Consider the following 57,671-nt stretch of genomic DNA (forward strand, 5'->3'; position numbering starts at 1 on the left):
TTCCCCTCCTGCCGCCCGCGATGAAATGACGATCAATACAGCACAAACTAGCAGGATAATGAACAGGGTTGAAAGACAATTACTTATCCACTTTAAGATGGTTTTCCCTTTCATATTCGCTTCACTCCGATGGATCTGATTTATGCAAATCCGATTCTATTGTGGTATTGTCGGAATCTAGTTTGAGATCCTCTTGCTCTTCCTTTTTCGTAGCTTTTTCTGCTTCGAGTTCGTCCTCTTTCCTTTCTTCCTGCTTCCCTTTGGCATCAGTATCTGCATTAGATATTTCCTTTGAACTCACTCGATCTTGTTTTTTTTCGTGGTCCACCTCTTCCTCTATCGAATGGTCCTTTTGTTCTTCTTCGCCCTTTTTAGGGATTTCCCCATCGTTCTGCACTTCTTTTTCATCCATTTTATCTTCTTCAACACCTTCATCAGACACATCTGCTGTATTTTCATTCTCATTTTGAAGGGGCGAATCTTTCTCCTCCTGTTGATATCCAAAATCATGATCTGCAGATAGTGTCCCCTTGATCGTTGTCACATCTTGAAACGAGGCACTAGTCGGTGATGTGAGCTGTGAGCCAAGAAGAAGTAACAAGTAGAAGAGAATCAACAACTGGAACGGTGGTAGTCTTGTCCTGCTTTTACGCGAATTCTCATTTTCTTTCTTTTTTCGGTAACTCCTCATTTTCATCTCCCTTCCTAGAGGCTTCAGAATCTTAACAAGTAAATCGATCCTATCAGATTGATAGAATGTGTAAAACTGGTGATTCTTCTAATTTTCCGGAATTCCCCACGCCAGGAAGAACATGGGAAATTCCCTTATAAATACTTTCTAGATCACCCTCTTATTTTCCTTCCCATTTCTGAATAAGCGAATCAGAATCTGCCTTCAGTATTTCGTACAGTTCTTGAGAAATCAGATTGTTTTCCAACTGATGCTCAAGTAGTTTCTTGAAGTTTTTCAAATGTTTGACGACCTTCTCAGCCGCTCCTTTTTTCTCAAATTGACCGACTGCAGTCAAATGCGTATTGAGGGAACGATACTCTTTTTCAGATAAATCTTCTTGATAAGTTTCAAGAGTCGAAAGCATATAAGAAGTATTAAATTCATCTAGAGTGAGTAGCCCATCGATCGCTGATTGTAATGCGGCAATCGCAGCGTTCAATTCATCCTCTGTTTTTACTTCATTCATAGCTTTCTCTGCGACCAAAATAGCATTTTGCAAGGCAGTAAATGTAACTTTTGTATAGTTCCCATCATTCTTGATTAATTTTGCTTCCTTCAACAGGGATTCTAGTTCAGAAACATCCAGTTCTGGATCTTCCCTATCTCCTTTTACCATTTCAATATTCGGCATTGGCGGTTCTTCCATGCCCGCTCCGATAAAGAAGCTCGGATGTGGTGGTTGGTTATAAGCAACATTTTGCCAGGCAATCGCCAAACGGTATTGCGGATCATGCATTAAAGTATAGATTCTATGCTCTGTAACATCTGTTGTCGTATAGATACGTAATTCCGTACTATCAGCAGAAGGCCAAATGACTTCTTCTCGCCAATCTCCAAATAAGTCAGCTTGCAGGGTTGGATTTCCCTTTGTATGATTATTGGATCGAGTGCCTTCCGGGACAAAGATGGTTTCTAATTTTTCTGTTTCCCAATTCCACTTTTCAATTTTTCCGACACCATGTGGATCAACATTAGGGTTAAAGTCATGATCTAGTAACTCACGGAGTAAATCTCCATCCCACCAAATAGCAAAGTTCATGGAACTTGGTGTCTCCTTGGTAATCAATTCACCTTCTACTGAGAAAAGACCACTCTTACCACTGGATCCATCCCAACTACTAGAAGCCCAATATTCTGCACCATCATAGCGCGGATCTATGTCTGCTATCAGCGCACGTCCAACATCTGTACCTGTACGTTTTCCAGATAACACTTCACCTGTTTCTGCATCCCGTATCGCAAAGCCATATGGAGAGCTTTTATCTTCATAAGATTCATAGATTTCCAAACCAGGGCGATTAGGGTTGAAATTACTTACATGACCTGCATCCCCATGTCCGAAGCCTGTTGAATAAAGTCCGGTACCATCGTTATTGATGACCATACCGCCATAGATAATTTCATCCTTTCCATCTCCATCGACATCCGCTACAGATAAGCTGTGATTTCCCTGTCCAGCATACGCTTCATTTCCAGGTTCATCACTATCAAATACCCACTCTTCCGTTAATTTACCATCACGCCAATTATAGGCCGCCAAGACAGTTCGAGTATAATAACCACGTGCCATTACGAAACTCGGGCGTTCACCATCCAAATAGGCGACACCGGCTAAGAAGCGGTCTACACGGTTTCCGTAATTATCTCCCCAATCGTTAACATTGCCACGTGGAGGATAATAATCTATTGTTTCCATCGCCTCTCCTGTTTCACCATTAAACACGGTCAAATACTCTGGACCATCCAATATATATCCATTAGAATTACGATAATCGGCATCAGGGTCACCAATGACATTACCAACCCCATCAACGGTTCCATCTGCTGTCTTCACAACGACTTCTGCTTTACCATCTCCGTCAAAGTCATATACTAGGAATTGAGTGTAATGGGCACCTGCTCGGATATTTTTTCCCAGATCAATTCTCCATAGTTTTTCACCTTCAAGAGTGTAGGCATCAATATATACATTGCCTGTATAGCCACTATGTGAATTATCCTTTGAGTTTGATGGATCCCATTTTAAAATAATCTCGTAATTTCCGTCCCCGTTCACATCACCAACACTAGCATCATTTGCAGAATACATGTATTCTACTCCATCAGGGCTGACTCCACCTTCTGGCTTATCCAGTGGAATGCTTAAATATTGTTCAGACCAGACCCCTACCTCTTCTGTCACTGGATCACCATTGCCGTTATTGACACGCACCTGATATTTCGAATCAATTGTTCCCTCTTCATCTAAATAGTTTGTACTTGTAGTAATCGGTTCCTTGTTCACCTTTTCTCCATCACGGTAGAGATCAAAAGTTACACTTTTAGGGTCTGTACCCAACATCCTCCAACCTACATAGATACCGTTCTCTGTGTCCACTGCAACCAATGAACGGTTGAGATCTTCCATTTGCCGCAACTGTTTTTTAGTAATGGGCGTTTCTAACACCTCTGATGCCTCCGATATTCCACCTTCATTTACCGCAAAAACTACATAATAGTAATGGTTAGTAGTGAAAATGGAATCATCTGTAAAACTAGTATTCTTCGTTACACCGACTTTTGTATAATTGACTTCATAATCTGGATAATCCTCCTGATTAAATCGAGACCGATAGATATGGTATTCAACTGCCCCATCAACGGGTTCCCATTTAAAAGCAACTGAATCCTCTAAAGCACTTTCAAGTTCTAACCCTGTTGGTGCTTCAGGGATAGCAACAGAATGATCGATCATTTCTACTGTTACTTCATTGCTTTTCGCCGATTCGATCCCTTGGTCATTAACCAACGATACAGCGTAAGTATAGCTTGAGCCTAATTCAACAGTTTCATCGGTATATTCAGCTTTTGTTGAATCATCGATATGCGTAAACACTTGATCTCCATCTTGTTTTCGGTAAATCTTATAGCTTTTAGCCCCTTCATCTGCACTCCAATTGAGTTTGACAAAAGTTTTTGGTGACAGAGATACTTCGCTAAGCTCAAGCTTTGGAATCTCAGACATTGAAGTAATTTCCAACGCATTCATGCGGCCATTCTCCCCGATTTTAATATTTAACTGTTCATCTGAAACGACTATATTGGCTGTCAGTTCTGAATACTCTCCTGACTGAGAAGTGATGCTACCATGGTCTTCTCCTTCTATAATAAAGCTACTACGGTTAAAGGCTATATGATCCCCAGCAATAATTCTAATAAAATAATCCCCATTCGGTAAATCAACCATAAATTCAGCGCCATCTGCTAGGACAAAGTCCCTTCGTAGATTATCCGGTTCGCCACGATCTCGAAATTCTACCTCTTTATTAAATCCATATCCTACTTCCTTATTATATATAAGTGTATTAGCTACCTTGAGATAGCCTTCTTCTACTGGACTTGTTTCTGAACCAAAATCAAACTTAAAATTCACTGGCTTGTCTTCTTTAGTATCTGCGAGCACACCGCTCTGTGATAATAGAGAAAACACCAACAAAAATACCATGAAAATCGAAAACTTTCTACCCATGGAAATCCCCCTTATTTTTATCAAATAAGTTGCTTCTATACTGATTTGTACCTTGCATGCTCGTGCTTAATGACTTTCCATCTGCATTCCAAAATTCGTTCCCCTTGTTTCTAAATCTCATAATCTGCGTATAGCCTTCCTTCAGCAGGCTATCCTCCGTCTAAAAATCAAGCCTCCCATTTCATCAGAAACGGCCTCCTCCAACATCCGACACACCTGACCTTTCTATTTTTTCTGTGAAAGTGCAAGAAGATTCCTGGTGTTGTGCATTTTCCGGACCATCCGTACAAAATGAAAAATTCCCTCCTTTAACAAATTTTATCAGAAAACGCTTTCAATTTCATTTTATATAAAAAATTACAGTAACTGGAATTCAAATAACCGTTGAAAATGTTTGAAAAACAGTTATTTTCTGTAGTATCAATGAAGAATAGCCCACCGTTTTTATTGAATCTTACTATAGACCTTTATTTTGCTTGGAAACTTTGCAAAACTTCCTTTACTAGAATGATTTGTCTATTTTAAAATTCTGCATAAAAAGCGCAAGCCCCGTTTAACGATGTTCGGTATATGAAAAGACATTATATATCCTTTATTATATCCTTTATTCGTCGTTGGGATAGATTTATTCGTCGTTACTCGTTTTTATTCGTCGTCAGGCAACTTTTACTCGTCATGCTCTGTCTTTATTCGTCATCATGTTGCGTTTATTCGCCGTTAAGGCTTTCTGCTCTGATAAAATACCACAAGGACGATCACTCTGGTAGGCCCGAATTTTATAGTAAGAAAAAGGGAGAGTTTCTTTCCATTTATACAGGTTGATTGGAGCAGAAGGCACGAGACTCCTGCGGGAAAACGGAGCTGGGGAGACCCCACAGGGGCGGAGCACCGAGGAGGCTCCCCGTACCACCCGCGGAAAGCGAGTGCCTTCTGCGGAAATCAACACCCCATATTTAAAGACATTAAAAAAAAGAAAAAATATATCCGATAGTAACACCTATAATTGAGGCGCTGGAGCATTAGCCAATTTTTCTTTCTTACCTTTTAAAAAAAGAGTCCCTATTTTACGAAGAAAGGACCCTTTAGACTCATAGACGGTCATTTTTTTCGAAGCTTTTTACATAAACATACTCAACACCGCCAACCCCTCTTATTTATACATTTGTATATACCACATCTTAAAACCGAATTCTTCATAAAAATGATTTGTTTCTTCCCATTTTTTATTTGAAGAACCTACTAATGCCCGAGTTACATTATTTTCTTCAGCTTTGGTGATTAAGGTCTTAACTAATCTTTTCCCTAATCCTTGCTTTCTGTGCTCTGGGTGTATGAATACTTCATATATTTCTAAATAGCTTTGGTCATAGGGAATTACCGGACTGGCATTTCCCTTATTCACTTCCCCAAAACCATAACCCACTATCTCCTCTTCCATTGTTGTCACCACATAAAAGTAATCACTGATAAATTTAACCAATTTTTCTTCTGTATGTTGAACATTTTCATAACCAATTGTAACAAATTCGTTTGCCCATTGCTTAGATAGCTTTAACACAGAATTTATATCACTTATTAAACAGGGTCTTATATGATACATTTATTCCCAACTCCCAATATCTAGGTCATTTCTCTATTCCTCCAACCACAAACCGCATACCTAAAAAGAAGAAAGGGGGCGAGGGTAAATTGTCATACCCCTACCCCGTCTTCACCTTCGTTTTCGTCATATTCCGCTGAGCCATGATCAAACCATAATAAATTCCTCGTTTTTGCATTAATTCTTGATGGGTTCCAACTTCTGCGATTTCTCCCTTATTTAGAACAAAAAGTCGATCGGCATTCTTTAAGGTTGAGAGCCTGTGGGCAATGGCGATCGTTGTACGGTTTTTCGTAATCCGCTGTAAGGCTTCCTGAATCACTGTTTCGGTCTCGATATCAAGGGAGGCGGTCGCTTCGTCCAAAATTAAGATGCGGGGATTATGGAGTACGGCTCGAGCAATCGTAATGCGTTGTCGCTCCCCACCTGATAAATTATTGCCGTTCTCTTCTAATCTCGTATCATAGCCATCTGGTAGGTTAATAATAAATTCATGGGCATTGGCAATTTTTGCTGCCTGAATCACCTCTTCCATCGTTGCCTCCGGCTTGGAATAACGGATATTTTCCATAATGGATCCTCTAAACAACATCGTTTCTTGCAGGACAACCCCTATTTGGGCACGCATCTCTTCCTGCCGGATCGTCCTGATATCGATCCCATCGATTAAAATTTCTCCTTCGTTTACATCATAGAAGCGAGATACAAGATTAATCAGCGTAGACTTCCCTGAACCAGAATGCCCAACTAGCCCAATCATTTCCCCTGGCTGTATCTCAAAATTAATATGCTTTAAAACAGGTTCATAAGACTTATACCCAAATGTCACATCTTTAAATGCGATATGCCCATGGATGGAATGGGATACAGATGTTTCTTTATCAAAAATCTCTGGTTCTTCATCTATCACTGAAAAAATACGATCAATGGCGATCACAGCATTGGCGATCCATCTTGGCATATTCATAAGCCAGGCAAGAGGTCCAAAAATCATACTGGCATAGCCTGTGAATTGGACAAGCTCCCCAAGGTTCAAATCACCCTTTAGAATCATATTACATCCTACTAATAAGACAAAATAAGTGCCAATTTGCAGTAAATACGTAGAGATCGGTGTCAGAATGCTGTATATTTTTTCTGATTGAAAAGCGGCTGCCGCATACTCTGTATTGTATTGTCTAAACCGTTTGATTTCACGTTGTTCTTTTCCAAATGTTTTCACCACTCTAATCCCACTCAGCACATCATGGAGATAGGAGTTTGCCCGATCAAAGATCATCCATTGCTTGCGGAAGAGTCTTCTAACGATTACACGCCACGTCATAAATTGTAAATAAGCGACAAACGGTGCCGGTAATAGTACGATTAAGGCTAAACGCCAGTCAGTTGTTAACAAAAGAACGGTCACCGCGATCAGCATAATCACTTGATAAATGGCTGTTGTAAATACCTCTTGAATCAGTCGTCTAATACGATTCGTGTCTTGTGTAACCCGATTCATTAGATCGCCTGCTCTTTGCGATGTCAAAAATCCAAGCGAAAGGTTTTGGATTTTTTCATAGACGAGCTTTCTTAAATCAGCGGCAATTGTTGAGCTGACAGTCGCCATCACTCGCCCCTTTACTACATTTAAAAGTTCCCCCGCAACTAGTGCAAATAGGATACCCCCAATCGCCAAAAAGAACATAGAGATGCTTGGACTTTGTCCTTCTGGTGGCTGGAGTGAGGAATTGACGAGCAGCTTTTGAAAATAAGGTCCAGATAGAGCAACAGCTGAAGTAACAAATAAAATGAATAATCCTAATGCGAGCATCCGCCAATGGGATGTGGACACGCCTAATAATCTTTTTAATACTGCCGCTTTATTCGTACATTTCGGGCAAATTCTCGAACCATGAAGTAATCTGCCACCACAGTTCGAGCAAACTTGTTCTTCTTCCTCATTGTAAATCCGAATTTCACTGTTTGTTGCGATGTAATTTAATATTTGAGCAATATAAGCAAAGCGCGCTACATGCTCCATTGATACTCTGACAATGATCCGCTTTCCAAGTTCGTCTGTCGCTTCAAGAATGGCATTCCCAATCAGGGGAACCACTTTATAATCATAAGCTTCTGATATAAGGGCACTTTCTTTTACTTCCCCTCTTTCAACATAAGCCCATTTTTCATTTCCAATCACGAAGTATCCCAAAATTCTTCGTCCACTAAGCGATAGATCGGCAGGTACACAATAACGAATGGTGTCCCCTATCGCTTGTCGAACAGCTAACCGATCTTGCTCTGAAAGTTCATAGTTTAAATTCATAATCGCCTTCCTCTTTTAAAAAAATAAGAAAATTAATTTGCAGGATGTAGGTCAGAACGGCGTAGCGATTGACCCCAAGTTTTTAGCCGATGTTCCTCAATATATCCTGAAACCGTAGAAGGGAAATACGCCCTTCTTCGGTTTCAGAACATTTGCTTGTCGCCCCTGAACAACCGCCCTCCGCATTTCTCACGTCATGCACATTTCGACCATTCGGTATTCTTTATCTGTTAGGGCGCTTAGGTCCTGAATAATAAAGCGGTTTCCATCTACATCTGTAATTAACACCTTGTTGGCAGTGACGGCCGTGACATTGCCTCGCCCCATTCGGACGGTAAAATAGCAGCTTCCCGAACTCGTTTCTGTATCCCAATAAGAATAACCGAATTCTTCGCTTATTTTATTTATTTTTGTAATTTCGGGAGCAAAATAGCGCAAATTGATATGTTCCTCTAGCAGACTTACAATCTCACTAGGAAAATCGTCCAACGATTTGATCATGCCAATTTCTTTATTCTCACCCGTTCTTACTGAAATAAAAATTCTTTTATCCGTATGCGGAAAAGAGCAATGTAAATAAACAGCTGGATAGACTTCTCCATTGACATTAACTGTAAGCATATGACCATCCGTCTCCATAAAGACTGCATTATGTTTTGTTAAGTAATTTATTTTAGCCGCTTCTGCTAGGTCTGTTTTCGTGTCGCCCACTTCATGATCACTGTTTGCAATATCCAGCTTCTCCATTTAAACCACCTCTTTCATCTTTAAGGCTTCTTCATGCTTTTTCACCATGCCGGCATATATCGCATCTTTGTTCATCAGCTCTTCATGTGTCCCATCCTCTACGACCTTCCCATTTTCCATCACATATAAGTAGTCCGCATTTCGTAATGTCGATAGCCGATGGGCAATGGCGATTGTGGTTCGTCCCTCTGCCAATGATTCGAGTGCTTCTTGGATTTGTAATTCTGTCTCTGTATCTAGTGATGCCGTTGCCTCATCCAATATTAATATTTTTGGATCATGTAAAATGGCTCTAGCAATCGAAATTCGTTGCTTTTCACCACCTGATAGACTGTATCCACCAGTACCGACAACCGTATCATAGCCTTCCGGAAGATTCTCAATAAAATCATGGGCATTTGCGATTTTAGCCGCATGAATAATATCCTCAAGTGAACAATCCGGATTTGCATAAGCAATGTTTTCGGCGATGGTTCCGATAAATACATACACTTCCTGCGACACAATCCCAATATGTTTTCGCAACGTATCTGTTGATAAATCTTTTACATTGATTCCATCCAGTTTAATTTCCCCTTCATGTACATCATAAAGGCGCGAAATTAAGTTTACGAGTGTGGATTTACCCGCCCCCGAAGGACCAACAATGCCGATCATTTGCCCTGGCCTTGCTGTTAACGATACGTCCTGCAAAATCGGCTTATTGGGCTCATAATGAAAATGAATCTTGGAAATCTCTATATCCCCTGCAAATCCTTCCAAATGAAGGGCATCTTCTTTTTCCGTTATTTCAGGAACAGCATCTTGAATTTCAAAAATTCGCTGTGCCGCTGACATGCAGTAAGACCACCAACCTGCGATATCATTCATAAATTGGATTGGCCCAAATAGCATGTAAATATATGTAATGAAGGTCATGATTTGCCCGAATGTTAACTCTCCCCCCATCACTCTCCAGCCACCAAAGGCCCAAATCAACACGCCTCCAATCTGGGTTAACATATTAATAATTGGGAAAATCGTACTACTCATCTTATTAAATCTTTGTTCAGCATCGGAAAAAGAAACATTTGCCCCCTGAAAGCGATTAATCTCCACTTTTTCCTTCCCAAACGCCTTGACGATTCTTGCACTACGCACGGTGTCACTAATAATCGAGTTCATGGCACTCGCTTTCCTATGCCTTTTCCACGACATTCGCCATAATTTTGGAAAGACCCAGCGGATGAGCAAAACGACAAATGGCAATGGAATCAAACAAACGAGGGTTAGTTTCCAATCCATTACAAGCAGTATGGTGGTAACCCCAATAATATTGATCGCATTGACAACAAAATAAGGAATCCCTTCCACAAAGAAAAACTGCAGTTCATTTGCATCATCATTCACTCTTGTCATCAATTGACCTGTTTGCCTTTTTTGAAAAAAGGATAAAGACAGTCTCTGCATGGAGGTAAAAATACTCGCCTTCAGATCGAAAACAATATTCGCAGCCATACGGGCATTGATCACACCAAATAAAATTCCAAAGACTAATGATAATGTCCGAAAAATAATGATGATGAGAATAACAAGTGCAATTTTCCCAGCAAACCGGCCAGTTCCCCCAAGTGCTTGGTCAAATAATACGGTTCCTTGAAAATAAGGGATGACAAGCCCAGTTGCTGAATTGAGGAGCATAAATAAAATAATTAAAAAAATGGATAATTTATGATTCGTTGTAAAACCTAACAGCCTTGTAAATATGGCCCCCTTCTTTAGACATTTGGGACAGACTTGACGATCCTGATCAGGATAAATCATTCCACATTTGGGACAGGTCTTTTTGCTTGTATCATCCTCTTCATACCTATCAATCGGTTGGTTATTTTTTAATTTCGTGAAGGTTGAGACGAATTTTGCCGCAGCAGCCATAGCTCCATTTGTCAAGGCCGCAATCGCTTTTTCTTCCGGGGCTTTTATAACAATCAGTCCAGAGGCAATCAGGTTTACAGTGTAAACACTTTCAACATCCTCCAGTCTAAATCGATCGACATGGAATTTGTCCGCTACAATAGGAGTAGGACTTTTCTTTTTCCGATTGGCAAAACGAAATCCTTTAAAAACTTTCTCCTCTTTCTTTTGATCATTCGATAGTCGATAAAGTGAATCCTTCGTGAGAATCAAATAGGCATCGACAAAACCACCATCAATGCCGCGGTCACAGACCAGCCAATCAATCATATCCTCTTCTAATAATCCTTTTTGTGACAATAAGGTCATGAGTTCTTCTGGTAACTGTTTCATATACTTTTCAATTATGCACCTCACACCGAATGAAGTATTAAGAACCTCATTCCCAATCCTAAATTTTAATTCCCATTAAAAATACTATATAACGCCTGGTACAACAGAATAGCAGGTCTAACCTATACCTTTTTTCTATATCAAGAACGTCATAAATAACAAGGACATTAATCATTATAACGATTAAACTCAAAACCAAGTTATGCCACAACAGCTCTAGCTTTACGTCCTTAAACGATCTCATAATCGACTTCCAGCCATTTAATTCAGTTCATACCTTACAAAAGCCAGTTGCTTACTGTCTGGTGACCAAGAGTTCACATTGATTGTACCCTGTCCCCCGAATAGTTTCACGAGCAAGCGAGATTCACCACCGGAACTTGGCATCAAGCGTAACTCAACATCCTTATTCGGTGGATGATCTTCAGGTTTAACATTCCCTTTCTGATACGCCAGATATACGATATGTTTACCATCAGGTGACACATGCGGAAACCAATTATGGCTTTCCTCAAAAGTCATTTGTGTCTGTTCGCTGCCATCCACATTCATCCGCCAGATTTGCATGGAACCAGTGCGTGTGGAATTAAACCAAATATGGTGACCATCTGGCGAGTATTCCGGTCCATCATCCAATCCTGGGATATCCGTGAGCCGCTTCTCCACCCCTCCTATTGCTGGGATTGTATAGATGTCAAATTGTCCATTACGCTCAGCACAGTAAGCCAAAGTTTTCCCATCAGGTGACCAACCGTGTAAATAAGAGGGCGCCATTGGAGTGACCAGAGTCGGATGACCGCCCCTCCTTTCAAAAATATAAATACGGGATTGACGATCTTCCAAGGTATGGTGACTAACGCCAATATGCTTTTCATCAGGAGATAAGACATGATCATTATTGCAGGAGGTAGCAAATCCCGAATCAATGACAGTGCTTTCAAGACTATTGATATCAAAGGAATAAAGATATCCCCCACTGTTATAAATAAGTTTACCATCACGAGTCCAGTTAGGTGCTTCGATCACCTGATCAAATTTCGCCAAAGTCTCCCTCTCACCCGTTTCTATTCGAATTGTTTCCAGAAAGCTTCTTGTATTTTCCCGATCAGGATCTTTCATTAAATCCAACCCTTCCTTTTCATTTACCTCCTTAAAGTCATACAGATAATATATATTCTACAAGAAGTCCCCTGATCCCTTTAAAACACAATGATTAAAATTCGTTTCCAAATGGAAATGCGCCTTCCTATAATCCTTGCACCCCAATTCAAGTTTTAAAAAACCGCCTTTCAACAAATGAAGCTCATATTTCCTTTAACAAAGGGAAAAAATAAAAAAGCTCGACGAAATGACATTCATTATTAGGAGATGGATTCATGCCTCATCAAGTGAAAAAACGCCCATACAAAAAGGCAGGTAAGCCAGATCCCGTAAAAGCCCAACAATTTGAAAGGGTAATAGGCGGACAATCAGGCGAAATGACATTCATGATGCAGTATCACTTTCATGGCTTATTTCCCTAAGGTCGTTCTCTGGCTAGGCTTAGGATAAAGTGGAGAAGTGTCATACATGCCGAAAGACCAACACTAAAAACAAACGTAAGTCGACCCAAATGGTGTCTGCCCCAGCGTCATCGCTTAATAGGCTGTCTGGGGTTTAGGCACATGAAAGTAAGAAAAGCGCAAGGCGCCCGTAATCGTCGACAAGCAAATGTTCTGAGACAATAAAAGTCCGGTCTTGACTTTTATTGTCTCAGGTTATTTGACCTCGAGCCGATGGTGCCTGGAGCTAGATCCAAACATTAGCCAATTTTTATGCTTTCTTACCTTTCAATGAAAAAATACCTTTCCTTTGATTCAAATCACCCTACCCTCTATTATAGAGAAAAAATTTACGATTTCTGCTTTTTTCCAATATTTTTCTATTTCGTGTTTACTAATAGAGAAGCGTGAATAGTAATTGAGAATTCAGAACTTAGATTTTGCATGAATAAATAAAGCCACTTTCAATCAAAATGAGCTTTCAGTTCAGACTTACAATTGCAATGAAAGGAAATCACCATAAAGTGTAGCATTATGTTTGACAAATGATAACTTTTATATAATAATAAGTTTTGAATTAGAATTATTATAGTTAAACTATAAGATTCTAAGAGAGCGAAATTTTTAAAAAATATTCGAGGAGGAAATGTCTTATGTCTTTAATTGGAAAAGAAGTACAACCATTCAAAGCGTCAGCATACAATAGCAGTAACGGTGAGTTTATCGAGGTTACGGAAGAAAACTTAAAAGGTCAATGGAGTGTTGTTTGCTTCTATCCGGCAGACTTTTCATTTGTTTGCCCAACTGAACTTGAGGATCTACAAAATCAATATGCAGAACTAAAAGAGCTTGGAGTTGAAGTCTATTCCGTTTCAACGGATACCCATTTTACACATAAGGCATGGCATGACCACTCAGATGCCATCAGCAAAATTGAATATACGATGATCGGTGACCCTTCACAAACCATCTCTCGCAACTTCGATGTATTGGACGAAGAATTAGGACTTGCCCAACGTGGTACATTCATCATTGATCCAGATGGCATCGTTCAAGCCGCGGAAATCAACGCGGATGGTATCGGCCGTGATGCAAGCACACTTATTAGCAAAATTAAAGCCGCACAATATGTGCGCAACAATCCAGGTGAGGTTTGCCCAGCTAAATGGGAAGAAGGTTCTGAAACACTTAAGCCAAGCCTTGATCTTGTAGGTAAAATTTAAGGAGTGCGACATCCATGTTATTAGATGAAAATATCAAAGCACAATTAGCCCAATATCTGCAAATGTTGGAAGGCGACGTGCTCCTCAAGGTAAGTGCGGGAACAGATGATGTTTCCCGCAATACCCTAGAACTAGTGGACGAATTAGCCACTATGTCACCTCGGATTAAAGTAGAGCACGCTGACCTAGAGAGAACACCGAGCTTTAGTGTGAATCGGATCGGCGAAGATACCGGAATTACTTTTGCTGGGGTCCCTCTTGGCCATGAATTCACTTCTCTCGTTCTTGCCCTCTTACAAGTAAGCGGAAGGGCGCCAAAGGTTGATGAAAAAGTCATTGACCAGATTAAAAATCTAGATGAATCTTACCATTTCGAAACGTATGTAAGCCTAACCTGTCAAAACTGTCCGGATGTTGTACAAGCATTGAACGTAATGAGTGTTTTGAATCCTAACATTTCGCACACGATGATTGATGGAGCGGCTTATAAAGAAGAAGTGGAACGCAAAAACATCATGGCTGTCCCAACTGTCTACCTAAATGGAGAACCATTTGGTAACGGACGGATGTCACTTGAAGAAATTCTTGCCAAGCTTGGGAGCGCTCCTGATGCAACAGAGTTTGAAAACAAGGATCCCTTCGATGTGCTTGTAGTGGGCGGCGGACCAGCGGGTGCGAGTGCAGCCGTCTATGCGGCCCGTAAAGGCATTCGTACTGGCATTGTCGCTGACCGCTTCGGTGGTCAGATTTTGGATACGGCGACCATTGAAAACTTTATCAGCGTGAAACACACTGAGGGTCCTAAGCTTGCGGCGAATCTTGAAGAGCATGTGAAAGAGTACAACATTGATGTCATGAATTTACAGCGTGCCAAACGTTTAGAAAAGAAGGACCTTATTGAAATTGAACTGGAAAACGGGGCGGTTCTAAAGAGTAAAACGGTTATCCTTTCAACAGGTGCTCGTTGGCGTAATATTGGCGTACCTGGCGAAGCTGAATTCAAGAATAAAGGGGTAGCCTACTGCCCTCACTGTGATGGTCCCTTGTTTGAAGGAAAACACGTAGCCGTTATTGGCGGTGGTAATTCTGGTATAGAGGCAGCCATTGACCTCGCAGGAATTGTAAAGCATGTAACGGTTCTTGAATTTATGCCAGAACTAAAAGCTGATTCCATCTTGCAAGATCGTCTTGATAGTCTACCGAATGTAACGGTCCTCAAAAATGTTCAAACAAAAGAAATCACCGGTACAGACAGCGTAAATGGGATTACTTATATTGAGCGTGATACAGGAATTGAACAGCATATTGAACTATCAGGAGTATTTGTTCAGATTGGTCTTGTACCAAATACAGACTGGTTAGGCGATGCCGTTGAGCGTAATAAGTTCGGTGAGATTATTGTAGACAATCGTGGAGCAACGAATGTACCTGGCGTATTTGCTGCTGGAGACTGCACCACTGCTCCATTTAAGCAAATCATTATTTCCATGGGATCTGGCGCAACAGCATCCCTAAGTGCTTTCGATTATCTTGTTCGAAGTTAGTAGAGAAGGAAAACTGTTGGAAACATTCCTTTCCAACAGTTTTTTTCTCTACTTTCCTACCCTACTTATTTGTGTTGTGATTTAACCCCTTTACATACTATCACTAACTGCTGTTTTACCTTCATTAGACCTTATATGGGAAAATTCGGTCGACAAATTCTTTTGATTCAATTGGATATTCTGGAAATTAGAATTTATACTTTTTCTATTTCTTATTTAAAAAGCCAAATTTATTTAGGTTATCTAGATAGTAGTGGAAATACTCTGTATCTACTCTACCCTTCTTCTTATTCTGTTCATAAATAGGGCCATAAGTAAGTGCATTTAGATAGCAATTAAGTTTTATACTATCGGCACGCATATCCCACCCACTTACATACTTGTTATCTTGAGATTCCAATACTAATGTTATACGTCGTCCTTCTTGCCAGTCTAACCCCCATTGTACAAACTCTTCTTCACCTGGAGTAACATTTGACCAATCAAAATGATGATTTTTGTTATCCTCAATTTCCTCCTGGTGCTCTCTTTTTTCTTCAGAGGTGAAAAGGGCATCTAAGGTTGTAGAATTCGTAATACTAAAAGCGGCGAATACGTATTTATGATTTACTTGATCACTTCCCTCTAAGTCTAGTATTTTTTTCTTTGGAATTTCCTCTGCATTAAATTTTTCTTTTAAGATACGCATGACTACTTCTTTAGTGAAAATCAAACGGTGCTTATGTCTTTCGTATTCTTTAGATAGTTTGAAGTAATTCACATTATTTGATTCGCTCATTTAACTGGACCACCATAAAAATCATTGAAAACTTTCATTTCTTGTTCACTAAATTCATAGCGTTCAGCTTTATCCGCTGCTAAGACAGGTTTAAGACAAATACTACTAAACAAAATAAATGAAAGAAAAACAACAAACCACTTTGACTTACTCACAGACCACATAACTAACATCTCCCTTTTGTTTAAATTTTAGGAATAATATTAAATCTCTCCTATACTTAAAGACGACTACAACTTAAGAAAGTTTTGCTTTTTTCAAAAAAATACAGGAATATTTTTCTACCTGAGTAAAGAATGCATGTTGGTATATAGTAGAAGCGGGACTTCCCCATGCATATGAGTATAACTATTTTTCTAACAATGCTAGAATTGGGTTAGGAGAGTAAATTCTGAGGTAAAGGACTACACTAGAAAGAAAAAGGAGTGGTTATGATGAACCAAAGTCAGTTTGAGAAAATCAAAAATGGGAAAGGTTTTATCGCAGCGCTAGACCAAAGTGGGGGTAGTACTCCTAAGGCACTAGCAGCTTATGGGATCTCAGAAGATGCGTTTTCAAACGAAGCTGAAATGTTCGAATTGGTACACAAAATGCGGACACGCATTATTACCTCACCTGCTTTTGATTCGAAATATATTTTAGGTGCAATTCTTTTTGAACAAACAATGGATAGTAAAATTGAAGGGATGTATACCGCCGATTATTTGGCTGAAAAGAAAGGCATTGTTCCTTTTCTAAAAGTAGATAAAGGCCTTGCGGAAGAAGCAAATGGTGTGCAACTCATGAAGCCGATCACCGATTTGGATGAAACGTTAAAACGTGCAAACGAACGTCATATTTTTGGTACGAAAATGCGCTCGGTTATTAAAGAGGCCAACTTGGAAGGAATAAAAGCTGTCGTCGAGCAGCAATTCGAAATCGGTAAACAAATTATCGCTGCGGGTTTAGTTCCGATTATAGAACCAGAAGTGGATATTCATAGCCCGGAAAAGGAAAAATGCGAGGAATTACTAAAAGCAGAAATTTTGCGCCACCTCAACAACCTAAGCGAAAATGAGAACGTGATGTTAAAAGTAACGATTCCCACAAAAACAAACTTGTACAAAGAACTAATTGACCATCCACAGGTGGTTCGTGTCGTCGCGCTTTCCGGTGGTTACTCTACGGATGTGGCGAATCAAAAGCTAAAAGAAAATGATGGCCTGATCGCCAGCTTCTCTAGAGCCCTTAGTCAAGATTTGAATCACGATCAAACGGATGAAGAATTTAACGCCGCTCTTGAAAAAGCCGTTCAATCTATTTACGAAGCTTCTATTTAAAGCGGGGCCTGACCCCTGTCAGCAGGGGACAGGCCTAAAAGAAGGGATTATTCTGACTTATTCAAAAACGAGAATTTTACAATAGGTGTTCGAATTGGCTGAATTCATGAAATCGATTTTTCAAAACCAAACTTTGGATAATAGAGTTGAAAATAAGCATACTTAAAAAAATAAATAAAATGATCAAGCCTTTCTTTATAGAATATACAGATATTAATCTTTCTTAAAGAGTACTAGGATATATTTATGAATGGGGGAATATCTCCAATGAATGAATTCAAAAATCACTTAGATGAAGATGAATTTATGGCCATTAAGGAATTGATTTCAGCAACAAAAGATAAATACCTAATTGAAAAGGTTATACTCTTTGGCTCTAAATCAAGAGGTGATTATTCCGAACACTCTGATGTAGATTTATTAATCCTTACTAAAGACAAATTGACCCCTCAAGAACAGGATAAGTTTTTTGACATTTGTTCATTTATTAATGTAGATTACGGAGTAGCGATTAGTTGTCTCATCATTAATCTCCAATCCTGGTTAAATGGAGAAAATATCAATCCTTACCTTAAGATGAACGTCGATAGGGAGGGAGTTCCGATTGCTATCTAACAATCATAAATCGGCAAAAATCATGCTAATGAAGGCTGAGCAAAAATTCGCATCAGCTCAGGATGATTTTATCAAGAAAAGATTTGACAGCTGTGTAAGCAATTTGTATTATTCTTCTTTTCAAGTATTAACCGCTTATTCACTTGTAAAGAATCTTACTTTTCATAAACATACTCAAGCAAGGTCCTTTCTTAATAAGGATTTGGTTAGAACGGGGATCGTTCCAAAAGAAATTGCTGTACCTTATAATAAGTTAATGGATTATAGGGCTAAAGCAGATTATAATTATGATTTCATTTTCGACCAAGAATTAACTTCTTCTTTACTTAAGACTACGAAAAGGTTCAATCAATTCCTCATTGAATTAGTAAATGAAGAGCTTACTAAAAGCAAATAATTCTTTTCTTAGGCGATAGGATCATCTTTTGACCCCTCGCCTTTTTTTATTAAGCTTACGTAGTATTAATTTTAGGCAGCTTATTTTAGTTGTCATGACCCTGTTTTTCGAGATTCTTCGTTCGGTTGCGGCTCATGAAGTGTTCATGGTGATCCATTTTCAAGCTGCTATCACCCTTTTCCCATTGGCCTTACTTCTCAATAACTCAACGACGCTTCCGGTACGATTTTAAAGCCATCAATCACGGTATCTTCATCGACCTCAATTAATAGGCAACGTTTGCCGTTATAATTCACTTGTTTGACATATTTTATATCTTGTGGGCTAATGGAGATGTTGGCCACCTTTGTTTGGATTTTAATCGACTTCGATGTGTAATTCGGAACAATACTGCTTGCTTTCATCTCATATTTCTCGTCATCAATCACTTTTTGAAACGCCATTTCTACCTTATCCGTATTAACGTCTTCTACGCCACTCACCTTTAAGACGCGTTCCACGTCTTTGTAATCCAGCTTGGGTGTCTCTTCCTCCTCCTCTTCATCAATGATTCGATTAATTTCTTCATACACATTGGAAAGCGTATAGGTATCGACTTCATCTCCCACAACCTCTTTCACAATTTCCTCAAAAACAGCCTTATCATCCTCTGCGGTCATGATGTCTTCACCATTTAGGACATTTTCAATAAAATGATAATCAAGTTTCTTCCCAGCTGAATAAAGAATATGGTTCACATCCGCCGAGTTTTCGGTAAAGCTTGGGAATAAAAATCCTGCCACTGGTGATTTTAAATTGATAATAGAATCAACGGCCACACTTGCCTTAAACTCTTTTTCAATATAGTCAAAAACAAGCGATCTTTTCGGTTGATCCGTTTGATTCATACTGCAAAGAATAAAAGGATGTAAATAGACCTCATCCCGATCACTTATTTCCGCTTCATCATTATTCCTTTTCGTCGGTTTAAAATACTCCCCGCGAATAAAAGACACAACCATGTCCTTTTCATACTCAACATCCTTAAAGATCTTTTCCACAATCTTCAGCATCTGCTCTTCCCATTCCCCATCATCCATATCAAGTGCCTCATAGAGAATGACTTGTGTATGATCTTCCGCTTGCTCTTGGAATCTTACCTCAAATAACTTTTCATCCACTTTCCCGCTAAGTACCTTTTTAAAATTAGCCATAAACAACTCCTGTTGCTCCCGCTCCAACATCGGAAATGGATGACTTTCTTGATGATAAATCTCGCTACTTTCTTTTCTTATGTAAACATTAAAAATATCATTCACTTTTAATAAATCATTATCCAGTTTGAATTGTTTACGTATATTAGCTATATCCTTTTTATTCATTTGAAGTCCAACTCCCTAGCTGTTTTGCTCTATTCAACAATATTTCTCTTACAACACTCTATTATTATATCATTATTGTTAAACTAGGATTTAAAATAGAATTAAAGGTTTTTGGAAATAACTATCTAATTCTTATAGGTAACCAAATATACCTATGAAGAGGATGACAAAATGAAACAGAAATAAGAAACTCTATACATGGTTTGCAGATGTTTAAACGCTACTAATCTATCTTTTTAAGGAAGGAAAGTGAGCGAATTGGTACAAAATGACTCTAACATAATGAATTTGATTAACGTTTTTTTACAAAAAGATTTATGTACTCGAGGTAATGTGGAGACAGTTGTTCTTTGTGGTTCGTATGCATTAGGGCGGGCTGCGGCTCATAGTGATGTTGATTTATGCTATATAGGTGACTTTTCGCATTTCCAGCGTGAGAGTCATCTTTATCATGATAAGGAATTCCAACTTATGATCGCACCTTGGTCTTGGTATAGACAAGTCGTGACAGAGTTAGAGCGAGAGAGTACCAATATTGCCACTATTACCATCATGCTTGCTACGGGGAAATGCTTAATGGGAGATACGAAAAAATGGCGCGACTTACAAACATTAGCCTTGAGTTCCTACCAGCAGGGACCTAATCCTCCTTCTACTGAAGACATTCGAAAAATCCGCGTTCGAATAACAGATTTATGGGAGGATTTTTGTGACGAAGTAGAAAATCAGGAACGACTATGGCTATCGTTTGAAATTCTTCAAAAGTGTGTCGAAGCACAATTTACCATTCGCCAATGGTGGGCAGTTAAATCAAAATATCAATTAGAGGAATTAAGAGTTCACGATGTTAAAATGGCAAACCTGCTTGAAAACTGTCTTGAATCACTTGGCTCAAAAGAAAGATTGGAGAATATTTGCTCCTATGTTCTTGACCCTGTCGGTGGATGGATGAAGGAACCATGGAAGGCATAACAATAACTAAGAATATATGATCTATTAAAGTACATTTTATAAAACCGGGATGAAAATTTGATGTTCATCCCGGTTTTTTCATTGCATTCAAATATCTGGACTTTCAATACTTTTCTTAGCAGCTGATCTTATTTAGAAATAAAACGAAGATAAACCGAATTTTTACCAACTCAACTAAGCCTATTTCACTTGTTTTCATCCACTAGTTCATGGATAAATCGGCTAGCGTTGTTGGAAACATTTCTTTAACTTGTTTTACTACTTGATCCGCCACTTGTTCACGATTCAAAAAAATTTGCAGCAGAATAGGCAGGTTAAAGCCTGATAACACATAAGTGTTCTCATTCTTCTTTTGAATAACATTTGCTACATTCGAAGGCGTCCCACCAACTATATCTGTTAAAATAATAACGCCATCTGTTGCATCTAGTGACGCATATGCTTCCTGCGCTTTTGTAATGGTCATTTCCAAATCCATATTTTCTTCAAGAGAAAAACTGGCTACATTTTTTTGTTCCCCAATAATCATTTCTGCACTTTTTAAAGCCTCTTCCGCAAAATGACCATGACTCCCTAGTAAAATTCCAAACACTCGCATCCCTCTTTCCTAGCGTGGTCTAGTATTAATATCAACTGCTGCATTTTTCTCTGCTTTTGCTCTTTCCAAGATTTCTGGATTGAGCAGTGTTTCAATCACCGTCATACTCATAGCTTTTGCTGCACGTTCAATGGCTGTATGACTAATCTCAGAAATGGCTAATTTTTCATATTCCGGTGTATGAAGAGAGACTCTAGTCTTACTTAAACTGAAATAAGGATTGGTTGTTGGAATCATTTGGCTGACATTCCCAAAATCTGTTGAACCAAAGTCATCAGGGAAATCTGGTAGTACTGTTTCACCTAGCGACTCCAAGGCCTCCCTGCAAACATTACCAAGCACCTCGCTATACGTTCTAGCAGCATAACCTTTTTCTTCCACTACCTTTACTTCACAGCCTGTAGCCATAGCGCTTGCTTCAATACAATTCTTCACTTTTTGTACCAAGTCGGGTAACTCCGCTTCTTCAAGACATCTTACGCTATATTTGATTTTTGTATAATCAGGAATCATATTTGTTGCCGTACCACCTTCAACAATAAACCCTGATAAACGTACATCAGAAGTAACTTGCTGACGCAATAAGCCGACTGATGTAAAGAAGAGATTCGCCGCATCCAACGCATTTATACCCTTGAATGGCTGGCTCGCTGCATGTGCTGGCTTCCCGAAATACTCAATTTCAAAACTGTGCGTGGCCGTACATCTTCCGGCTATTCTTGTTGTTCCTGAGCTTGGGTGAACCATTGTAGCTGCATCGATATCACGGAAGGCCCCTCTTTCAATCAATTTAATCTTACCTCCACCGCCTTCTTCAGCCGGTGTGCCAATAAGTGAGACTTTTCCTTGAATATCGAACTTTTGCATTGCTTTGATACATCCGAGAAATGCTCCTATTGCTGCCGTAGCAATAATATTATGCCCACACGCATGTCCAATCTTAGGAAGTGCATCATATTCTGCTAAAATAGCGAAATGAATATCACGATCCCCCACAGAATGTGTCGTCTTAAAAGAAGTTTCTAAATCACAGAAATTGCGCTCTACCGGAATATTTAAACTCTCTAAATAACCTGTAATTCTCTCTACAGCCTTAAATTCTTCGTAACAAAGCTCGGGATTTGCATGAATATACTCACTCACTTCAATTAATGATGCCTTTTTATCATCAATTTCTGTAATAATTGAGTTTTTAATTTCTTCCTTCATCCTATCTACCTCCAAGTCAAACTAGAATAAACCAATTAAAGCTCCAACTAAGGAAAAAACTAGGACCCCGAGTAAAATCATTGTATATTTCACTTTACGTTTTTTAATTAAATAGTAAATAACAAATACAGCAATAATCGGTAGTAACCCTGGCAAAATCTGATCAATATAAGATTGAATCGTTGTTTTTTCTCCATTCACCATTATCGAGGGTTTGAGTGATAATTTGACATATTGCGATGAAAGAACACCCATCATAAACATCCCAAGTACACTAGCTGCTGTAATAAACTGATTGATTCTACCATCTTTTAAAACTTGTAAAATACTTTTACGACCAATTCGATAACCCATATGCCACAAATAATAACTAATCGTTGTTGAAATTAAACTTACGACAACAAACGGGCCAAGGCCTGCAATCCAACTACCTGCTGAGGCAAGTGGTAAAAACAAACCGATCACGATTGGACGTATTGTCCCCCAGTCTACAGTATCACCAATCCCAGCAAGCGGACCCATGAAACCTGTTTTAAGTCCAGTAATCATTTCATCACTAACTTCTTCACCTTTTGCCTTTTCTTCCTCCATGGCAATCACGATCCCGTGAATCAAACTCCCCCATATCCCCTCTGTATTGAAAAAAGTCAGATGGCGTTTTAATGCTTCGCTTAACTTTGCATCATCTTTATAAAGTTTTTTCAAAATAGGGGCTAGGCACGAAGCAAATGAAAGACTTTGAAGACGTTCAAAAGAGTTGGATAATTCACAAGTCCCCACCCAAAGCATCCATGATTTAAGAATGTCTATTTTAGATAACAACCGCTCTGTCTTTACTGTTTCCTTTTCCATCAAATAGCACCTTCTTCCCCATTTGCTTTATTTTTCGTAAATGTAATATGCAAGAATGCTAAGAACATTCCGAATAGTGCAAGTGCAATCATATTTATATCAGAAACATATTGGAAAAAGAAGAAACCAAAAATGAAGTAAGGAATAAGACCTCGTTTTCCAATAACGGAAATGGTGATGGCAAAACCTAATGCTGGTAGCAAACTACCGGCTACCTTTAGACCGTCCATAATCCATTTTGGAATATAATCCATGAAACTTTCAACAGCATTCGGTCCTAAATAAATCGCAATGGCCACTGGAATGATATAGATAAGAATCAAAGAAAGCGTTGGGTACAACATATGGGCTCGCATCACACCACCTGCATCGGCTTTTTCGGCAGAAGTATCTGCCATATGAACCCATGCGGCATTCACTGTACGACGAACATAATCAATTAAAACACCTAATAGCCCGACTGGAACTGCTAGCGTGACAGCAACCGCTGGATCTAAATTAGATTCAATGGCAATAGGTACGGCGACAAAGGTTGCTAAAACCTGGTCAGTCGGAATATTTCCACCTGGTTGAATAACCCCCATATATATAGCTTGAATAGCTGCTCCAACAATCATCGCTTGCGGTATATCACCTAAAACAATCCCGATAAGTAAAGCACCGAATAAAGGAATGTTTTTGGGCCATGAATAAAGGATACCCATTCGGCAAAAACAGAACAAAACCCCTAAAATAATGGCTTGGAGAATGGTCATTCGTGATACCTCCTTAATTCATTTTTTTTGCAATATCTGCTAGTTTTACTTCTCGTTCTTCTGGTACTGTTTGCAAAAAGACGTGAACACCTTTCTTTTCGAGTTCTAACAATTCTTGGTATTCCGCTTTTGTTAATGTAATATTCTTAAAAACCACTATTCTATCTGGACCTCCACCAATACCACCTATCTGGATGTCTGAAAAAGGGTATCCCTTATTAATTGCTTCTAATAAAGAAGGAATATTTTTGAAAAGAATAATCGATGTTTTTAGGTCACGTTCTGCTAAAAAATCTTTTGCAGCATCAATTGTTTTTACAAATAATTCCACGCCACTTGGGGCTGCCATTTTAAAAACTTCAATCATAAATTCATCATTTGCCAAAGCATCATCTATAATAATCACTTCTTTAGCATTTACCTGTCCGATCCACCTTGTCACCACTTGTCCATACAATAACCGACTATCAACTCTTATTAATCCAATTTCACCCATTTTTGTCCCCTCCAAGTTATAATATTATTGATAACGATTTCACCTTCTCTTAAAAAATTAATATGGTATAATTAATTAAGAAAATAATTTTATTTTTTATCGACGAAATCAATAATGTTTTTATTATATCAAACTTTTTCGTATTGTAAATATTTTTATTGAAATATTTTTATTTAAAGGAGTGTAAGATGATGACTGATTTAAAGAGCTTAATTCAAACAAGCTATCCGTCCATGACTAAAAAAGAAAAAAAAATTGCCGATTATTTGCTCAAGCATAGTGAAAAAGCTAAAAATAAAAGCATTTCAGAAATTGCAGCAGCTTGTGGGGTTGTGGAATCAACCGTATTTCTATTTGCAAAGAAGATTGGCTTATCTGGTTTTAAAGAATTAACTGTTTTACTTGCAAATAGTCTGAAAGGTTTTCTTTTTGAAGGTATCGATGAAGATGACGATTACCTTTCTATCACAAAAAAAGTGATTGAAAGTAACATCCATTCACTAAGGAATACGTCTAAATTTATTGACTTAGAGCAATTAAAAGGTGCCGTAGAGTTACTAAATTCTAGTGAAAAAACTGTTTTTTTTGCTTTAGGTGGTTCTACCCCCATTGCATTAGACGCCTATCATAAATTTTTGCGTACGCCCCTTAATGTCGAGTTTAATTTAGAGTATCATATGCAGTTATTACGAGCCGGTAAATTAACAGACAATGCTTGTGCCTTTATTGTGTCTCATAGCGGTGAAAACCCAGATATTATACGAATAACAGATATTTTACAAAAAAACAAAGTCCCCATTATTGCGATCACAAGTTTCACAAATACTTCTCTTGCTAAGGTCGCAACTTATACATTTATTTCAACAACTGAAGAATTAAAATATAAGGATGCAGGCATTTATACAAGACGATTAGCTCAAATGTTATTAGTGGATATTTTATTTACATTAGTGATGATTGCAGAAGGGGATTCATCGATTCCCTATTTGGAAAAACTGCAAGAAGCTATTTACTCTACTAAATAATCAGGGGAAAAGTTAATTATTGTTGCTTTAAATTAGGGAATCAAATAATAGAAGTTCAGGATAAAGCTTTAGGGGAGAAGTGTATTGGTTGTTTATAATAAAAAACAAATTTATGCATTATGGCTTCAAGCCTGGAATGAAGATATTTCCTTAATTGATAACATAACAGCTGCTGATTGTACCGTTCATTATGTAAGAAGAATGGATGGAAAATCTTTAGGTGATCTATATGGCGGCGAAGCATTAAAAGAGGTCATTAAGGATTGTTATACTTTTTTTAATGATGTAAATTTGTCGGCGGAAATGGAGCCTATCATAAATGGTCCATATGTATTAGCGCGTTGGAATTTCACAGGTGTTTATAAAGGAGGGATAGCAGAAGCCAAAGTAAAAGCTGGGGAGAAAATAAGACTCAAGGGTATGGACCTTTTTCTTATTAAAAACGGAAAAATAAAAAATTACTGGTTTTCTTGGGATCGGGCACAGCTAATAGAGCAATTGGATCTGTTATGAATTATTTTGGGTAAGTTTTCGGTGTTTGAAATAAAATAAATGATAAACTCTCAGTGTTTAATCCTGAGAGTTTATCATAGATGTACGGTAAGATTCTAATATATTCATTTTTGTTTCTAATTTATCTAATGCATCATCAATGTTCTTTTTTTGCATTTTTAATTTTGTTTGATGATCTTTAAAAATGCGAACTCTTTCTTCCAAAGTGCTTGGTCCTTCCATATGAAGTTGAGCCACATGCCTTAATGTTTCAATCGACATACCGGTTGCTCGCATACAACCTATCATTTCAAGCCAAAATAGATCCTCCTCTTTGAACATTCGATAACCGTTTTGATTACGTTCAACAAATGGCAAAAGACCTTCATCATCATAATAACGAATAGTAGATGGGGATACAGATACTCTTTCTGCAGCCCTTTTTATTGTTAACAACAAAATACCCTCCCTAAATCAAAATATAGTTAGCAAGGCCAGAGTTTACTAATTAAAGTGAAACTGAACCTTAAATAGTCATCTTAAACCACAAATTAAGAATATTCAAGCAACAATTTGGACTAAGGTAAACCCGGTCATACCAAACAGAGCCCAAATGTTTTCTTATTGGGCTCTGGCTTTTATTGATGCTAAGACAATTTATTGTTCATTGCTTTCAAAATAATTTTTCAATCCAGAAGTAATTCCTTCCGCCACTTCCTTTTGGTATTCCTCTGTCTGAATGATTGAGAAATCATATGGATTGGTAATAAAACCTAATTCCACAAGAACTGCTTTATCACTATTTTCGCGTAAAACATAGTAATTAGATTGTTGAATCCCTCTATTTTGAAGTTGAGTATTTTTGACAATCGAATTTTGTATGCTCTCTGCTAAATTACGGCTAGTTGGATGATAATAATAAGTCTCTAAACCTTGAGCAGATGATCTAGGAGAGGCATTGTAATGTATACTAATAAATGCATGAGTATGATACGAATTACTAATCCGAACCCGCTCTTTAAGTGAAATAAAGTAATCGTCCTCTCTCGTTATAATAACCGTTGCACCGGCTTCACGTAGGTCATGAGCTACTTTATTAGCAGTCATCAGCGTTAGCCTTTTTTCGAAATTTCCGCCTATTCCTATTGAACCCGGATCTTTCCCACCATGCCCCGGGTCAATGACGATGTTATATCCTTCCAATGAATCCTCTGTGACTCCTTCAAATGGGTTGCTATAACTATTTTCTGCAGGCTGTGATTCAGTATTCGTATTCGTCAACCAAGCCGCAATCCATCCTGTAGAACCATCCGCTAAGGATATTTTATGCCAATCGTTTGATGTTTCAATTAAATCAAATCTGTCACCACGGGAGGCAGATCCGATGATATTGTATGCAGTTCCTGGACCGGTACGAATTCGTACTTCATTTGTAGTAACCGTAACGCTTGTCTGATTAGAAGCTAATTTTGATTTTGGTGTGCTGCCAGCTGGAAGTAAAAAATGCGAAGCCACCCATGCAACTTGTCCATCATAATAGGTCTGCACCCAGCCAAAAGATTCTTGAAAAGCGACAACACGATCACCTTCCGACAACTGACCAATGATAGTCGCACTGTTTGAAGGAGCGGATCGAATATTTAATGACGTAGTTCCGACTATGTATACTTGACTGTGACCCTTAGCATGAGCAGACGGAATAAAATGGAATAAAAAAAAGGTGCTAATAAAAAAGGTTAGGAGTGCGTGTGGTCTTAGGTTCATGCATAGTCCCTCCTTCGATAGTTCAATCATTTCTTTTGTTAACGTTTTTACAAATTGAGATCGACGTGATACATATTAGTCTTCTATGGATAGATGTATATTATATGAAATTTATAGAATATAAAGCAAGCAATAATATATTGCCTTTTGAAAGTAGCCCTATAAACTCTCTTGAATTTTTACTGTTATAGAACGTCTCTTTATTTCGTCCTCTAATTGTTTAATAAATTCAGGGTCTAATTTCAAATTTTTTGCAGCAACATATGATTTAATTAATAGATCATTAGACATTCTTTTTATTTTTAATACACAACCTTTTATATTCAATAATGAGTCTGTAATACCAGCAATACTATATTTCTATGTTGGTCTACTGCATAATCTAATAATTCTCAGGTTTTGTTAGCGTTGCTTCTCCACCTTTAGAAACATCCGACTTATTTTTGAGGAAGTACTGTGGTAATGTACTACAACTTTAGCACCTGCGTCAACATAAATCTTACTGAATAAAGCGCTCAAATTTTTGCCTCCTCTGCGATAATGACTATCTTCCCTAAAGCATATCAAATTTTATTACCTCCTAATACAGTATAAACCTTCAAGTTAACTTGAAGGCAAGTGTTTTTTTAATTTTGTTACATAGATGAATAGTATTCAAGGTATAAGCTCTTGGATTTTCGGATTTTCGTATGGAAGCCATTCTGTACTAATCTATATTTTAATAGGAGATGGCTAAGGCACAACCCAAAAAAACTAGTCAAAACACAAAAATATCCTTTGGAATATGGTTTAATTGTAAGAAACAGATACACATACTTGATACAGAACTTATTTATAAAAAACCAAAAACTTTTTTCAAAGAAGTTCTTCTGCTATTAATCGATAGGAGTTCATTCGATCTTTAGGGGAGTGAGTGATCGTTACTATCATCATTTCATCTGTTTTATATGTTGTGTGTAACTGATGAAGTGCTTCACCAACCTCTTTCGGATTTCCGATAATCATATTTTGCTTCATGATTTTCAGTTTTTCTTTTTCCTGGTCCGATAATTCGTATTTTTTTGCTTCCTCAATGGATGGGATCAATTGTCCCATTCCTTTTTCTATTTGCAGTTGCCAAATAAGCGAACTCATGGCTATTTCCTCTGCCTCTTCGGTTGTTTCTGCACAAATCGCCGAAACGGTTAGCAGGACTTGTGGTAATTGGCCGTTCTTCTTCGGCTCAAATGCATCCACATATTGTTGGATGATCTCGGCGCCATTTTCCTCACTCATAAATTGACCGAATGCATAGGCCAAGCCATTTTTTGCAGCAAGGGCCGCACTTTTTTGACTCGTTCCAAGTAGCCACGTCTCTGGTGGTACGGGTGGCACAGGTGAGGCTGTCACTTTTGAAAACTCATGATCCTTAGGAAAATCATGATGGAGAAAATGAAGTAAATCTTCGAGCAAATTTGGCATTTGATAGACTTTCTGCAAAAAGTTATCGGATAAAGCATTCGAGGCCTCGGCTGATCCACCTGGTGCACGGCCAATCCCGATATCCATCCGATTCGGAAATAAGGTAGCCAGTAAGTTGAACGTTTCTGCTACTTTATAAGGTTTATAATGGGGCAATAATGTCGCACCAGAACCAATACGAATCTTGCTAGTATGAGCTCCAATGAAACCTAACATCACTTCAGGTGCAGGACAAGCAAGCCCAGGGAGATCATGGTGTTCGGCAATCCAATATCGTGTATAACCGAATTTCTCCCCTGCCTGGGCTAAATTCATCGATTCATACAAAGCATCCTTTGCAGATTGATTGGATGAGATCGGAGACTGGTCTAATATACTGATTCTCATCAAGACATCCTCTTCTCTTCATTTTTGACTTCAAGTAAGCTTACATGATAATCGCCAACTTCTCCTTTTTTATATAAATTGGTCATCGAAGTATAATATTCCTGAATCGCTCCTCTGAAGGTTAGCCCTTTTTCGGGAACTTTTACATCAAAAACCCCTTCATATAACAATGTTGCAATATCATGATAATTCTCACTCGTCACTTTAAAATCAATCACAATGTTTAAAAAATCATCCTGCCGATTTTCTTTATAATGATATACAGAAATGACTGTATTATTTAGGATTATATTCGAGACCAAAGAACTCGACCCCTTTCAAAAAAGTGGATAACGTGCATGACTATTAAGAGACCTAGTACACAGGGAATGAACGTTAATAGTGCATATGAAAAATTCTAACAAACTTCCCAATGTTTTGTTACTTTTTCGATTTATGGTTTTTAAATGAATGATCCGAATTGCTATTGTGAAAATGGAGTTGAATCGCCTTTTGCTGATAAATTGATAAACTTCCAAGGAGCAAGTGTAGGGAGACTTCTTTTGGAAACACGTTAAGCAAAAAACTCTAATAAGGCTTTCAAGTATGAGAACAGAGAGAGCTGTTTGCCAAGGGTATCCAACCTCTTAGGAGTGCACCACCGTCTGAATAGTTACCTGCGACAAGGTCACCTCCGTGTTGCGTAATGATTCTCTTTGAAATAGTCAATCCGAGCCCGACTCCCCCAGTTGATCGATTTCTTGATGATTCACCCCGGTATAATGGTTCAAAAACATGCTGAAGCTCCTCTGAAGAGAAACCCTCGCCTGTATCTGTAAAAGTAAAGGAAACATTATTCCCGTTCTTATAGCATTCTACAAAAATCTCTCCGTGACGAGGTGTATGTCTGACCGCATTATCCAATAAATTGTTCATGGCTCGCTCCAATAAATGCGCATCACCGATAACCATACAATCTTTATCGAATTGATTCACGATGATCGATATGTGTTTTTGATGGGCTAGTGGATGAACACTGTCAATCGACTTCTGTAAAACAAATGAAAGGTCAACCGTATTTTCTTTGAGTTCCATTTCCAAAAATTCCGTCTTGGTAAAGGTGAAAAGGTCCTCTACAAGTCTGTCCAATTGCGCAGACTTTTCCTTACAAACCTGCAGGTACTTTTCCTGTTTTTCAGGCGAATCAGCAATGCCTTGTTCTAGACCGTCCAAATAACCTCGTAGAGCAAATAACGGTGTTCGTAAATCATGAGCAACAGCCGCAATAACAAATCGGCGTTCCTCTTCCAATTTCACTTGTTTTTTCATGGATTCCCGAAGTCCATCGACCATCACTTTAAATCCATCACTTACTTCTGTAATTTCTGTAATCCGGGACACAGGAAGTGAGACCTCTAAATCACCCTCTGCAATTTTTCGAACACCACTGCTCAGTTTTTCGAGAGGTTTAAGAATGAATCCCCTCATTTCGTATCCAATCATAAATAAAGCCACGAATAGTCCAGCAAAAGTTGCCAACATTGGAACCAGTCTTGAATTTTGCGGGTAGATCACTACTCTTCCAAGTACATTTTCCCCATGAATGATCGAAAATTGTTCCGTTGAAATAGAAGAGCCATGTTTAGGAATGTATGTAAAAATCTGCTGATTTGATTCCGATAAAATCTCTACCCCCATATTTGTTACTTGTAATCGCCCTCTTAATTGCTTTTGCCAAACTGGATCGGTCCAGTGCTCCGAATTTTTTTCTATAAAGGATCTTGTATTAGCCAAATCCTGTTTTTGCCTTTCACTCATATCGAAACGAAGTGTTTTTGTTTCAATGATATGCGCTGTGACAAAAAATAGCCATGGCAGCAAGAGCATTAAAACTAGGCTAAGTATGGTGAACGTACGAATTCGAATAGTTCTCATTTCATTCTCCTTTGAATCGATAGCCTATTCCCCATACATTGACGATATACTCGGGTTGATTAGGGTCTAACTCAATTTTCTCACGAAGCCGACTTACAAGAACTCGTACAGTGTGTTTATCGCCAATGCCATCCCAAAACTTTTCAAGCAATTGTTCATACGAAAAAACAAACTTTGGATGCTCGGCAAACAATTGCAGCAATTCATACTCTTTCGGTGTAAGCATGATGTTCTCCCCTTCTACAAACACCTCTCTTGTAGGCAAGTTCAACTTCAGCCTTCCATAATCCAAAACTCTTTCTTTGAACTCTTTCTGCAAACTTGAGCGTCGTAATACTGCCTTCACTCTGGCAACGATCTCACCAGGTGAAGCCGTTTTAACGATATAGTCATCTCCTCCAAGTGCCAGGCCACGAATTTTGTCTACATCATCGCTACGAGCACTTAGGAAAAGGATAGGTATGTTGCTTTCTTCCCGAATCTGTCGACATAACTCAAAACCGTTTTGTCCAGGCATCATGATGTCAAGGACGATGCAATGAATGGTAACTTGCTCAAGTACTGTTAAGGCTTGATTTGTGTCATAAGCGGTTTTTACATAAAAACCGTCACTTTCTAAGAAATCTCTCAATAGTTCTACAATGCTTTTGTCATCGTCGACAACAAGTATGGTTTGTGATTCCTTCACGAATATTCACCTTTCCTGTGATGCCTTTTCTTAAACATACCCTTTCTTCAATCGAAATCAATGTTTAGTTTATCATTTTTTCAACAAGGAACAAGTTTAGTCATGCGTTTTATGACAGATTGTGATGACTTTGAGACACTTTTTTATCTTTGTTTGAGACACTGATTAATTATTCTTTGTATGTGGAACGAACAGCAAATATCCACTACCACGGGAATGCGAACAATCGCTTTACACTCAATCTAATTTGAAGGAGGGTTTGCAAATGGGGTTTGAAGGTCACAGTTTCTCATTCTTTCCATTCGGTGCTTTGTTTTGTCTCACACTATTTAGTTTTGTAGCCATTCGAATAGTTGAAATTAGGCAACGATATAAGGCTGATAATTATCAGAAAAAAAGAGAATCCGACACAAAATAACACTTACAGTAACTATTAGTTTTTCAAAAGAACGGACTAGTTGGTTCGATCATTCTGATTTTGACATGGAGGAAATATTTATGCATATACAAATTGTATTATTTGATGGATTTGATTTATTAGACGCAATTGCTCCCTATGAAGTATTTACGGCTGCTGCGATGTACTCAGAGGAGGAAGTAACCGTTGAACTTGTATCTGCTGAAGGCGAGCGTTTGGTGACAAGTGGAGTCAATCAATTACAATTTCAAGCAAGTGATAAACTTGATTTAAACAGCAAAGGAATCATTCTTATTCCTGGAGCGTCAGGTTCAGTTCATGATAAAGGACCAGATTCGATACCGGTTAAATTACAACAAGCAACTGAAACAGAACTTAGCCATTTCCTAAATGAAGCCATGAAGAAGCCAGATATTTTGCTAGCCACCGTTTGTGGTGGCTCTCTCCTATTAGCAATGAGTGGTCTGTTAGAAAGACGGCACGTCGTGACACATCATATGGGAATGGATCTTTTAAGCACCACAGACGCGATTCCAGTCAATGCACGTGTTGTCGATGATGGCAATCTCATCACTGGAGGGGGTGTTACATCGGGACTAGATGTGGCCCTTTACATAGTTGAACGAGAGTTAGGTCCCCAAATAGCACATGCAGTTGAGCAATTATTTGAGTACGAACGAAGAGGAACGGTTTGGAAGGCTGAAGGGATGACACCTAAAGAAAGCAAACAAGAAAATCCATTGAAAGCGACAAAACAACATATCACGATACAATCGAATGAAATAAGGAATTTTCAAGGGAAATGGGATACGGCAATATCTACTCCGATCGGGAAACTTTCCGCATTAATTAATTTATCTATCAAAAATGGACAAATAGTAGGAACTGCCTTGCAAGGAGAAGAGGTTGTCCCCCTAGACAATCCTATACTTGAAGGGAATCAGTTAAAGTGGTCGATGAAAGTGACTAAGCCTATGCGTCTTACTTTAAAATTTATCGTTTCCATCGATGGAAACCAAATGTATGGCGAAGCAAGGGCTGGTATGCTTCCCTCATCTAAATTAATTGGACACCGTATTTCTTAGAAGGGGATTTGTCACTATGTATTCATTCCTTGTATTTCTTCATGTTGTCAGTTCATTCGTTTTAGGAAGTTTCATTTCCTTGCCTTTTATAATAAATACCATTTCTTCTCGTACGGGTAACGAATTAAAGACAGTCCTTCAAACAATTTCAAGCTTTATGCGAGCAGGTCATTATGCATTAGTGCTCTTGTCAATTTCAGGAGGTTGGATGATCTTTGCCTATTCATCCTATCCTTCCGTCTTATGGATAGGAATGGCCATCGTGTTAGTTGTCCTCATGGGTGGCTCGATAGGAATGAACCATACAAACCTAAAACGGATTATTGTTTCCAAGTACCCCGAGAAGGAAGTATTAGAAAATATGCCAAAGTTAAGATTATATAGCTGGATCACCTTTTTATTCATCATTGCTGCTGTCTTTATTATGACGAATCGCCGTCTATTTTCCTAAGCAAACACGGAGGAAGGACGAATGAAAAAATTTATTCAAATAGCCATTTTAATCATCCCTATCCTGTGGGTATTTCATACATTTTCTAAGAATTTTGTGGTCGATCCTACTTTTGAAAAATTTATTTTTAGAAAGGGGCTAGTACTGACTGATACATCCCTATGGATTATAATGATTCGTATTCATATTTTGCTAGCTATTATTTCACTTCTCACTGGCCCTTTAGGCGTGATAAAAAGAGTTCGTGTGAAATCAATCAAATTTCACCGTTGGAATGGCCGACTATATGTCTTGTCTATCATTTTAAATTTCATTCCCGGAATCTATGTCTCTTTCTTCGCAACAGGGGGATGGCCAAGTACATTGGGATTTCTCATTTTAAATACCTTATGGCTTGGAACCACGATCCTAGGTTATTGGTATATTAAAAGGAAGAAAGTCATCCTACACAGTCAATGGATCATTCGAAGTTTCTTTCTTTCCTTTGCGAATATGACTATTTATATCATTGTAGCCATTACTCACCACGGAATGAATTTTTCCTATGCAAATGCCTATACAATAGCAGTCTGGTTATGTTGGATTCTTAATCTTTTTATTGCAGAAATAATCATAAGAAAAAAAGCATTCTTATAAGAAGGAAAGGATGGTATAAACCGAGATAAGAAAAGCGCAAGCGCCTTGGTCAGCCCCGACAAGCAAATGTTCTGAGACAAGAAAAGTCCGGTTTTGACTTTTATTGTCTCAGGTTATTTGACCTCGAGGGGCTAGGCGCTGGAGCTAGATCCAAACATTAGCCAATTTTTATACTTTCTTACCTTATAAAAAAGTGCCCTGAACTTTGGTAGAATAGGATTTGAACGGTGAAAAATCCAAAGAAAAGGAGCACCTTCTGGTTCATAATTATAACACATATAATACGATTGTATTGGAAGAATTACCACTGAACCAACTTTGGAGCATGCTGCCTTATGGAGGGATTTTCCCCCTCCTTGAATATTCGAAAAGATTCAATTAACGAATCATTTGGAAGAACATTTCACCGGATTCCCCCATCTTAACATCTGTAGTCGACTTTCATCTAACCCTGATTAAAAGGCGGGGATATGGAGTGAAAATAGCAGAAAATGAAGCGGATAAACGTGTTGCGATGAGTTATTTAAATACGCAGTACGTAGACCCACTTGGTTTTTTCACTAGTAAAGGAAAACATTCAAAAAAAGTCGCAGCAGCAGTCCAATGCAATTTCTGATCGATTGATCAGACGCTGCAAACGGGAATATGTAACCATCAAAGAAGTGATGGATGATCCCGATGTATTAGAATCCTTGAAGGTGCTTTAACTGAATCTGGTGAAGCACTTATCCAAACATATGATTTTAATCCAGTCGCACATCATTTGGTATATAAATTTCTTCGTATGCGATGTTGCATCACCATCAAAATCCCTTTCTGAATAAGAAAAGCAATTAGCAAGAGAACGACAAGAAATAGTGTGATGGTTGGCCCAGGAGGGGTTCCTAATTGATAGGAAGAGATAAGGCCGGTAAAAATACCAATTAACGAAACAATTACGGCCGTAGTAAGTACCATGATGAATCCTTTAGCAATTCTAATCGCTAATGCAGCAGGCAATACCAAAAGGGCCGAAACTAATAGGGCGCCAACGGTCGGGATAATGATTGAAATCGCCAGCCCAGCTACTATGCTGAAAGAAAGTGATAAAAGATGTGTATTTATTCCGCTTGTATAGGCTGTATCTTCATCAAACGTTAATAAATATAAAGGCCTTCTTAAGATAAAGAAATACAGTAAAATAAAGACGGTTATGAGTGAAATGATATACACTTGTTCCTGGCTAATCGTTACAAGCGATCCAAACAAATATTGATCCATCGTTGTTGTCATACCGCCTTCGCTTAAACTTATTAGAAATAAAGCAAGTGATAAACCAGCCGCCATTAAAATGGCAATCGACACTTCTGAATAGGTTCGGTATGCCCTTCTCATATATTCAATGCCAATTGCACCAATGATGACGACGATAATACTGGAGACGATGATTTCTGTATGAAAGAAAAAACCGATTGCTACTCCAGCCAAAGAAATATGCGACAATGTATCTGCCATTAATGCCTGCCTTCGTAAGACAAGAAAAACACCTAAGATTGGAGCAATAACTCCGATGAATCCACCAACCCAGAATGCTCGTTGCATGAAGCCGAGATCAAACATTTCCATTCGCCGTCTTCCCCCCTTTCCAAACGAATATGTTTATCCAAATAGTCCTGTACCTCATCCAGATCATGTGTCACCATAATGACAGTTCTATCATGCGCTTTTATCTGGAGGTGCATAAACTGATAAAACTCCATACGGCTCTCAACATCCATTCCGGTTGTAGGCTCATCTAATACAAACACATCTGGTTCAGAGACATAAGCACGTGCAATACATATTTTTTGTTTTTGTCCCCCTGATAACGAACCAATTTTATGATGACGATACTCCCACATTCCGACCATTTCCAGGGCGTTTCTCACCAAAGCTTCATCTGTTCGTTTTAATCGTTTAAACCATTTTCCTTTCTGAAATCTACCTGATTTAACAAGCTCCAGTACCGTACTTGGAAAACCAACATTAAACGAAGCGATCTGCTGAGGAACATAAGCAACTTTCAAGCGCCGCCCTTTATCATTTTTTTTACTAATCATAATTTTTCCATGCCAAGGCTTTAACAATCCAAGCATGATTCGCAGCAAAGTCGATTTTGCTGCGCCGTTCTGCCCCGTTATCCCGACAAATTCACCGCTTCTTATGTCAAGTGAAACATCGTTAATAACCGGAACATGTGAATAGCCAAACACAATGTTTTCCATTGTAATAAGATTCATCACGAACTCCTCCCTTTTAAACATACATGAGAAAAAGGCGTGCTTTTAATGCTACATGTGCACACCTATATTTCTCCTTTATTTATTACTATTGTAATGCTTCCCTAAGAATATTAAGGTTATCTTCCATTACCGTTATATAATCAAGCCCTTTTTCCTGGTCTTCTTTACTTAAGCCTTCCAGTGTGTGCAGGATTTCGGTTTTAGCTCCAATTTCGTTTGCCAGCGTTTCTGCAACTTTAGGAGAAGCCAATTCTTCAAAGAAAATCACGTTCACATTATGTTCTTTTGCGAATTTTTTTAGTTCAGAAAGCTTCGCAGCGCTTGGTTCCTGCTCCGGTGATAATCCTGCAATCGGAACTTGTTCCAGTCCATATTCTTTCGCTAAATATCCGAATGCAGCGTGCTGTGTGATCAGTTCTTTCCTTGGAACATCCTTAAGCGTTGTACGGTATTGCTGATCAAGCTTCTTTAATTGTTCAATATACTTCTCGCTATTTTTCTTATATACGTCTTCGTTCTTTGGATCTTTGTCAATAATCGCTTTTGTAATGTTCTCTACTTCTTTCTGAGCCAGTACCGGACTAAGCCAAACATGCGGGTCTAAAGTACCATGGTCGTGGTCGTGTTCATGATCTGCCTCGTGAGCATGGTCGTCTCCGTGTTCATGATCACCGTGGTGATGCGCTTCTCCCTCCATTAAATCAATGCCCTCACTGGCTACCACCATTTGAGGGTGTTTGTCACCCATACTATTTTCTACGGAAGGCACCCATGTTTCCATCGAAGGGCTATTGTATACAAACAAATCGGCCTTTTGAATATTTGCCACATCTTTTGGTGAAGGATCCCAATCATGTGGTTCAATCGTAGATGGAATTAAGAGATCAACTTGGGCTTGTTCCTTGACAATGTTCTTCGTAAATTCATACATTGGATAAAAAGTTGTTACAATGTGTAACTTCTTTGAGTCTGATGGATCACTTTGTTTCGTTTTGTCTTGTGGCTGGCTTGTCGAATTGCTACAGCCTGCAATGACTAAAATGAAAACCAGCAGAAGTGGAATGATGAACTTTACATGTTTCATATTCGTTTTTCCCCATTTCAATATAATTTTAAACCGTAATAATTACAATAAGAAAAGCGCAAGGCGCCCGCCTATCGGCGACAAGCAAATGTTCTGAGACAATAAAAGTCCGGTCTTGACTTTTATTGTCTCAGGTTATTTGACCTCGAGCCGATGGCGCCTGGAGCTAGATCCTAACACTAGCCAAATTTTATACTCCTACCTTATTAGGAAAAGCGCAAGCGCCTCTTAATGGAATAGGATGAACGGCTAAATGCGCGACGTCCTGTCGCGACGCCGATGGACTCGCATCCTGCGAGCCTCTCGGGGCTAGGCGCTGGAGCTAGATCCAAACATTTTATTTATAACTATGATCAATTAAACTGTAGCAATTACAGTTTATGTTTAAAATAAAACGTAACGGTTACGATTTACATTTATGATATTACCATGCTTTTTTTGTTTTGCCAAGAAATTAATTTTTTAGATCCTCACCCCAACAGAGCACCCTTACCTACACTGCATAATATTGAAAATGAGTTAAGTGACAAACAACTGGTTCTATTCATGCTGCTATATTAATTACTCATCACGCTATAGCGTGAAACAAATAGAAAATAAGTTTAAAATAGAAGAAGATTTTAATTGTTACTGGATCAATGAAAGTTTTACGTACATTGACGATCATCTTGACGGGGATATATCCTTAAGTTTATAAGCGGAGAAAGCTCATGTTAGTCCTGCACATTTTAGTAGAGTGTTTAAACAAATAACTGGTATGGGGGCTCACCGTGTACTTAAATAAAAAGAGAACTTCTAAAGCGAAAGAGTTATGGAAGAAAACAAATGATCCCGCGACTTATATAGCAGAACTGAGTGGGTTTGACAGCACCCCGCACTTCTATCGCACTTTTAAAAAATATATAGGAACTACGCCTGCAGGATATCGCAAAAGCAATTAATCTAAAACAATGTATAATATCTTGGAGATGCTAGGTTCTAAAACTCTGAATTATTTTAGAACCTAGTACACATACAGTCCCGCATCAAGATGTCCTTGCGGCTTCCCCTCTAATATGAAACTGACTTTCATACATACTATAATAAAATCCTTTATTTTGTAAAAGCTCCTGATGTGAGCCAGATTCGACAATTTCCCCTTGATGAATGACGAATATGCGGTCAGCATTTTCTATGGTTTTCAAGCGGTGAGCAATGACAAAGCTTGTTCGACCTTCTGTTAGCCGATTGATTCCTTTTTGGATTTCGATTTCCGTATTGGTATCAATGCTGGATGTGGCTTCATCCAATATTAAAATATCGGAGTCGGCTAAGATCGCTCTCGCAATCGCGAGTAATTGACGTTGCCCTTGGCTTAAATTGGATCCACCAGAGGTAATCCGTGTATGATACCCTTCAGGCAAATGTTTAATGTAGTTGTGTGCCGAGGCCATTTTTGCCGCAGCAATCACCTCTTCATCTGTCGCTTCCAAACGTCCATACCGAATATTTTCCATAATCGTCCCAGAAAATAAGAAGGTATCTTGCAGTACAACTCCGATTCTCTTTCGCAAACTACTTAATGAATAATCGCGAATGTCTCGGCCATCTACTTTCAATTGCCCATCAGTAACATCATAAAATCGCATTAATAAATGGATGATCGTTGTCTTTCCGGAACCGGTCGGACCAACGAGCGCAATTCTTTCACCTGCCTGCACTTGAAAATCAATATCTTTCAAAATCGGCTTTCCGGTATCATACTCGAAGTGAACATGGGAAAAATCCACTTCCCCTTTAAATGAATCTACGACAACCGCTTCTTCCTTATCTACTAAATCCGGTGTCTCATCCATCACTTCAAATACGCGCTCAGCACCCGCGATCGCCGACTGGAATGTATTCAATAAATTCGAGAGTTGGTTAATCGGTCGAAAGAATTGGCGGGAATATGTCACAAATGCCGCAATGATTCCGACCGTTGCCAGCTCATTCACGGTCATTACTGCACCAATCGCGATGACGAAACCAAGCCCTAGATTATTAATAAAGTTATTGACTGGACCCAAAAAACCAGAAACCGTATCGGCCGCCATGGCGGAATGACGCAACCGTTCATTGACCTCGGAAAATTGCCGATCAATTTTTTCTTCCTTCCCGAAAAGCGTGATCACTTCATTGCCTGAAATCGACTCTTCTATAAAGCCATTTAACTCCCCTAAATCCGTTTGTCTTTTAATAAAATAACTACTGCTGTAAGTAATCAATTTTTTCGTCGTAAAAATCATTAACGGAATAACAAGGAGCGTCACAAGTGCAAGCACCCAATTCAAAGAAAACATCGCAATCCCTACACCTGTCACCATTAAAATAGAGGAAAAAATTTGGATCACACTTTGACTCAATGCATTATTCAATTGGTCGATATCATTCGTTACTCGGCTCATCAAGTCTCCATCCTGACGTTTGTCAAAAAAACGCAGTGATAATGTTTGGAACTTATCGAATAAATCTTGGCGCATTTTCCGAATCGTTTGCAATGAAACGCGGACCATCATAAAATTTTGCAGCCATGTAAACACGGTCGTAGCGAAATAGACGAGCGCCAGTATACCCGAAAATCGTAACGTTCCACTGATGTCTTTTGGAATAATATATTCATCGACAATAACACCAATCATATATGGGGCAAGGAGTCCTAGTAAGGTGGTGATCATTACAAATATAATCGATGCAACTAAAGCTGCCTTCTGTCTCTCCATATAACGCCATATTCGTTTGATTGTTCCGATAGGGTCCTTTGCCTTAACAACAGGGCCGCTAAATCCCCGTGGACCACGGGCACGGCTCATCAGATTAGGAGTCGGTTGTGAAGCAGGTTTACTCATACAGATTTAACCTCCTTTCCGATTTGGGAGTGATAGATATCACGATACACATCACTTTTCATTAATAACTCTTCATGTGTCCCACTCGCTTCAATTGTGCCATCACCCATAACGAGAATCTGATCCGCATCCATAACGGAAGATATTTTCGAGGCTATAATCAATACTGTCGTACTGGAAAAATCCCTTCCTAATGCCTGTTGCACCGCGAATTCCGATAATGCATCAATCGCTGAAGTCGAGTCATCGAGAACTAATATCTTCGGTTCTCGGATAAACGCACGGGCCATAGATAAGCGCTGTTTTTGCCCCCCTGATAAATTGGTCGCACCTTGCATTAACCGGTGTTGATATTTCCCATCCAATCGATCAATAAATTCGCTGGCAACCGCTGATTGTACCGCAACATCCATATCCTCCTCTGTTGCTTCCTCTTTTCCAAAACGGAAATTTTCCTCAATCATGCCAGAAAACAACATTGCTTTTTGCGGAACAAATCCAATCGCTGAGCGGAGTGTCTCAAGTGGCAAATCCTTCACATCGACCCCATCGATCAGAATCTCCCCTGAATCTGGATCATACAGACGAGGAATGAGCTTAACAAGGGTAGATTTCCCACTGCCAGTTGACCCAATAATCCCAATGGTCTCTCCAGCCTTAGCGGTAAACGAGATATTTTTCAGCACGTACTCGCCATTTTTACTATAGCTAAAATAAACATCTCTAAATTCGACCTCCCCTCGGATTGAATGATCGACAACTGGATATGCACTTTCAGTAATATCAATACCTGTGTCAAGCACTCGAACAATCCGATCGGCAGAAGGAAAAGAACGAGCGATTTGCATTAGCACATTACTGCTGCTCATTAATCCGTTCATCATAATGTTTAAGTAATTAATAAAGGCTAAAATAACCCCGACTTGTAATGTGCCCTCATTGATCTTGATCACACCGAGCCAAAGTCCGGCGATAATGCCCATATTGACAACCAACATCATAATCGGCATTAACGTGAGGATAAGTTGCTCAGCCGTCATATTCCGCTTTGTCAGCAAATCATTCACTGTCTTAAAATGGCTTTTTTCATACTCATGACGGTCAAAGGCTTTAATGACCCGAATACCCGCCAACATTTCCTGAAGCTTCGTATTCACTTGGTCCATCGCCTTTTGTACCTTTGTAAAAAGCTTCCCAGACTTCACCGAAAAATAATATATAAAAGCGATCAGAATCGGGATGGAGACAAGCAAGATCGGAAAGAGCTCCCGTGCTGTAAACCAGACAATGACGATAGAGCCGATAAAAAGCAAAGGTCCCCTGACAAAAATACGCAATGTCATTATCACTGCCTGTTGCAGGGTAGAAATATCATTCGTCAAAATCGTAATTAATTTCCCCGTACCAAAAGAATCGATATTTTGATTGGAAAATCGTTCCGTCTTCCTGAACACTTCTCGCCGGATATCCGTCGCAAAATGGACAGCCGCTTTTGCCGCATAAACAGAACTTCCCGCTCCCCCAATTAGACCAATAAACGCACTTACTAACGTGATAAGTCCTAATCTGATCACATAACCATTATCTTGATTGGCAATTCCTACATCAATCATCTTCTGCATAAATGTGGGTTGTAAAAGATCCATCATTACTTCCATACACATGAGAAGCGGGCCTAAAATAGCAAAAATGGTGTAGGGTTTCAAATATTTTAGTAATTTTTTTATCGAATTCATGAAATTTCCCCTTACTTATTTTTCTTTTTCAAAAGATCGGTCATTTCATTGATAAAGGCGACTAATTCCAGCGCACCTTCGGGATTCCCACGTGTTTGCTTCATCGCTTTTCGGAGTTCCTTTTCCCAACATTTTACGGCCTCCCGCAGTTGCATGGACTCCTTGGAATTCCTCCAGATCATTCTCTCTTTCCATTCAACCCAGAAATCATCCTCCTCATGGAGGGCCCTCTCCTCTAACCGCTTCCGGCCACTCTCACTGATGGAATAAACCTTTTTATCCAATCCAGTATCCAATTCAATCAAGTTTTGATCCAATAATTCCTGAAGGGCGGGATAGACCGTGCCCGCACTTGCCGAGTAGGCACCACCGGAGCGCTCTTCCAATTCCTTCATAATTTGATAACCATGCATCGATTCCTCTGCCAATAAATGCAAAATAGCCAATGGGACAAAGCCTCTTCGTCTTCTCATTTTCTAGCCCCCTTTATTATATCGATAATAATAAACGATATATCGGAAAATATCAATCGTAATATACGGATCTATTTTTATACTAAATAAAAAGGACTTGCCTGTTTAGGACAAATCCTGTACTAAACGTTCTAGTTTTGTCTAAAAACCTAACACTTAGACTAAAAGAATAGTTAAGCAACAAAAAAACCATCCGCTGCATCGTTCTCAAACCACAATTGTAATTGATCAGCAATTAGTTCTGGTGTGCCCTTGATCTCTCTGTGTTCTCTTGCTCCGGCAATTCGTTGATACAATTGACGAATGGTCAGGCCTTCACGTTCAGCAAGATCCTTTACTAATTTAAAACGGGTTTTAGCTCCGTTAATCTCCTCTATTTTGGGTAATTTAGGTAATGGGCCATCGATTGGATACCCAGATAAATCAAAACTAATCAAATTAGACAATAAAGATATTCCAACATCTTCAGGACTAAGCTCCCCTAGCAACCGTTTATTTATTCCATTACCTACTAGAAAAGTGGTTCAAACGTTGATTTTTCTAATATCGAAACTACGTTTAAATTCTGATTTAAATGAAAAAGACAGGTGTAGAAAAGGGACTACCTCAATTGGAGTCCCTTACCCATTATTTATGATATGGTTCACTGTAACAAGAATGAGGGTTTTTATTTCCTTTATCAAACCCAATTGAGCAATTTATTAGGGTGATAACTTATAAAAACGTCAATATTTTTGAAGAGGAACGAACACTTAGTAGAAAACTACTTCGTTTGAACCAAGACAATTTCGTCAATAATCGGAATCTCCTTTTTTAATACAGCTAATACATTTTCTTCGATTTTATTGTCAAGTTCACAAACTGTTATCGCAGGACCATTCATTTTTGAACGCTCATTCACCATACTCGCAATGTTAAACCCTTTTTGATAAAGAGCTCTCGATAATTCTGCAATAACCCCTTTACGGTCATTATGGCGGATCACAAGTGTTGGCCGTTCACCAGAAAATTTTAACGGATAATCCTCTAATTCTTGAACCTCCACTTTACCGCCACCTAAGGAACTTGCAAGTACCTTGACACGGCGTGTTGCCCCCTCCAATTCGACAAGAACAGTATTGGGGTGATAGCTTCCGAGCACCCGTTTCGTGAATTCATATTGTAACCCATGTTGTTCAGCCATTTTTTTGGCGTTTGGAATGCCATCATCCATTGTGGACAACCCTAAAACACCTGCTAATAGTGCTAAGTCTGTCCCATGTCCTTGATAGGTTTCAGCGAAGGAACCCATCAGTGAGAACTTTACATACAATGGATTTTCATTTAATAGTTGGCGGGAAATATTCCCGATTCGGACAGCTCCAGCCGTATGCGAACTTGAAGGGCCAACCATGACGGGTCCGATGATTTCATACGCACTTTGGTATTTTGCGGGCCCGCCATCACTAGTTTTTTTGCTTAGAATCTGCTCTTTTAACTTTTGCCCTGTTGGTGTTCCTGCAAGACCACCGATCCCGGTTTCTCTCAACGATTCGGGCATTTGCTGTCCGACTTCATGCATCACATGAACCACTTCATCTGGAGGAATGATGCTTGCTATTCCAGCTAAAGCCATATCTGCTGCGGCTTCCGCCGTAAGGGCATGTAAACCGTTACGAATGATACAGGGGATTTCCACCAGCCCGGCAACCGGATCACACACTAATCCGAGCGAATTTTTTAAAGCAATGCCAACAGCATTTCCCACCTGCTCTGGCGTTCCGCCGGCAAGCTCAACTAAAGTACCTGCTGCCATTGCGGTTGCTGATCCGACTTCGGCCTGGCATCCGCCAGCAGCCCCTGATATGGAGGCTTTATTGGCCACGACTAGACCGAGGGCAGAGGCAGTGAATAACGACTTTACGATCTGTGCACGAGTGAAGTTCCCGCTGTCAAGGGCATGAACAAGTACAGCTGGCAAGATTCCGGCTGAACCGGCTGTCGGCGTCGCCACAATCCGCCCCATTGCCGCATTTACTTCTGATACCGCAAGCGCATTTGCTGCAACATGTAATGTTATAGGATTGATAATGGAGTTTCCATTTTTGGCATATTGATAAAGACGGTTCCCATCGCCCCCCGTCAAACCAGTCCGGGACATAACAGGACTTATTGTCCCTTTGCGGACAGCCTCTTCCATCACCGTGAATTGTTCCGACATTTTTTCGATGATCGTCTCTCTTCGATCACCTTTCTGTTCCACCTCAGTTTTGATCATCAATTCCGAAATGGTTGTCTTTTCCTTCCCTGCAAGTTCAATTAATTCTTTTAAACTTGTAAAAGACATGTCATCACTCCTTTAAAGAAGACGGTTCTCGTACTACAAGCAACTTTGTTTATTCTTATCCGAAATATTCTGTAACAACCGCTGCCATGCTTTTGCTGCCTTTATTCTCATTTTATCATGAATGAATATAAAAAATCCCCTTTAGAAGGCATAAGGTGAAATCAATTTATTTTTAGTGCGTGTTCAAAAAGGAGGATAAAAAGGACCAAGAAGTTCGAGGCGGCGCAGTTTTGAGCAGCGGACTTGTACAGGATGTACTGACTTCCGCGTTGCCCACAGGACGTGGGCGGTTTTAGCGGAAGATCCTTTCCTAATACATGAGCAGCGGAGAAACAAGCCAACGAAGAAATTCGCTTATGTCTTTTTACCGGACTTTTTGAACATCCTCTTTTACAAAGAATATGGTTTTTACGCATAAAGAAGCTTCATCTTTTCTTGCCACTACAACCTAAGCTTACATTCGATCATCAACTGATAAGGCGATAACTTTCTTAGTTCAAAGCGAAAACGGTGGTTTTTCAGTAGTCCGTTATCAGCTGTTATTTTTCGGCAGATATATGCGAAAGACTGTGCCGCTAGGTGAACTTTTTAGTAAAACTAAATCTCCTCCTAAGGCTTGAGCAATCATTTTACTCAAAGAAAGCCCCAGCCCTAGACCTCTTACTTTATATTTTTTTCCTTCTCCACGGTAAAAACGCTCGAAAATGAAGGGTTGCTCTTCTGCTGGGATTCCTTTTCCAACATCCTTTACATCAATCAATATATGTGCTGCTTCTTCGTGAAGGGTAACATCAATCTCACCCGCTTGATCCATGGCTTGTTTGGCATTGTTCAGCAGATTGGTCATAATCTGCTGAAAACGAATAGGATCTATATTTACCTCAACAGGTGATCCCAACAAGGTGAGATTCACTTTGGTTCCTCTCTCATCTTGAGGAACATTCCAGCTATATACTGCTCCTTCTACTACATCATTTAGATCATGCCGCTTTTTATTTACGTCGACAGCCTTTGCAGCAAATTGATTAAAGGCAAGCAAATCCTCTACCATCTTTTTCATCTTTTCCGTTTCATGAAGAGAAAGATTGACAAACTCCTTTGCTTCTTCTCCTGTAACGACTCCATCTTTGATCGCTTGCAGCAAACCACTGATTGAAGTAACAGGCGTTTTCAATTCGTGTGTGACACCGGCCAACAACTCTGTACGAAGTGATTCCAATCTTTCGAGTTTTTTCGTCATTTCTTCAAATGAATGAATCAGTTCATAAACTTCTTTTTCTTTACTATTATTTGGTAGGTCAATTCGATAATTTCCTTCTGCTATATGTTTAGCGGCAGTCGCTACGTCTTTGATTGGCTTTGACAAACGCGTTGTTAAAATATAGATCGCAGCCCATCCCAGTAAGGCCAAGCTGATAATCATGATGGCCAATTGAGTATATTCTTGCTTTACCCTTGATAAATTCTGTTTTGACTCCACCATTACAACCCAACCAATCACCTCTTCTTCCATCTCTATAGGGGATTTTACAACATATACATCCATATCATTTAAAAAATGTTCTTGAATGGTGTTTTCATTTTGCAAAACAGATGGAGGGATTTGTTGCGCAAATGGCCCTCTTAACCGATTACTGGAAATAATCGTCCCTTCTGTATCGATAATATAGGTAAAAGGGTTCAGCATTAAATCCTTTCCCCCCTCTTGTTTCGAAGGAGGAAGGGCAGGTGGATTTTTACCAGGAAAGGGCTTTGATTTCCCCTGTTCATCTGTCATTGAAATTCTCCCAGCGATATCACCTGACAGAAGAACCATCATATTTAAGCGATTTTCTAACGTACTATGCCGAATCCAAAGTGCCGATATAATGGCCGTGACGATGAGTCCAATACAAAGCATTAATAGATACCTACTTATCCAGTATCGCCTTAAGGACACTCGCGGTTTATTTTTAATAAACACTTAACTGATACCCCAATCCCCGTAGTGTTTTGATTTCTCCATCTGAATTCGGCCAAGCTTTCAACGCCTTACGAATCCGTTTAATGGCAAGGTCCACGGCACGATCACTTCCTTCATAATCCCATCCCCACACTTGTTCAATTAATTGTTCTCTCGTAAAGGTTTGGTTCGGATTTTCCGCTAAAAATAAGAGAACAGATAAATCACGTGGTGTAAGAGTTATATTTTTCCCCGCTACTAGCACTTGATGGGCCTTAATATTAATTTCTAATTGTCCAAAGCGTTTCACAGGATTTGTATGGTCTTCTCTCGAACGTCTAAGCACAGCCTTTACTCGAGCAACGACCTCATCTGCAACAAACGGTTTAGGGATATAATCATCTGCTCCCTTATCTAATCCTTCCAACCGATAATTTACATCACCGAGCGCTGTCAACATAATCACTGGACAATTGTTACTCTTCCTAATTTCTTTTAAAACCTCCCATCCATCTTTCTGTGGAAGCACAACATCTAATAAAACTAAATCAGGGTATACGACATGAAATTTTTCCAATGCTTCTTCTCCATCAAAAGCCTGTTCAACCTCAAAGTGAGCTTTCTGTAAATAGACTTTCAAAACCCGACTAATCGCAAATTCATCTTCTACCACTAATATCTTGACCGGTGCCATTCGCTCCGTCACCACCTAGTCTGTTTTTTTTCGCAAATCTTGTCCTTATAACATTATCAAACAAATAAGTCAGCCAAAAGTCCATTATACGAAAAAGTCTGTTCAAAAAATTATTCCCTTGACATTTACCTGACACAATTAGCCTCTACACTAGCCATATTGAGTTGGCCAACCTGAACACAAAAGGTTATAACAGGAAGCAGTTCTAGAAGGAGGAGACAGGATAGTGAAAAAATGGATATCGATCGGTGTCATCATTTTAATTATCGTAGGAGGCAGTTTTTGGTTTTATCATAGTAAAAAAATAGCAGCACCTCAAGAAGAGAGAAGTATCACATCTACCGTACAAAAAGGGGATATCAACGTTCAAGTTAGTGGATCTGGTTCTATATCATCCATTAATAGTTCTGATATTACCTCAACTTCTGAAGGAATCATTGACGAAGTATTAGTGGAGGAAAAGGAGATCGTTAAAAAAGGGGATGAACTCGCTACGTTTACAGATGGCAGTGACCCCATTACCGCTCCTCATGCCGGAACGATAACTTCGTTAGATATTGAAGATGGAAGCCGTGTTCAGTCGACCCAAGTAGTTGGGCATATAACAGATTATAAAACATTACAATCCGTCATTAGTGTGGACGAGCTTGATATCACAAGTATTAAAGAAGGACAAACAGCTGAATTGGCCGTTGATGCCTTTCCTGATGAAACATTTACAGGCACTGTGACAAAAGTAGCAGCGGAAGGAACGGCCAATAACGGGGTTTCAAGCTTTGATGTAACTGTACAAATAAAAGATCCAAAGGAATTATTGATTGGCATGTCCAGCGAAGTGAAAATCACAACGGAAAGCAAAAAAGATGTCCTTTACGTTCCCATTGAGGCCGTTCAAATTGATCGCGATCAAAAATATGTCAATGTTCAGGAAGCTACCTCAAGCAATAATACAGACGCTGAAACAACAAAACAAGTTGTGGAAACAGGGATCAATGATGATCAAAATATTGAAATCGTCTCTGGATTAACGGAAGGACAAACGATTCAACTCCCTCTATCCATTTCATCTGGAAATCAAAGAGAAAATCAGGGATTTCCTGGTGGTGATAGAGGCCAAGGATTCCCTAGTGGTGGCGGTGGCCAAGTATTTCCTTCTGGCGGAGCCCCAGGCGGCAGTGGTGGCCAAGGATTCCCTGGTGGTTCAGGCAGAGGTGGTCAATAATGGCAAATTCCGTTATTGAAATTAAAAATTTAAAAAAATCCTATGAGCTTGGTGGAGAAACAATCCATGCCCTGCAAGATGTCTCCCTTCAAATCAATATGGGGGACTTCATCTCCATAATTGGCCCATCAGGTTCAGGGAAGTCCACCTTCATGAATATGATCGGGTGTCTCGATAAACCCGATTCTGGAAAATACTTAATCGATGAAAAAAATGTGGCGAAGATGAATGATAATGAACTTGCGGCAATACGCAATGGGAAGATTGGTTTTATCTTTCAAAATTTTAATCTCTTAAATAAACTAACGGCCTTAGAAAATGTAGAACTTCCTCTGATCTATCGAGGTTTAACTGGAAAAGAGCGGCGAGAGAAGGCGATTCATTGTCTGCAGTTAGTTGGATTAAAAGAACGGCAACATCATTTGCCAACCCAGCTTTCAGGTGGACAACAACAAAGAGTCGCGATTGCGAGAGCATTGGCTGGAGATCCGCTCATCCTGCTCGCCGATGAACCTACTGGGGCATTGGATAGTAAAACGAGTAAAGAAGTCTTGCAACTATTAAAGGAGTTAAATGAAAAAGGCCATATTATTGTTTTAATTACGCATGACTTAGAAGTAGCCAAACAAGCGAAACGAATTATGCGCATCCATGACGGTCAATTATTTGAAAATGGGGGGGACTGGCTTGAAACTACTAGAATCCATCAAGATGGCGCTAAAAAGTATCAAAAATAATAAACTAAGATCCTTTCTGACGATGCTTGGAATTATCATCGGTGTAGCTTCTGTTATCACTTTAGTCGGTGTCGGACAAGGTTCTTCACAGTCTGTAACGGCAGAAATTGGCGAGCTCGGAACAAATCTATTGACACTTAGTGTGACGGACTCAGATTCTGTACAACTGGAAGAAAAACAACTCGAGTCATTCAACGAACTAAATGGAATTTCTGAAATTGCCCCTGTTGTATCTGGAAGAATCTTTGCCAAGCATGGTGAAAATTCCACACAGGTCTCCATAACAGGTACAACTTCCTCTTTTCTATCCGTGAGAGGATTATCTCTAAGTCAAGGGCGTTTTATATCGGATATGGATCATGAATTACGGCAAAAAACGGTTGTATTAGGAGCCGAGACAGCAGAGTCTCTTTTTCCAAGAACGAACCCTCTAGGAGAAAGTCTCAAAATAAATGGTGTGTCCTATACAGTTGTTGGTGTGTTAAAGTCAGTGGGTAGTTCACTAGGAACAAGTGGAGACAATGTCATCATTGCACCTCTCTCCACTACCCAAAGACTACTTCAGAGTACAACGATCGAGACGATTTATTTGCAGACTCAAAATGAAGACATGGTCAATTTAGCAAAGCTTCAAGTTCAAGGAACCATGACAACTCTCTTTCCTAACCTCAGTGATGCTTATTCTGTTTCAAGCCAGGAAGATTTAATGGAAACAATGGGTTCCGTTTCCGACACTATGACACTTATGTTAGGTGGGATTGCTAGTATTTCCCTTCTTGTCGGCGGAATAGGGGTCATGAATATTATGCTTGTCTCCGTCTCAGAAAGAACGAAAGAAATAGGAGTTCGAAAAGCGATTGGCGCGAAACGCACAGCAATTCTTTTACAATTCCTCATTGAAGCTGTCGTGCTAAGTATGCTTGGTGGTTTACTGGGTATTTTGTTAGGTCTTAGTATTTCAAAATCGCTCGAGTTATTCTCTAGCATATCTGTCGCCTATTCCCTTTCCGTCACCTTATTTGCTTTCCTATTCTCTTGCGTGATAGGCATTATTTTTGGCGTATTTCCTGCCAATAAAGCGTCTAAATTAGATCCCATCCACGCCTTACGTCAAGAATAGTGCAGGAAAACTTTAATCAGTTCTTACGAAAAAAGAGGAAAATTAGAGGAGGACAAAAAATGCGAAAAACAAAAAACTGGATCGGAATGTTAGCCTTGGCATTATTAATGGCGCAATCAACCATTGGCATCATCAATTATACACAAACTAGCGCACAACCAAATTTCCCGAGGATGGACAGAATAAATGGCAATGAAGATGGTAGATTTGCGGGTAATCCACCGCAAATGAACAGCCAGAATACAGAAGATGCCGATCATTCTGACTCGAATAATGAAGAAACATCTAACTCTGCGTCTAATGATGAAACGGCGAAGAGACCAGAAAATGGACAAATGCCTCACTTTAATGAGCAGCCAATGAACCAGCCTGGATCCTTTGCTGCAGCTCTACGAAACTTTGCTAACGGAATCCCAGGTCTTATCATGAATATTTTCTCTCTCGGTCTCGCGCTTATTTGGTTGATTCTATCTATCCTATTAAGAAGAAAATATCAGTCGGTCAATTAAGAGAGGGTGCAAGTAAATTGGAATTAAATAAAAGAATGAAAATCATTGCAATTGGAACCATCATTGGACTTGCAAATATAACACCTTATCCTATTAGTCCTATAAGGGCGGAGGAGGTCGCTCAATCGGAAGGACCTCCACAATTAGCATCAATAAAGATTGATGAATTTCAACTGGACCAATCCTTTTCCCCTACGACAACAACGTATACAGCAGATGTCGCAAATCATATAAAAACAATAACGATACAGGCAGAGGCAGAAGAAGCGTCCGCAACTGTCACAATTAACGGGAAATCCATTGGAAATGCTAAGAAAACAAGTCTGCCAATAGAAACGGGAGAGAACATTTTTACCATTACGGTTATAAATGAGAAAGAAGTGAATACCTATACGATCACGGTAAATCGTGCCAAAAACGAAAATAATCAACTAGCAAAACTTACATTGTCTGGTGGGAGCATAGAGTTTGATCCAGATCTAACTAGTTATCATGTAAAGGTGGAAAATAAGATTAGTGAAATAACAATCCAACCTGAAGTGGCGGTGGATACTTCAAGCGTAGAAATAGACGGAATGAATCTAGTTGAGACGGAACAAGTCGTAGAGATTCCAGTTGGTACAACGACCATCAACATAACGGTAACCGCCGAAAATGGCTCCAAAAGAACATATAAATTAACGATAACGAGAGCGAAAAAACAAGCGGAAGCGCAGAAATCAGCTGCCAATGATCCCTCCGAAAAAACTGAGACCAAACAAAAGCCCGATGCGAACAATCAACCGAAAACAACGGAGACTGAAAAAAACAGTGCAAACAATCAGTCCGGAATGCCTAAGACCGAACAAAAAGCTAATGCCAGCGCCATATCTGTGAAACCTACCAAAGCAGAAGCAAATGAGCAACTGCCAGAACAACCGACGGGAGCGAAGACAACCCAAAGTAATCAAACCAATTTGAAAGCTGCCTCCTTAATGTCAGGAAATACTATGACAACCAAAGAAATCAGTACAAAAGCGAATCTCCAATCCCTGATCGTTTCTGAAGGAACCTGGAACAAGTCTTTTACTTCTGATGCGTATACCTACCATATCGCAGTAAATAAGGATGTTTCCAAGGTGACGATAACCGCCAATCCGGAAGAAAGTGATGCCAAAGTTGTTATAAAAGGAAATGAACCTTCCAACAGCGCAGCAGTAGCGATTGAAAACCAAGCAAAAACAGTTATTTCTGTGGTCATCACACGCGAAAATGACAGGAAAACCTATGTAATGGTATTTGATAAAGACTTGGATTAGATATGCATAAAGAAACATGTACAGGGTAAATAGTAAGAAGGGTTAAAATATTCATTTGAGGAGTTGATGTTTCATGTCAGACATACTATTTACGTCGACAGCAACCGCTAAAGGAGGCCGCGAAGGTCACGTCCATTCATCTGATAACGTCCTTCAATTTGATACAGCTATGCCAGGAAGTTCTAGAGCCAAGGAATTAGACCAATCTACGAACCCTGAACAATTATTCGCAGCTGGGTATGCTGCATGTTTTGACGGTGCTTTACAACTAGTCGCTAGCAAGGAACATATTAAGTTCTCCTCAGAGGTCATAGCCAATGTGAGCCTGCTTAAGGACAAGGAAGACCAAGGCTTCAAACTAGCGGTTACCCTGCAGGTGAAAGGAACGGACATAGAAAAGGATAAGTTAGAAGACTTAGTTGAAAAAGCTCACCAATTCTGTCCTTATTCAAAGGCCACAAGAGGCAATATCGAAGTGAAGTTAGAAGTTCTGTAAATTATTATTAGCGACGGACTGTAGACGAGCAAATCGTCAACAGTCTTTCTTAAAAGATAAGAGTATAAAAATTGGCTGGTGCTGAATCTAGCTCCAGGCGCCATCGGCTCGAGGTCAAATAACCTGAGCCAATAAAAGTCAAGATCGGACTTTTCTTGTCTCAGAACATTTGCTTGTCGCGGGCCAACAGGATGTTGGTCAGAACGGCGTTGCGCCAGGACGGCGCGAACTTAGCCGTTCATCCATTAGGCGGGCGCCTTGCGCTTTTCTCATTATATGCACATAATGTCGATATGACTAAATTGCGTCCATGCTCCCTATTATGGCATGATAAGTTTATCTGCATCGTCATGAAGTACCTATGAGAGGAGTAACACAATGGCACATCCATATAAAACCTATTCCCTTGATCAATTACAAGAAGAAGTGGAAATTCTCAAGGAAAAATTAAAACGAGCCCAGTTGGAAGGTAAAACGAATCATATTCTCGTCTATAAGCGAAAAATAGAGCTAGTCCGTTCCTTCATGTTAAACTCGGAAGATTTCCAACCTGGGGATATATTCGAGATCATCGAGGAACCAGATTATCTATTTGAAATTATTGAAATCAGTGGGGTAACAGCTTGGGGATACACAATTGATAAAAAGGATGGAAAGAAGGATAAAGAACAGCGAGGCAAACTGCTTGCTCAAATACGTCAGACAACTGAACGTCCCTAAATGTATTTGTGCCTAGTTTGTTTAATTCGTTTGAGCCTTATCTGAAATTTTGGCCTTTATTTTGATATTGTTGTATAATTTTTTATTTTAACTAAGTTGGGCTCCTATAAATACGTAAAGATCCCCCTTTTATCATCACTAGATTACGAGTATGTGCTCCATTAATAGCTAATGACGTTCAATTGATTTTTCTAGATTTTCTGTCCTACGGTCGATTCGTATCTCTAGTTACAGCAAATGGCTTTCTACCATAATCCCCTTAAAAAATTCTCATTGTTGTAAGGAGAGCGATCAGAATAAACGCCCTGCCCATTAGGCAAAGCCCAGTTACCAGGCTGCACGTTATAAGCATATCTTGGTACATGAGCATAATAAGGATACATATAAGGCTGATCAGCAAAATCCAAAGTAGAAAGAACATTGGAGCTGGATACTTCAAACGTGGAAACAATCACCGAAGCCTTCCGAGTTGCAATGGAAAAGAATCCATCAGGCAGTTATCAATTTCTAAACGTGTTACAGTTTGCTCACAACACAGTTCACTTTCTCCCCCTCCATACATTTTTCTCAGACCTCCACTTTTACGATCAATGATTAGTCCTATTTGTTTAACTTCATCCGTATCTAAGCTTGTAGTTGAACAGCCTGTATCTAAAAGTACATGATCTAAACATATTTAGAAATTGTACTAGAATCACAACAGAAAATAAAAGTGGTCTTGAGTAATACAGGCGCTCTTTTTGAATGCCATATTTTGGGTAGTAGTTCGTATAAGTAGGTGTTGTTATTTTTCTTTTTGTTCTGTTTTCCACCATAATGAATCTTTTTGTTATTCAGTTCAATGTTACAGCTCACTACTTTATATAGGAAACCGTTTAGTTTTTAATATCCCAAAAAGGTCCGGGCGATATCCGCGTCTTGGCGAAAGTTATGAAATAAAAAAATTTATCCCGATCTCTACATTCAAGAGTTTGTGGGGAAAAATGGGGTTTAGAATGGGAGATCAACAGCCAATAACCAAAACAATGCCCGGAACCAAAGCAACTTAGCATTGCTATGATACCGGGCATTTCCCTGTTTTACTGGCTATTTTTTTCACAGCTTCTAGTACATCCGCTGTGTTACTCTATAAGTGTTTATATCATTCAAAGCTATATTTCTTAAATCTTTTAGCCAGATCATCTATAAGTTTTTGCCATTACTCTCTATTACCTTTTTGTACCAATAAAAGCTCTTCTTTTTTCTCCGATCAAATGTTCCTTGACCACTATCATCTATATCTACATAAATAAATCCATACCGCTTACTAATTTCTGAAGTTGAGACACTTATAATGTCAATTGGTCCCCAGCTAGTGTAGCCCATTAATTCAACACCATCTTCAATTGCTTCTCTCATTTGAATAATGTGTTTACGCAAATAATCAATTCGATAATCGTCCTCTATTTCACCCTGATCATTGAATTTATCAATGGCACCCAGTCCATTTTCTACGACAAATAAAGGTACTTGGTAGCGATCATACAATTTATTCAGTGTAATCCTTAGTCCAATAGCATCTATTTGCCAACCCCACTCTGAGGATTCCAGATACGGATTTTTCAATCCTGAAAATAGATTTCCTGAAGCTCTTTCACCTTGTGGACCAGTACTTTCGACTAGGGACATGTAATAACTGAACGAAATAAAATCAACTGTATTCTCCAACAGGATTTCTTCATCCCCCGGTTCTGTAACAAAGGAAATTTGATTCTCCTTGAAGAATCGCTGCATATAATTAGGATATTTTCCTCTTACTTGCACATCTGTATAAAAGAAATTCAGTTGTTCTTCCTTCAAAGTTTTTAGTACATCAAGAGGATTACATGTTTCAGGATAAGTCTCCAATCTGGCAAGCATACAACCGATCTGTGCTCCAGGAATTATATTGCGACATGCTTTTACTGCAAGTGCACTAGCCACAAACTGATGGTGCAGGGCTTGATAAATTGCTTGCTGCATATTCTCATGTCGATCATGAATCAAACCTCCCGCATTATACGGCGCTAAAGCGATGGCATTAATCTCATTAAAGGTTAACCAATACTTTACTTTGTTTTTATATCGGGTAAATACCGTTTCAGCAAAATGAACAAATAAATCAATTAAGCGACGATCGGTCCATCCATTGAAACGCTCCACTAAAGAGACGGGCATTTCATAGTGAGAAAGAGTCACTAACGGTTCGATATTGTATTTGGCTAATTCATTAAAAACATCATCATAAAAGGCTAAGCCTTCTTCATTTGGAGTGGAGTCATCTCCATTAGGGAAAATTCTTGCCCAAGAAATCGATATGCGAAATACTTTAAAACCCATCTCAGCAAATAAAGCAATATCTTCTTTATAGCGATGGTAGAAATCTACTCCCCAACGCTTTGGATATATCCCATAATCTTTTTCATTTAAAGCATCCTTAAATTGCTGGCTAGTGATATGGACCGCATTATCACTAGTTCTCTCATGCTTCGGAATAAATGGAATCATATCAGCCGTCGATAGTCCTTTCCCTCCGAGATTAAAACCACCCTCTAATTGATTAGCAGCTGTAGCGCCACCCCATAAAAACCCTTTTGGAAATTCTTTATTCATTACTCTCCACTCCTTGTTATAAATTTTATTATTTGGCTTGTAAGAGCTTCTCACCCTTTTTAATAGAGCCAGGCTCTCTACTAAACTTCATTTCATTCAATTCATGGCTGTTAGTAATAATCATTAATGTAACAAGATTATATCCTTCACCTTTAATTGCCTCTTGATCAAACGTTACTAGAGTACTTCCTTTTGTTACCTTTTGACCTTGTTGGACCATCGTTTCAAAGTGTTTTCCCTCTAAATTGACCGTTTCAAGACCGATATGAATGAGCGCTTCAACTCCTTGGTCTGAACGTAGACCAATGGCATGTTTAGTAGGATATACAACAGCCACTTCGCCTGAGAAAGGGGCAACTACTTCACCTGTTTGAGGTTGAATTGCTATGGTC

56 protein-coding genes and 2 pseudogenes (1 of these 58 running past the window's edge) are annotated in these 57,671 nt (G+C 39.2%); 23 read left to right on the forward strand and 35 right to left on the reverse strand.

Annotated elements, in window-relative coordinates:
* Positions 1 to 121: 121 nt before the first annotated feature.
* The 7 genes from MUB24_RS11930 to MUB24_RS11960 form a co-directional block, all read right to left on the reverse strand.
* Positions 122 to 691, reverse strand: a complete 570-nt coding sequence (locus MUB24_RS11930; protein WP_244704315.1) for a hypothetical protein — start codon at positions 689 to 691, stop codon at positions 122 to 124.
* Between the two features lie 160 nt (positions 692 to 851).
* Positions 852 to 4,241 (reverse strand): rhamnogalacturonan lyase family protein, encoded by a 3,390-nt coding sequence (locus MUB24_RS11935; RefSeq protein WP_396426745.1) that lies wholly within the window; start codon positions 4,239 to 4,241, stop codon positions 852 to 854.
* Between the two features lie 1,150 nt (positions 4,242 to 5,391).
* Positions 5,392 to 5,841, reverse strand: coding sequence for a GNAT family N-acetyltransferase (locus tag MUB24_RS11940; RefSeq protein ID WP_244704317.1), 450 nt, complete (start codon positions 5,839 to 5,841; stop codon positions 5,392 to 5,394).
* 100 nt (positions 5,842 to 5,941) lie between these two features.
* Complete coding sequence (locus tag MUB24_RS11945; protein WP_244704318.1) at positions 5,942 to 8,149, reverse strand: ABC transporter ATP-binding protein; 2,208 nt, start codon at positions 8,147 to 8,149, stop codon at positions 5,942 to 5,944.
* Between the two features lie 189 nt (positions 8,150 to 8,338).
* Positions 8,339 to 8,896 (reverse strand): DUF1854 domain-containing protein, encoded by a 558-nt coding sequence (locus MUB24_RS11950; protein ID WP_244704320.1) that lies wholly within the window; start codon positions 8,894 to 8,896, stop codon positions 8,339 to 8,341.
* Positions 8,897 to 11,182, reverse strand: a complete 2,286-nt coding sequence (locus tag MUB24_RS11955; protein WP_244704322.1) for an ABC transporter ATP-binding protein — start codon at positions 11,180 to 11,182, stop codon at positions 8,897 to 8,899.
* Positions 11,183 to 11,443: 261 nt separating this feature from the next.
* Positions 11,444 to 12,301 carry a TolB family protein gene (locus MUB24_RS11960; RefSeq protein ID WP_244704324.1) on the reverse strand — a complete coding sequence of 286 codons (858 nt, stop codon included), beginning with the start codon at positions 12,299 to 12,301 and terminating at the stop codon, positions 11,444 to 11,446.
* A gap of 257 nt (positions 12,302 to 12,558) precedes the next feature.
* Here MUB24_RS11960 and MUB24_RS11965 point away from each other — a divergent pair, with 257 nt between their 5' ends.
* From MUB24_RS11965 to ahpF, 3 genes are all read left to right on the forward strand, one after another.
* The gene (locus MUB24_RS11965) at positions 12,559 to 12,705 is read left to right on the forward strand and encodes a manganese catalase family protein (RefSeq protein WP_244704326.1); all 147 of its coding nucleotides are present in this window, start codon (positions 12,559 to 12,561) and stop codon (positions 12,703 to 12,705) included.
* A gap of 671 nt (positions 12,706 to 13,376) precedes the next feature.
* The gene (gene ahpC / locus MUB24_RS11970) at positions 13,377 to 13,946 is read left to right on the forward strand and encodes an alkyl hydroperoxide reductase subunit C (protein ID WP_244704328.1); all 570 of its coding nucleotides are present in this window, start codon (positions 13,377 to 13,379) and stop codon (positions 13,944 to 13,946) included.
* A gap of 14 nt (positions 13,947 to 13,960) precedes the next feature.
* Positions 13,961 to 15,490: an alkyl hydroperoxide reductase subunit F gene (gene ahpF / locus MUB24_RS11975; RefSeq protein WP_244704330.1), complete on the forward strand. Its 1,530-nt coding sequence runs from the start codon at positions 13,961 to 13,963 to the stop codon at positions 15,488 to 15,490.
* A gap of 205 nt (positions 15,491 to 15,695) precedes the next feature.
* Here ahpF and MUB24_RS11980 read toward each other — a convergent pair whose 3' ends face one another.
* On the reverse strand, positions 15,696 to 16,268 hold the full coding sequence (locus MUB24_RS11980) for a hypothetical protein (RefSeq protein ID WP_244704332.1): 573 nt from the start codon (positions 16,266 to 16,268) through the stop codon (positions 15,696 to 15,698).
* Positions 16,265 to 16,432 carry a hypothetical protein gene (locus tag MUB24_RS11985; protein ID WP_244704334.1) on the reverse strand — a complete coding sequence of 56 codons (168 nt, stop codon included), beginning with the start codon at positions 16,430 to 16,432 and terminating at the stop codon, positions 16,265 to 16,267. Before MUB24_RS11985 ends, MUB24_RS11980 begins: the two co-directional genes overlap by 4 nt.
* A 270-nt stretch (positions 16,433 to 16,702) precedes the next feature.
* On the opposite strand from MUB24_RS11985, the gene MUB24_RS11990 reads away from it, so the two are divergent.
* The 3 genes from MUB24_RS11990 to MUB24_RS12000 all read left to right on the forward strand — a co-directional run bounded on the left by MUB24_RS11990 (position 16,703) and on the right by MUB24_RS12000 (position 18,599).
* Positions 16,703 to 17,587, forward strand: a complete 885-nt coding sequence (locus MUB24_RS11990) for a fructose bisphosphate aldolase (RefSeq protein WP_244704336.1) — start codon at positions 16,703 to 16,705, stop codon at positions 17,585 to 17,587.
* A gap of 267 nt (positions 17,588 to 17,854) precedes the next feature.
* On the forward strand, positions 17,855 to 18,202 hold the full coding sequence (locus MUB24_RS11995; protein ID WP_244704338.1) for a nucleotidyltransferase family protein: 348 nt from the start codon (positions 17,855 to 17,857) through the stop codon (positions 18,200 to 18,202).
* Positions 18,192 to 18,599: a HEPN domain-containing protein gene (locus MUB24_RS12000; RefSeq protein ID WP_244704339.1), complete on the forward strand. Its 408-nt coding sequence runs from the start codon at positions 18,192 to 18,194 to the stop codon at positions 18,597 to 18,599. Before MUB24_RS11995 ends, MUB24_RS12000 begins: the two co-directional genes overlap by 11 nt.
* Positions 18,600 to 18,796: 197 nt before the next feature.
* Here the strand turns inward: MUB24_RS12000 and MUB24_RS12005 are convergent, their stop codons facing one another.
* The gene (locus MUB24_RS12005; RefSeq protein WP_244704341.1) at positions 18,797 to 19,960 is read right to left on the reverse strand and encodes a DUF4317 domain-containing protein; all 1,164 of its coding nucleotides are present in this window, start codon (positions 19,958 to 19,960) and stop codon (positions 18,797 to 18,799) included.
* A gap of 282 nt (positions 19,961 to 20,242) precedes the next feature.
* On the opposite strand from MUB24_RS12005, the gene MUB24_RS12010 reads away from it, so the two are divergent.
* Entirely contained in the window at positions 20,243 to 20,932 is a 690-nt protein-coding gene (locus MUB24_RS12010) for a nucleotidyltransferase domain-containing protein (protein ID WP_280516973.1), read from the forward strand.
* 202 nt (positions 20,933 to 21,134) lie between these two features.
* On the opposite strand, the gene MUB24_RS12015 is transcribed toward MUB24_RS12010, so the two are convergent.
* The 5 genes from MUB24_RS12015 to MUB24_RS12035 are packed head-to-tail and all read right to left on the reverse strand — an operon-like array spanning position 21,135 to position 24,842.
* The gene (locus MUB24_RS12015) at positions 21,135 to 21,524 is read right to left on the reverse strand and encodes a PTS sugar transporter subunit IIA (protein WP_244704344.1); all 390 of its coding nucleotides are present in this window, start codon (positions 21,522 to 21,524) and stop codon (positions 21,135 to 21,137) included.
* A gap of 15 nt (positions 21,525 to 21,539) precedes the next feature.
* Positions 21,540 to 22,739, reverse strand: a complete 1,200-nt coding sequence (locus MUB24_RS12020; protein WP_244704347.1) for a M20 family metallopeptidase — start codon at positions 22,737 to 22,739, stop codon at positions 21,540 to 21,542.
* A 21-nt stretch (positions 22,740 to 22,760) separates the two neighbouring features.
* Positions 22,761 to 23,591, reverse strand: a complete 831-nt coding sequence (locus tag MUB24_RS12025) for a PTS system mannose/fructose/sorbose family transporter subunit IID (RefSeq protein WP_244704349.1) — start codon at positions 23,589 to 23,591, stop codon at positions 22,761 to 22,763.
* Positions 23,591 to 24,346: a PTS mannose/fructose/sorbose/N-acetylgalactosamine transporter subunit IIC gene (locus MUB24_RS12030; RefSeq protein WP_244704351.1), complete on the reverse strand. Its 756-nt coding sequence runs from the start codon at positions 24,344 to 24,346 to the stop codon at positions 23,591 to 23,593. Before MUB24_RS12030 ends, MUB24_RS12025 begins: the two co-directional genes overlap by 1 nt.
* 13 nt (positions 24,347 to 24,359) lie before the next feature.
* The gene (locus tag MUB24_RS12035; RefSeq protein ID WP_244704353.1) at positions 24,360 to 24,842 is read right to left on the reverse strand and encodes a PTS sugar transporter subunit IIB; all 483 of its coding nucleotides are present in this window, start codon (positions 24,840 to 24,842) and stop codon (positions 24,360 to 24,362) included.
* 191 nt (positions 24,843 to 25,033) lie between these two features.
* Between MUB24_RS12035 and MUB24_RS12040 the strand changes: the two genes are divergently transcribed.
* Both MUB24_RS12040 and MUB24_RS12045 read left to right on the forward strand, forming a co-directional pair.
* Positions 25,034 to 25,867 (forward strand): MurR/RpiR family transcriptional regulator, encoded by an 834-nt coding sequence (locus MUB24_RS12040; protein WP_244704355.1) that lies wholly within the window; start codon positions 25,034 to 25,036, stop codon positions 25,865 to 25,867.
* A gap of 84 nt (positions 25,868 to 25,951) precedes the next feature.
* Entirely contained in the window at positions 25,952 to 26,380 is a 429-nt protein-coding gene (locus tag MUB24_RS12045; protein WP_244704357.1) for an ester cyclase, read from the forward strand.
* Positions 26,381 to 26,437: 57 nt separating this feature from the next.
* On the opposite strand, the gene MUB24_RS12050 is transcribed toward MUB24_RS12045, so the two are convergent.
* The 7 genes from MUB24_RS12050 to MUB24_RS12080 form a co-directional block, all read right to left on the reverse strand.
* Complete coding sequence (locus MUB24_RS12050; RefSeq protein WP_244704359.1) at positions 26,438 to 26,815, reverse strand: MerR family transcriptional regulator; 378 nt, start codon at positions 26,813 to 26,815, stop codon at positions 26,438 to 26,440.
* A gap of 201 nt (positions 26,816 to 27,016) precedes the next feature.
* Positions 27,017 to 28,123 carry an N-acetylmuramoyl-L-alanine amidase family protein gene (locus MUB24_RS12055; RefSeq protein WP_244704361.1) on the reverse strand — a complete coding sequence of 369 codons (1,107 nt, stop codon included), beginning with the start codon at positions 28,121 to 28,123 and terminating at the stop codon, positions 27,017 to 27,019.
* A gap of 159 nt (positions 28,124 to 28,282) precedes the next feature.
* Positions 28,283 to 28,414, reverse strand: coding sequence for a sporulation histidine kinase inhibitor Sda (gene sda / locus MUB24_RS12060; RefSeq protein WP_280516974.1), 132 nt, complete (start codon positions 28,412 to 28,414; stop codon positions 28,283 to 28,285).
* 564 nt (positions 28,415 to 28,978) lie between these two features.
* The gene (locus tag MUB24_RS12065) at positions 28,979 to 29,971 is read right to left on the reverse strand and encodes an LLM class flavin-dependent oxidoreductase (protein WP_244704364.1); all 993 of its coding nucleotides are present in this window, start codon (positions 29,969 to 29,971) and stop codon (positions 28,979 to 28,981) included.
* Positions 29,971 to 30,273, reverse strand: a complete 303-nt coding sequence (locus MUB24_RS12070) for a DUF3219 family protein (RefSeq protein WP_244704366.1) — start codon at positions 30,271 to 30,273, stop codon at positions 29,971 to 29,973. Before MUB24_RS12070 ends, MUB24_RS12065 begins: the two co-directional genes overlap by 1 nt.
* Before the next feature lie 277 nt (positions 30,274 to 30,550).
* A complete protein-coding gene (locus tag MUB24_RS12075; protein WP_244704368.1) occupies positions 30,551 to 31,885 on the reverse strand; it encodes a sensor histidine kinase in 1,335 nt (444 codons plus the stop codon).
* A gap of 1 nt (position 31,886) precedes the next feature.
* Positions 31,887 to 32,573, reverse strand: coding sequence for a response regulator transcription factor (locus MUB24_RS12080; protein ID WP_244704370.1), 687 nt, complete (start codon positions 32,571 to 32,573; stop codon positions 31,887 to 31,889).
* 265 nt (positions 32,574 to 32,838) lie between these two features.
* Here MUB24_RS12080 and MUB24_RS12085 point away from each other — a divergent pair, with 265 nt between their 5' ends.
* The 5 genes from MUB24_RS12085 to MUB24_RS12105 all read left to right on the forward strand — a co-directional run bounded on the left by MUB24_RS12085 (position 32,839) and on the right by MUB24_RS12105 (position 35,779).
* On the forward strand, positions 32,839 to 32,991 hold the full coding sequence (locus MUB24_RS12085) for a hypothetical protein (RefSeq protein WP_244704372.1): 153 nt from the start codon (positions 32,839 to 32,841) through the stop codon (positions 32,989 to 32,991).
* An 80-nt stretch (positions 32,992 to 33,071) separates the two neighbouring features.
* On the forward strand, positions 33,072 to 34,076 hold the full coding sequence (locus MUB24_RS12090) for a DJ-1/PfpI family protein (RefSeq protein WP_244704373.1): 1,005 nt from the start codon (positions 33,072 to 33,074) through the stop codon (positions 34,074 to 34,076).
* Positions 34,077 to 34,092: 16 nt separating this feature from the next.
* Entirely contained in the window at positions 34,093 to 34,527 is a 435-nt protein-coding gene (locus MUB24_RS12095) for a hypothetical protein (protein WP_244704375.1), read from the forward strand.
* Positions 34,528 to 34,548: 21 nt separating this feature from the next.
* Positions 34,549 to 35,163, forward strand: coding sequence for a DUF2306 domain-containing protein (locus MUB24_RS12100; RefSeq protein WP_244704377.1), 615 nt, complete (start codon positions 34,549 to 34,551; stop codon positions 35,161 to 35,163).
* 475 nt (positions 35,164 to 35,638) lie between these two features.
* Positions 35,639 to 35,779, forward strand: a complete 141-nt coding sequence (locus MUB24_RS12105) for a hypothetical protein (protein ID WP_244704379.1) — start codon at positions 35,639 to 35,641, stop codon at positions 35,777 to 35,779.
* Positions 35,780 to 35,922: 143 nt separating this feature from the next.
* Here MUB24_RS12105 and MUB24_RS12110 read toward each other — a convergent pair whose 3' ends face one another.
* The 3 genes from MUB24_RS12110 to MUB24_RS12120 all read right to left on the reverse strand — a co-directional run bounded on the left by MUB24_RS12110 (position 35,923) and on the right by MUB24_RS12120 (position 38,508).
* Positions 35,923 to 36,768 carry an iron chelate uptake ABC transporter family permease subunit gene (locus tag MUB24_RS12110; RefSeq protein ID WP_244704381.1) on the reverse strand — a complete coding sequence of 282 codons (846 nt, stop codon included), beginning with the start codon at positions 36,766 to 36,768 and terminating at the stop codon, positions 35,923 to 35,925.
* Positions 36,690 to 37,421, reverse strand: coding sequence for a metal ABC transporter ATP-binding protein (locus MUB24_RS12115; RefSeq protein ID WP_244704383.1), 732 nt, complete (start codon positions 37,419 to 37,421; stop codon positions 36,690 to 36,692). Before MUB24_RS12115 ends, MUB24_RS12110 begins: the two co-directional genes overlap by 79 nt.
* Positions 37,422 to 37,509: 88 nt before the next feature.
* Entirely contained in the window at positions 37,510 to 38,508 is a 999-nt protein-coding gene (locus MUB24_RS12120) for a metal ABC transporter substrate-binding protein (RefSeq protein WP_244704385.1), read from the reverse strand.
* 709 nt (positions 38,509 to 39,217) lie between these two features.
* On the opposite strand from MUB24_RS12120, the pseudogene MUB24_RS23660 reads away from it, so the two are divergent.
* Together MUB24_RS23660 and MUB24_RS23665 are read left to right on the forward strand one after the other, a co-directional pair.
* A pseudogene (locus tag MUB24_RS23660) lies at positions 39,218 to 39,292 on the forward strand (AraC family transcriptional regulator); the annotation flags it as partial.
* Positions 39,279 to 39,449, forward strand: a complete 171-nt coding sequence (locus tag MUB24_RS23665; RefSeq protein ID WP_396426746.1) for a helix-turn-helix domain-containing protein — start codon at positions 39,279 to 39,281, stop codon at positions 39,447 to 39,449. The pseudogene MUB24_RS23660 and the gene MUB24_RS23665, both read left to right, overlap by 14 nt.
* A gap of 84 nt (positions 39,450 to 39,533) precedes the next feature.
* Here MUB24_RS23665 and MUB24_RS12125 read toward each other — a convergent pair whose 3' ends face one another.
* The 7 genes and pseudogenes from MUB24_RS12125 to MUB24_RS12160 all read right to left on the reverse strand — a co-directional run bounded on the left by MUB24_RS12125 (position 39,534) and on the right by MUB24_RS12160 (position 48,546).
* Entirely contained in the window at positions 39,534 to 41,339 is a 1,806-nt protein-coding gene (locus tag MUB24_RS12125) for an ABC transporter ATP-binding protein (RefSeq protein WP_244704483.1), read from the reverse strand.
* A 32-nt stretch (positions 41,340 to 41,371) separates the two neighbouring features.
* The gene (locus MUB24_RS12130; protein ID WP_244704387.1) at positions 41,372 to 43,111 is read right to left on the reverse strand and encodes an ABC transporter ATP-binding protein; all 1,740 of its coding nucleotides are present in this window, start codon (positions 43,109 to 43,111) and stop codon (positions 41,372 to 41,374) included.
* 11 nt (positions 43,112 to 43,122) lie between these two features.
* Positions 43,123 to 43,584, reverse strand: coding sequence for a PadR family transcriptional regulator (locus MUB24_RS12135; RefSeq protein ID WP_244704388.1), 462 nt, complete (start codon positions 43,582 to 43,584; stop codon positions 43,123 to 43,125).
* A 185-nt stretch (positions 43,585 to 43,769) separates the two neighbouring features.
* Positions 43,770 to 44,078: pseudogene (locus MUB24_RS12140) on the reverse strand (nitrilotriacetate monooxygenase); the annotation flags it as partial.
* A gap of 269 nt (positions 44,079 to 44,347) precedes the next feature.
* On the reverse strand, positions 44,348 to 45,910 hold the full coding sequence (sdaAA, locus tag MUB24_RS23490) for an L-serine ammonia-lyase, iron-sulfur-dependent, subunit alpha (RefSeq protein WP_313898448.1): 1,563 nt from the start codon (positions 45,908 to 45,910) through the stop codon (positions 44,348 to 44,350).
* Between the two features lie 532 nt (positions 45,911 to 46,442).
* Positions 46,443 to 47,810 (reverse strand): HAMP domain-containing sensor histidine kinase, encoded by a 1,368-nt coding sequence (locus MUB24_RS12155; protein WP_244704390.1) that lies wholly within the window; start codon positions 47,808 to 47,810, stop codon positions 46,443 to 46,445.
* A gap of 52 nt (positions 47,811 to 47,862) precedes the next feature.
* Positions 47,863 to 48,546 carry a response regulator transcription factor gene (locus MUB24_RS12160; RefSeq protein ID WP_244704392.1) on the reverse strand — a complete coding sequence of 228 codons (684 nt, stop codon included), beginning with the start codon at positions 48,544 to 48,546 and terminating at the stop codon, positions 47,863 to 47,865.
* A 226-nt stretch (positions 48,547 to 48,772) separates the two neighbouring features.
* Between MUB24_RS12160 and MUB24_RS12165 the strand changes: the two genes are divergently transcribed.
* The 7 genes from MUB24_RS12165 (at position 48,773) to MUB24_RS12195 (ending at position 54,648) form a co-directional block, all read left to right on the forward strand.
* The gene (locus tag MUB24_RS12165) at positions 48,773 to 49,768 is read left to right on the forward strand and encodes an HlyD family efflux transporter periplasmic adaptor subunit (protein WP_244704394.1); all 996 of its coding nucleotides are present in this window, start codon (positions 48,773 to 48,775) and stop codon (positions 49,766 to 49,768) included.
* On the forward strand, positions 49,768 to 50,505 hold the full coding sequence (locus MUB24_RS12170; protein ID WP_244704396.1) for an ABC transporter ATP-binding protein: 738 nt from the start codon (positions 49,768 to 49,770) through the stop codon (positions 50,503 to 50,505). Before MUB24_RS12165 ends, MUB24_RS12170 begins: the two co-directional genes overlap by 1 nt.
* Positions 50,456 to 51,625: an ABC transporter permease gene (locus MUB24_RS12175; RefSeq protein WP_244704398.1), complete on the forward strand. Its 1,170-nt coding sequence runs from the start codon at positions 50,456 to 50,458 to the stop codon at positions 51,623 to 51,625. The genes MUB24_RS12170 and MUB24_RS12175 overlap by 50 nt, the downstream gene beginning before the upstream one ends.
* A gap of 59 nt (positions 51,626 to 51,684) precedes the next feature.
* Positions 51,685 to 52,134, forward strand: coding sequence for a hypothetical protein (locus MUB24_RS12180; protein ID WP_244704400.1), 450 nt, complete (start codon positions 51,685 to 51,687; stop codon positions 52,132 to 52,134).
* A gap of 17 nt (positions 52,135 to 52,151) precedes the next feature.
* The gene (locus MUB24_RS12185; RefSeq protein ID WP_244704402.1) at positions 52,152 to 53,432 is read left to right on the forward strand and encodes a cadherin-like beta sandwich domain-containing protein; all 1,281 of its coding nucleotides are present in this window, start codon (positions 52,152 to 52,154) and stop codon (positions 53,430 to 53,432) included.
* Positions 53,433 to 53,505: 73 nt separating this feature from the next.
* Entirely contained in the window at positions 53,506 to 53,928 is a 423-nt protein-coding gene (locus MUB24_RS12190) for an organic hydroperoxide resistance protein (RefSeq protein ID WP_244704404.1), read from the forward strand.
* Between the two features lie 378 nt (positions 53,929 to 54,306).
* Entirely contained in the window at positions 54,307 to 54,648 is a 342-nt protein-coding gene (locus MUB24_RS12195; protein ID WP_244704406.1) for a DUF1811 family protein, read from the forward strand.
* 245 nt (positions 54,649 to 54,893) lie between these two features.
* On the opposite strand, the gene MUB24_RS12200 is transcribed toward MUB24_RS12195, so the two are convergent.
* The 3 genes from MUB24_RS12200 to MUB24_RS12210 form a co-directional block, all read right to left on the reverse strand.
* Positions 54,894 to 55,103: a hypothetical protein gene (locus MUB24_RS12200; RefSeq protein ID WP_244704408.1), complete on the reverse strand. Its 210-nt coding sequence runs from the start codon at positions 55,101 to 55,103 to the stop codon at positions 54,894 to 54,896.
* Between the two features lie 727 nt (positions 55,104 to 55,830).
* Positions 55,831 to 57,279 (reverse strand): glycoside hydrolase family 1 protein, encoded by a 1,449-nt coding sequence (locus MUB24_RS12205; protein WP_244704410.1) that lies wholly within the window; start codon positions 57,277 to 57,279, stop codon positions 55,831 to 55,833.
* Positions 57,280 to 57,307: 28 nt separating this feature from the next.
* Positions 57,308 to 57,671, reverse strand: the final stretch of a protein-coding gene (locus MUB24_RS12210) for a beta-glucoside-specific PTS transporter subunit IIABC (RefSeq protein WP_244704412.1). 1,502 nt of this gene lie beyond the right edge of the window; only the last 364 of its 1,866 coding nucleotides appear in the window; the start codon falls outside the window, past its right edge; its stop codon occupies positions 57,308 to 57,310.

The organism is Lederbergia sp. NSJ-179 (assembly GCF_022867885.1).
In the GTDB taxonomy this organism is placed as follows: Bacteria; Bacillota; Bacilli; order Bacillales; family Bacillaceae_C; genus Lederbergia.

Excerpts from the sequence above, each read along its gene's own strand:
- MUB24_RS11985 (WP_244704334.1), bottom strand. The coding sequence starts at position 16,432 with ATGTGGTCTGTGAGTAAGTCAAAGTGGTTTGTTGTTTTTCTTTCATTT.
- MUB24_RS12005 (WP_244704341.1), bottom strand. The coding sequence starts at position 19,960 with ATGAATAAAAAGGATATAGCTAATATACGTAAACAATTCAAACTGGAT.
- MUB24_RS11995 (WP_244704338.1), top strand. The coding sequence starts at position 17,855 with ATGAATGAATTCAAAAATCACTTAGATGAAGATGAATTTATGGCCATT.
- MUB24_RS11960 (WP_244704324.1), bottom strand. The coding sequence starts at position 12,301 with ATGAAAGATCCTGATCGGGAAAATACAAGAAGCTTTCTGGAAACAATT.
- MUB24_RS12170 (WP_244704396.1), top strand. The coding sequence starts at position 49,768 with ATGGCAAATTCCGTTATTGAAATTAAAAATTTAAAAAAATCCTATGAG.
- MUB24_RS12130 (WP_244704387.1), bottom strand. The coding sequence starts at position 43,111 with ATGAATTCGATAAAAAAATTACTAAAATATTTGAAACCCTACACCATT.
- MUB24_RS12030 (WP_244704351.1), bottom strand. The coding sequence starts at position 24,346 with ATGACCATTCTCCAAGCCATTATTTTAGGGGTTTTGTTCTGTTTTTGC.
- MUB24_RS12155 (WP_244704390.1), bottom strand. The coding sequence starts at position 47,810 with ATGCTTTGTATTGGACTCATCGTCACGGCCATTATATCGGCACTTTGG.
- MUB24_RS11935 (WP_396426745.1), bottom strand. The coding sequence starts at position 4,241 with ATGGGTAGAAAGTTTTCGATTTTCATGGTATTTTTGTTGGTGTTTTCT.
- MUB24_RS12035 (WP_244704353.1), bottom strand. The coding sequence starts at position 24,842 with ATGGGTGAAATTGGATTAATAAGAGTTGATAGTCGGTTATTGTATGGA.
- ahpF (WP_244704330.1), top strand. The coding sequence starts at position 13,961 with ATGTTATTAGATGAAAATATCAAAGCACAATTAGCCCAATATCTGCAA.
- MUB24_RS12180 (WP_244704400.1), top strand. The coding sequence starts at position 51,685 with ATGCGAAAAACAAAAAACTGGATCGGAATGTTAGCCTTGGCATTATTA.
- MUB24_RS12065 (WP_244704364.1), bottom strand. The coding sequence starts at position 29,971 with ATGAGAATCAGTATATTAGACCAGTCTCCGATCTCATCCAATCAATCT.
- ahpC (WP_244704328.1), top strand. The coding sequence starts at position 13,377 with ATGTCTTTAATTGGAAAAGAAGTACAACCATTCAAAGCGTCAGCATAC.
- MUB24_RS12120 (WP_244704385.1), bottom strand. The coding sequence starts at position 38,508 with ATGAAACATGTAAAGTTCATCATTCCACTTCTGCTGGTTTTCATTTTA.
- MUB24_RS11930 (WP_244704315.1), bottom strand. The coding sequence starts at position 691 with ATGAGGAGTTACCGAAAAAAGAAAGAAAATGAGAATTCGCGTAAAAGC.
- MUB24_RS11945 (WP_244704318.1), bottom strand. The coding sequence starts at position 8,149 with ATGAATTTAAACTATGAACTTTCAGAGCAAGATCGGTTAGCTGTTCGA.
- sda (WP_280516974.1), bottom strand. The coding sequence starts at position 28,414 with ATGTCTAATGATCTATTAATTAAATCATATGTTGCTGCAAAAAATTTG.
- MUB24_RS12205 (WP_244704410.1), bottom strand. The coding sequence starts at position 57,279 with ATGAATAAAGAATTTCCAAAAGGGTTTTTATGGGGTGGCGCTACAGCT.
- MUB24_RS12085 (WP_244704372.1), top strand. The coding sequence starts at position 32,839 with ATGGGGTTTGAAGGTCACAGTTTCTCATTCTTTCCATTCGGTGCTTTG.
- MUB24_RS12110 (WP_244704381.1), bottom strand. The coding sequence starts at position 36,768 with ATGGAAATGTTTGATCTCGGCTTCATGCAACGAGCATTCTGGGTTGGT.
- MUB24_RS12160 (WP_244704392.1), bottom strand. The coding sequence starts at position 48,546 with ATGGCACCGGTCAAGATATTAGTGGTAGAAGATGAATTTGCGATTAGT.
- MUB24_RS11980 (WP_244704332.1), bottom strand. The coding sequence starts at position 16,268 with ATGAGCGAATCAAATAATGTGAATTACTTCAAACTATCTAAAGAATAC.
- MUB24_RS11950 (WP_244704320.1), bottom strand. The coding sequence starts at position 8,896 with ATGGAGAAGCTGGATATTGCAAACAGTGATCATGAAGTGGGCGACACG.
- MUB24_RS12125 (WP_244704483.1), bottom strand. The coding sequence starts at position 41,339 with ATGAGCCGTGCCCGTGGTCCACGGGGATTTAGCGGCCCTGTTGTTAAG.
- MUB24_RS11990 (WP_244704336.1), top strand. The coding sequence starts at position 16,703 with ATGAACCAAAGTCAGTTTGAGAAAATCAAAAATGGGAAAGGTTTTATC.
- MUB24_RS12025 (WP_244704349.1), bottom strand. The coding sequence starts at position 23,591 with ATGGAAAAGGAAACAGTAAAGACAGAGCGGTTGTTATCTAAAATAGAC.
- MUB24_RS12090 (WP_244704373.1), top strand. The coding sequence starts at position 33,072 with ATGCATATACAAATTGTATTATTTGATGGATTTGATTTATTAGACGCA.
- MUB24_RS12100 (WP_244704377.1), top strand. The coding sequence starts at position 34,549 with ATGAAAAAATTTATTCAAATAGCCATTTTAATCATCCCTATCCTGTGG.
- MUB24_RS12020 (WP_244704347.1), bottom strand. The coding sequence starts at position 22,739 with ATGAAGGAAGAAATTAAAAACTCAATTATTACAGAAATTGATGATAAA.
- MUB24_RS12040 (WP_244704355.1), top strand. The coding sequence starts at position 25,034 with ATGACTGATTTAAAGAGCTTAATTCAAACAAGCTATCCGTCCATGACT.
- MUB24_RS11955 (WP_244704322.1), bottom strand. The coding sequence starts at position 11,182 with ATGAAACAGTTACCAGAAGAACTCATGACCTTATTGTCACAAAAAGGA.
- MUB24_RS12115 (WP_244704383.1), bottom strand. The coding sequence starts at position 37,421 with ATGAATCTTATTACAATGGAAAACATTGTGTTTGGCTATTCACATGTT.
- MUB24_RS12010 (WP_280516973.1), top strand. The coding sequence starts at position 20,243 with ATGAATTTGATTAACGTTTTTTTACAAAAAGATTTATGTACTCGAGGT.
- MUB24_RS12190 (WP_244704404.1), top strand. The coding sequence starts at position 53,506 with ATGTCAGACATACTATTTACGTCGACAGCAACCGCTAAAGGAGGCCGC.
- MUB24_RS11940 (WP_244704317.1), bottom strand. The coding sequence starts at position 5,841 with ATGTATCATATAAGACCCTGTTTAATAAGTGATATAAATTCTGTGTTA.
- MUB24_RS12075 (WP_244704368.1), bottom strand. The coding sequence starts at position 31,885 with ATGAGAACTATTCGAATTCGTACGTTCACCATACTTAGCCTAGTTTTA.
- MUB24_RS12055 (WP_244704361.1), bottom strand. The coding sequence starts at position 28,123 with ATGAACCTAAGACCACACGCACTCCTAACCTTTTTTATTAGCACCTTT.
- MUB24_RS12135 (WP_244704388.1), bottom strand. The coding sequence starts at position 43,584 with ATGAGAAGACGAAGAGGCTTTGTCCCATTGGCTATTTTGCATTTATTG.
- sdaAA (WP_313898448.1), bottom strand. The coding sequence starts at position 45,910 with ATGTCTTTTACAAGTTTAAAAGAATTAATTGAACTTGCAGGGAAGGAA.
- MUB24_RS12095 (WP_244704375.1), top strand. The coding sequence starts at position 34,093 with ATGTATTCATTCCTTGTATTTCTTCATGTTGTCAGTTCATTCGTTTTA.
- MUB24_RS12195 (WP_244704406.1), top strand. The coding sequence starts at position 54,307 with ATGGCACATCCATATAAAACCTATTCCCTTGATCAATTACAAGAAGAA.
- MUB24_RS11965 (WP_244704326.1), top strand. The coding sequence starts at position 12,559 with ATGCCTCATCAAGTGAAAAAACGCCCATACAAAAAGGCAGGTAAGCCA.